We start from the raw sequence: 57,038 nt of genomic DNA, 5'->3' as shown, positions 1-57,038 counted from the left end.
GACCAGTATGGCCAGCGTTATATGATACAATTTTATCGCTTTGCCGTGATGTAGGTTTTAGTCCGCACATTGTACAAGAAGCAACGGAGTATCAAACTGTTATGGGGCTTGTAGCGGCAGGTATTGGAATTACGGTAATACCTGTATCCGCAAATAAATTGTATAGAACAGAAGTTGTATATAAAGAGTTATGTGATTCTAATTTTGTTGCAGAAATGTCAGTGGCTTATAAAAAAATGAATAACAATCCAGAGTTGTTAGAGTTTTTGAAAATTGCAAGAGAGAAAAAAAGGATTGAAGTGGAAGATGCGAAGGCTGAATAGTTGATGAAGTTACAAGGCAGTCATGATAATTAAGTTATATAAAGATTCACCTCGTTAAACAAAAAACGGAAATGTAACTAAAGTGCATTTCCGTTTTTTGTTTTTTATTCAATGCTAAAGAGGTAAATATGCTTGGTTTCTAGGACTAAAGGCTTAGTAAAGATTCCGATTGAAGTGCGATGTTTAAAATGTCATATTTTTATACACTAGTAGTATAGAATGCGTATGTTATGAAGCAAGGTAGGGGGAAATTATGTCTTTATTTCGGTTAGCGAGAAAAAATATACAAACATTTGCTGCCCAAAGGTTAAAACAATTTATGTGGATTGCTATGAATACAATGATTTGTTTTTTTATGATATCATTCCGATTTAATGAAGCTGTAATAAGTAAAGCGGAATATACACCTATGTTTGTAAAGTGGTTTTATGCTATGTTTCTATTTATAGTTTTTGTGTGTATTTTCGTTACATATAAAATGACAACCTCTCTTTTACAGGTAAGAAGAGAGGAGTTTAAATCGTATGAAGTAGTGAAGATGACAAGAAAAGAAATGTTATGTTTATTATGTCAGGAGCAATTATTAACTTACGGAGGAGCTTTTGTTTTCGGATTAATTCATGGTATGTTATTTTTGAAATTATTTATTATTATTTTTATGAAAGCAGTAGGAATCCAAGGGATAACCAATGCACCGATTACGATGTATGCGGTAGTGATAACAGCAGTTGTTATGATAACTGTCATTATAATATCAATGTGGCAATGTTGTAGGTTTACACAAAGGTTAAAGGGTGAAAAGTCATATGAAACGAGGAGAAAGGCATGAGAAATCATGGCTTTTTCTTCATTTTACACATGTTATTAATCATGATACAGTGGGAAGAACTGAAAAAAAGAGTTAAGAAGAAAGGTTGTATGGAATGATAAATGAGCAAGCGATCGTAAAAGTTGATCGATTAACAAAGCGAATTGGTTCAAAGACGTTAGTAGAAAATATTAGTTTTGAAGTGAAAAAAGGTGAAGTAGTTGGCTTATTAGGACCAAATGGTGCTGGAAAAACGACATTAATGCGAATGATGGTCGGAATGATTCGTATGACAGAAGGAGAAGTATGGATTGATGGTCAATCTGTAAAACAGCAATTTGAAAAAACTGCTGCGAAAATTGGTGCTGTAATTGAGACACCAGAATTTTATCCTTTCTTAAGCGGCTATGAAAATTTAACATATTTCGGACGAATGAATGGGAATGTGACTGAAGAGCGTATCGATGAAGTAGTGCAATTGTTAGGAATGGGACAAGTAATTGACCGTAAAGTAAAAGCATATTCACTCGGTATGAGACAGCGTTTAGGAATTGCTCAGGCACTTATACATAATCCAGATGTATTAATACTAGACGAACCGACGAACGGATTAGATCCTAGTGGTATACATGAAATGCGGATGTACATAAAGAAAATTGCGCATGAACAAGGAAAAGCTGTTCTTGTTTCTAGTCACTTACTCTCAGAAGTTGAATTAATGTGTGACAGGGTTATTATTATTCAGCATGGAGAATATGTCGCAACACAAAATATTCAAAGTGATAAAAAGGAAGAAACAGAAGAAATACATATACGTGTAGATGATGCGAATAAAGCGGCAGAGGTTTTAGAATACGATGTTTTAGTAAAAGAAAACGAATTAATTATAAACGTGAAAGATGAAGAAGTTCCAAATATTCTTCGTACATTGATGGAGAAAAACATTCAAGTTTATCGTGTATATGAAGAAAGAAAAACGCTAGAAGAGCAGTTTTTAGAATTAACAGGAGGAAAAGATATTGTTTAATTTAGTTTATAACGAGCTGTATAAAATATTTAAGCGAAAGCGAACGATTATTCCTTTTGCAGTTATTGCGGTATTAATTATTGGATTAGGATGGGTTACGGTAAAATATTTAGAGCCAGAAACAAAAGGGTGGAAAGCGGATTATACAGAACGCACTGTAGAAATTGAGAAAAAGCTCGGCATGAAAAAAGAGGATATTTTAACAGAAAAGTCAGGAGACGAGCTTGTAAAGGAATACCAGCTTAAAATGAAGCATTTAGATACGAATACAGCGCCAGCAAGTAGTTCTCCGCTTTCATTTATGAGAGATACAGGTTTTATCGTATTTCCAATTTTACTTCCGTTTATTCTCGTATATGCGAGTACGATTTTTGCGAATGAATATAGCTGGGGAACATATAAATTTTTAACAATTCGTCCAGCGAGCCGATTTAAAATTTTAACATCTAAGTTTTTGGCAATCGTTATATTTGCGGCATTATTATTTATATTTAATATGATTTTTTCCGTATTATGCGGGTTGATTATTTATAAATTCCAACAACCAGCTTGGGCTGAATTTGTCGTTCAAAATGGAAATATAATAAAACAAAATATTTTCGTAGAAGCAAGTAAATATTATATTTTATCTTGGTTACCAACTCTTGTGTATGCTGCATTTGCCTTTATGATTTCCGTTTTAACGAGATCGAGCGGAGGTGCAATCGGGATTTCTTTATTTCTTGCATTATCAGGGGGAATAGCGCTAATTCCGGCAGCAAGATATGAATGGGCGAAATATTTATTACCAGCGAATACAGATTTATATGGGCTTTTAAAGGGTGGAAGCTTTATTGATGGAGTAACATTCCCATTTGCTTCTTGTATGCTTCTTCTATACTTAGCTGTATTTTTAGGGGTTTCCTATACTGTATTTATAAAACGAGATTTAACAGCATAAGCAAAAGCCGTTAAGGGTAACTTAACGGCCTTTTGTTTGTAATAATTGATGAATAGCTTCTTCGGCTAATAGGGCGAAATACTCTGCGCTAATAGGCAATGCTTTTTCATCTACTGTAAAAGCTGGATGATGCCATTCATGTGTACCACTTGTTCCCATAAAGACGAATGAACCTGGTATTTCTTGTTGGTAAAAAGAAAAGTCTTCTCCTGCCATTGATGGTGTAGGAGAGATAACGTTTAGATTCATTTTCTCTGCAATATGAATAGAAAAATCAGTGAGTACTTTATCGTTTTGAACAGCAGGAGGACCTGGGTAAAATCGAAATTCTGTTTTTACACCTAGTGCATCAGAAACGCCTTTAATGATACGTTTCATTAATGCCGGAATCTTTTCACGTGTTTCAGCTTGGAATGTACGGACAGTTCCTTCTAATATTGCTTTTTCGGGAATAACGTTCCACGTATTCCCTGAATGAATGTTTGTTACACTTACGACAGCGTTATGAGAAGAACTAATATTTCGGCTTACAATCGTTTGAAGTGCCATAACGATTTGAGATGATGCAACGATAGGATCGACGCCGGCATCAGGCACAGCTGCATGTGTACCAACACCATGGATTTCAATTTCAAATCGATCAACTCCGGCCATTAGTGGCCCATCTTTAATACCGATTGTACCTACTGGTAAATCAGGTTTATTATGCATACCGAAAATAGCTTGCACGCCACGTAAATGCCCAGCTTCAATAACTTTGCAAGCGCCATTACTACTTTCTTCAGCTGGCTGGAATATAAGGCGGACAGTTCCGTTAAGAGAAGATTCTTTTTCCTTTAATAAATAGGCTGCACCAATAATAGCAGCTGTATGAAAATCATGCCCACAAGCATGCATTTTACCTTGTATTTTTGAAGTGTATGGAAGGTCTGTTTCTTCCTGGATAGGAAGGGCATCGATATCAGCACGAAGCGCTACAACCGGTCCTTTTTTATTACCAGAAATTTCAGCGATAACTCCTGTTTCTAAATTGGAATCAATAATAGTGATATTGGCCTCGTCTAACCAATTTTTTATCGCTTTTGTCGTTTCAAATTCTTCGTATGATAGTTCTGGATTTTCATGTAAATGCCGACGAATGGAAATAAGTTTTTCTGTTAATTGATCAGGAATAGATGCCACTTATTATGCCCTCTTTCTTAAGTGAAGTATTTGTATTAATTATACAATAATAAAAGAGAGGATTCTCAAATGAAAATCCTCTCTCGTTTTATGCGGCAACTTTTTTATGAGTATGCTGTTTTTTATAACGTCCACGCATTGCGTATGCAATTTGCGGAATTGCGATACCGATTAAAATAAGTGATACACCGATCCATTGTGAAGATAGCACAGCTTCTTTTAAAACGAATACAGACATAATTGTTGTAACTGGCAGTTCTGCTGCACCAAGAATAGTTGCTAATCCAGAACCGATTTTTGGAATGCCAATTGTAAAGGCAATGGACGGAATAACGATACTAAATATTCCTAATCCTAAGCCGTATTTCCAAAGGCCTTGAGAGATCGCCCCGTTAAAAATAAATGTTGGCGGGAATACGATCATGACTAAAGTTAAAGCGCCAGCCATTAAAAGGACACCGCGTGTTAATGAAGGTACTTCAACGGCAACTTTCCCACTTACGAAAATGTATGTTGCAAATGTAACAGCAGATAATAAGCCTAAAATGATTCCAGTCGTATCGAAATCACCAGCTGATGTTTCTAATAACCCACTTGATAAAAATGTACCTGCAAGTAAGAAGATTACTGAAATAACTTTTTCTCTGGAAGGTAATGTTTTTGTTGCGACTGCTTCAATGATAATCCCAACCCAAACGAACTGGAATAAAAGTATAATTGCAATAGAAGCTGGTACAGTTTTTAAAGAAGCGTAATAAAAAATTCCAGTAAAACTTGCAGACGTTCCTGCAACGAATAAAATTAACATTTGTTTTAGTGGAACACGATGTCTAGAAAATAGAAGTGTAATAGCAAGTAAAATAATCCAACCGAACAAATACTGGCTACCAATTACCTCTCCAAGTGAAAACCCTTCTGCATATGCAAGTTTAACAAAAATAGCTAAAACCCCATAACTACACGCTCCTAATAAAACTAAAAGAGAATAACGAAGCATGAAAAATTCCTCCCATCTATATGAAATTGTTCCGTAACGGACATATATAACTAGAGGGAAGTATACAAAATTAAAAATGAAGGGTCAAATGAAAGAAAAGTGCGAAATTTTATAGAATAATAATAAAAGTATGATATTTATGCATAATCTTGAAATTAATAATAATTAAAGTATTGTAAAATCAGCTTTATGTTGTATAAAGACAGCATTTGAAAAAAAATTTTAAGGCCAATAGGTGTGAAGTCAATTGTAATGTGCTAATCATTTGAGAAACTGTGGAACCTTTGTTATGTTAGTAACAATTAGAAAGAGTTTCATAATTCAATTGAGATTTTTCTATATAATAGAAGGGAATGAAAACGTTTTATTAGAAAGTGTGTGAAAGGGTAGTTTTTCTTATTGTCATGTTGGAAAAGTGAATTCATGAAATGTCCATAGTATTTTCAATTGTTTTTGCTACAATATTGAAGAGGAGAGGAGTGGAATAATGCAAGATATTAGTATTTTTTTAGCGTTTGGAGCTGGGTTCTTATCATTTATATCCCCATGTTGCTTACCGCTTTATCCGGCATTTTTATCATACATAACAGGTATGTCGGTTTCTGAATTGAAAGAAGAAAATGCAATGCTTCGCAAAAGAAGTATGATACATACAGCGTTTTTCTTACTTGGTTTTTCAATTATTTTTATTGCAATTGGATTTGGTACAAGTTTTATTGGAGGCATCTTTACAAATTATAAAGATTTAATTAGACAGTTAGGTGGTATATTTATCATCGTGTTCGGTCTTATTATTGTCGGTGTGTTTAAACCGAAGTTTTTAATGCAAGACCGTAAATTTACGTTTAAAAATCGTCCGAGTGGCTATTTTGGATCCGTTCTAATTGGGTTGGCCTTTGCTGCAGGGTGGACGCCTTGTACTGGACCTATTTTAGTGTCTGTCATTGGATTAGCAGCAACAAATCCAGAATCAGCAATGATTTATATGATAGCATACATACTTGGGTTTGCTATCCCGTTTTTCGTACTTTCATTCTTTATTACGAAAATGTCTTGGATTAAAAGAAATAGTATGAAATTCATGAAGATTGGAGGATACGTTATGATTGTCATGGGTATCTTCCTATATTTTAACTGGATGACGAAAATTATCGTATATTTCTCAAGTTTATTTGGTGGTTTTACCGGTTTTTAGTATTATTCTGTGAAAATGTTGGAAATACTAACGGAAAAGCATATAATAAAATTATATTTTGCATATAGCCACAAAAAAGGATGAGAAAATATGAACATAGTTCTGTTATCAAGTATCGTTGCTGTTTGTATGGCTGTCGGTGCGATGTTTATTCGTTTAAAAGCAGCTAAGAAACCTGCAACATTGAAAAAAATTATACTTCCCCCATTTTTTATGAGCACGGGAGCGTTGATGTTTGTTTTTCCTGAATTTCGATTAACTCCAGCAGAAATGTTAGAAGCAATTGGCGTAGGTTTGTTTTTCTCTATTTTTCTTATTAAAACATCTAAATTTGAAATTAGAGGACAAGAGATTTATTTGAAGCGTTCAAAAGCATTTGTTTTTATACTAATTGGATTACTTGTCGTGCGGATTGTATTTAAAACATACTTAAGCCAATCTCTTGATTTAGGACAACTTAGTGGCATGTTCTTCTTACTTGCGTTTGCAATGATCGTTTCATGGAGAATTGCAATGTACCGTTCCTTTACGAAATTACAGAAGGAAATGGAAAAAGAAGACGGTTTTTATAATGAAAAAGATATGAAGTTAACGTAAAGAGTGTTATATGTATAAAGAAACAACGTCTGATTAGACGTTGTTTTTTGTTAATCACTGAAAGGTAACTTCCTCAATTCTAGTTGTGATGTATAAATTGTCGACCATCGAAGAAGCAATTTAAGTTTGACGTTATGAATGGACCGATATAAGGAATACTATTTGGTTTGAAGTTTTATCACCGGTAATTGGTGGCTAAGTTAGATTAGGTTGGATCGTATAGGAGACGTTCCTTCATTAACAATTACTCTACTTGATGGTACTGATACAACATGAAAGTGGAATGTTAATGACGAAATTTCGCTTAGCTTAAGTGTCTTGAGCCGAATCTAATATTGCAAATATAAATGCAACAGGATGAATTGCTGCGAATACAACATATATCTCTGTAAATATTACAGGTACTGGTGATACGATTTATACGAGTGCTGTAGGGTTACAGATAGATTTAGCGAAAGCGAGATTAATTGCTACAAAATCAGTAACTGTAAGTTGAGCTTATAAAAAAGATTGCTATAAAATAGCAATCTTTTTTTACGAAGGGTATTTTGTTAGTAAAGATTGATAATGAGAATAATCAATCTTTTTTTCTTGTAGTTTTTTAACTAAAAATTTATGATCACGCTTTGGTGTGGCAATAATATATCCTTTAATAATTAAATCTTGTGTAATTTGAGAGGCATTGTCTTGTAGTGCAAGTTCCCCAATTTTACCAGCAATTTTTGACTTAGCAACATCGCGAAATAATTCCGGAACGGGACTTACTAGTTCTTCTAACAATTGTTTTTGTTCGTCAGCCCATAAGTGTCTTGTTTTATTAATATAGTGATCTTCCCAATCCAAAATGGACATACCGTCTTCTTTTGGTAACCGTTTTAGGAATTTTCTGAACATGAAATACCCACCAATGGACATAAGCCCTAATAATACAACAGTCCAAACGACTATAAACCAACTAAACCATCCTTCAAGCAATTGTATGCCCTCCTTTAACGAAAGCAATATTTTGTATTTTATTTATATTATAAGCAATGAGATTCATAGAAAGCAAGAACGCTTGATCATTTTGACCAAGCGTTGTGATTTAAACGAAGTATAGTTGTTCAACACATAAAATATCATTGTCATTTTCTACATATTCAATGATGAGTGTGCCAACTTTACGATCTTTATCTTCAGTTGTGAAAATAGAGTAAGAAGTAAAACGTGTTGTTGATAGGCCGCTTATATGTGTAGGTAAAGGAATGTAGTCGTTATCGCGGAAGAATTCCATCAGTTCAATATCTTCAAATTCTTTTCGGTCAACTTGTTTGTTTGTATAGCGGCGTTGAAGTTGTTTTAAAGATGCATTCCAAGAAATTGCTTTTGTGTCGTATACCATTGTTCTATCTCCTTACTGTATGTAATTATTAAGAACATACGTTCTAATCTAGTATACTCTTTTTATAAGAAAAGGGAAAGCAAAAAATAATGTAAGCTTGGATTTCCAAGCTTACATTATTTTGCGTCCGTCATAATCTCTATTTTTTATTATAAGTTAGATAAGAATAAGAAACAAGATGATATATATCTTGTTGATAGTTTTTAAAATTCTGTTTATTATTTATGTAATACAGTACAAGGGAATGAGAGGGATGACATACGTAATTTCACTCCAAGGACCGATGGCAAGTGGGAAAACAACATTGGCAAAAAGGTTAGAGCAATATGAGCTTTCAATTATATACGAAAATCCATATCCAATTGTAGAAAAAAGAAAAGAATTACATTTAGATATGAACTCAAAAGAGGGGTTTATTACAAATCAAAAAATGTTTATTGAAGCAAAAATAAAAGAGTTTCAAAATGTGAAAAGCTCAGTCGTGATTTTTGATCGTGGACCAGAAGATATTGAATTTTATACACTCTTTTATCCGAAGATGATAGGGAAAGAGTGGGGTATAGAAACAGAATTAAAAGATGAATTGTATAAATTAAGAGAATGCCGTTCGGATGCAATTTTTTATTTAGATGTTTCGAAAGAGAGTTTGTATGATAGGAGAAATAATGATAGGACAAGAAATCGAAGTACATTTGAGGAACAATTTAAATTAGTAGAAGTTGAAAAAGAATGGTATAAACAATTTCCCGTAACTTATGTGGACACTAATATATTATCAGTGGACGAATTAGAGGCATATTTTATAGGGTGGCTAAGGGAGAAAAGGCTATGAAAAAAATATTATTATTCGTATACCCGACATTTGCAGAGTATGAAATAACGGTAGCAACAGCATTGCTGAAAAAGAAATATGAAATCATTACAGCGGGTTTAACAAAAGAAATGATTATAAGTGAAACAGGCTTACAAGTACAGCCGCATATAGAATTAAGTGAAGTGCGTGTAGAAGAATATGAGGGGATTATCATTCCGGGCGGAGATGAAATACATATGAAAGAGGCGAAACTGCTTTTTTCAGTTATTCGTCAATTTTCTGAGCAAGGAAAATTAGTGGCAGCGATTTGTGCTGGACCGTATGCGTTAGCAAGGGCAGGTTTACTAAAAGAAATCTCTTATACAGTGACCATAGATTATCAAAAATTAGATTGTTTTCCAGTAGAAAATTTTGTGTATACAGAAGTTGTACAGCACGCAAATATTATTACAGCACAAGGACATGCATTTGTGCCATTTGGACTAGCGATTGCCTCCTATTTTGGAGTAGTGAATGAACATAATACAAATTTTTATAGTGGAAAGGGCAATATAATGATGGAGAATCTTTTACCGGAAAACGTGTAAAAGCTAGCGAATGCTAGCTCTTTTCTTTTTTACATCGATAAATCACTAACGTTTTCGGATCGCGCCATATACCGTTATGAAATGATAAATCATTTTCTATTTCTTCTTTTAGCCATTCCTTCATTTCGGTGTGAAGGGACATATTATCAGGTATATTCAGCGACGGGAACATGCTAGAAATATAGTTAACGATTGGAGTGGCATGATGAAAAACAAGTGCATTATGAATAATTGTTTCTTCAACAGTTGAAAAAACAGAGTGTAATAGATCTTTACCATTTTCTAAACAAAATGGAGCTACTGACGGTGATGTTTTTGGTAAATCAAATGTGACTAACATTTTGTTACACATTTCATCTATACGAGGTAATGAAACTTTAGAATTTGTTGTAGCTAAAAGGGCGCCGCCAGGACGAATTATCTTATGGAATCCTTGAATAGTTTTTTCGACATCTTTCATGTGGTATAACATATGCCTTGCGATTAGCAGGTCATAACAATTAGCTTCGAAAGGAAGTTTACTAGCGTCACCGAGTTTCCATTCAATCATATTATTCGTTATAGCAGCTTCAGAAAGCATAGTTTCGGATTGATCAAAACCAGTTAGATGTCCTTTATGACCATTAGTTTGCAAAAGGGAAAGAAATTTTCCGTTAGCACACCCGACCTCTAATATTTTTTCTTCACCTTGGAGTTGTAAATGTTCAATGACGACCTCATCTACATTCACTTGTTTTTCTTCGTAATGTTTATGCGTATCGATACGTGTTTGTAAATGGTTACTTACGTTGTATTGGCGTTTTACATCATTCATTTTTTCACATTCCACCTTTATGCAAAATTGCTGAATCGCATGTGTTAATACATCTGTTTTATTTAAACCTTCGTAATGGAGTGCCGATTCAAACCTTGTAAGTAATTTTTCTTCAATTCGAAAATGAATATCTTTTCGCTTCGCCACTGAAATTTCGCCCCTTTGCATCTGTTAGTGAGACTATAGCACGTCTGAAAAAAATCAGTAAATAAATTGTGTACACAAGTACAAGTATGAGAGGGATAAAAAATTGCTTGAATAATATTTTAAACTATTGACGATTTAACCGTTTTCATATATTCTTAAATTAAGTAATATTCAAATAATTCAAAAGAAATGAGAGAGTCACATGCTTCTTCAAGGAACACATCGAATTGGTCGTATGGCCATGCTGTTGGCACTTGCGGATGAGAATGAAAGTCCCGTATTATCTATTCCGAAAGGTTGGAAATATTGTACTGGGAAAGTTGGTTCTATGAATTCGCAAAAAGTAGTAGCAGCAATGGAAACAGCGGCTAAGAGCAACCGAGTTATTGAAACAGATGTTTACAGAGAAACACATGCACTTTATCATGCAATTATGGAAGCTTTGTACGGAGTGACGAGAGGTCAAATTCAGTTAGCAGACGTTCTTCGTACAGTAGGACTTCGCTTTGCGATTGTGCGCGGTACACCATACGACGGAAAAAAAGAAGGCGAATGGGTTGCTGTTGCACTTTATGGAACGATTGGTGCACCTGTAAAAGGATCTGAGCATGAGGCGATTGGTTTAGGAATTAATCACATATGATTTGCCCATAGTCTATTAGTTAGAAGGGGGCCTTATTTTTTAGGACAGAAGTCTGTCTTAAAAAGATAAGGTCCCCTTTTGCCTTTATAAGGAGGAAAAAGAATGATTACGTTAACAGGACACACATTGACAGTTGAAGAAATGAAGAGGTTGTTACTTGAAGGTGAAGGTGTAACAGCTTGCCCAACTAGTATGCAAAAAGTGGCAGAGTGCCGCGAAGTTGTCGAGAAAATTGTAGAGGACGGAAAAGTCGTTTACGGTATTACAACTGGATTTGGAAAGTTTAGTGATGTACTTATTCAAAAAGATGATGTAAAAGCACTTCAACACAACTTAATTCAGTCACATGCGTGCGGAATAGGCGATCCATTCCCTGAAGAAGTATCACGCGGTATGTTGATTTTACGAGCTAATACGATGTTAAAAGGAGTATCGGGTGTTAGACCACTTGTTGTAAACATGCTTCTTGAGTTTGTAAATCGTAAAATTCATCCAGTCGTTCCGCAACAAGGATCACTAGGAGCGAGCGGTGATTTAGCACCTTTATCTCATCTTGCTCTCGTTTTATTAGGTGAAGGTGAAGTGTTCTACAAAGGAAAACGAGTTCATGCGATGGTTGCTCTTACAGAAGAAGGACTTGAACCTATTGAACTTGAAGCAAAAGAAGGTCTTGCGTTAATCAATGGTACGCAGGCAATGACAGCGCAAGGGGTTCTTTCTTATATAGAAGCTGAAGCAAGTGCTTATCAATCAGAATTAATTGCATCGATGACAATGGAAGGATTACGCGGCATTATTGATGCATTCGATGAAAATGTTCATAAAGCGCGTGGTTATAAAGAGCAAGTCGAAGTGGCAAGCAGAATTCGTGATATTCTTCATGATAGTAAACTTGTGACAAAACAAGGAGAACTTCGTGTACAAGATGCATATTCACTTCGTTGTATCCCGCAAGTTCACGGTGCTTCTTGGCAAGTTTTAAATTATGTGAAAGAAAAATTAGAAATTGAAATGAATGCAGCAACAGATAATCCACTTATTTTTGATGGCGGTGAAAAAGTAATCTCTGGTGGTAATTTCCACGGACAACCAATTGCATTTGCAATGGACTTCTTAAAAGTAGCGATGGCGGAGCTTGCAAATATTTCAGAGCGCCGTATTGAACGCCTAGTAAATCCGCAATTAAATGACTTACCACCATTTTTAAGTCCAGAACCAGGACTTCAATCAGGTGCCATGATTATGCAATATGCAGCGGCTTCACTCGTTTCAGAAAATAAAACGTTAGCTCATCCAGCGAGTGTAGATTCAATTCCGTCTTCAGCTAACCAAGAAGATCACGTAAGTATGGGAACAATCGCTTCACGTCATGCGCATCAAATTATTCAAAATGCAAGACGCGTTCTTGCAATTGAGATGATCTGTGCGATGCAAGCAGCAGAATATCGCGGAATTGAAAACATGAGTACAGTTACAAACACGTTCTATCATCAAGGTCGTCAGCAAGTGCCTTCTATTACAAATGACCGTATATTCTCAACGGATATTGAAAATATCGCGCATTGGTTAAAAACGAATTATTCAATAAAGGAAAGATTGGATGTAAATGCAGCACTATAAAACGAGAAAAGGGAGAGATTGAAATGGAAAAAGTACAACAAACAATTCGTGCGGCAAGAGGTACTGAGTTACAAACGAAAGGATGGGTTCAAGAAGCTGCACTTCGAATGTTAATGAACAATTTAGATCCTGAAGTAGCTGAAAAACCAGAAGAATTAGTTGTGTATGGCGGAATTGGCCGTGCAGCTCGTAATTGGGAAAGCTACCATGCAATTGTTGATTCATTAAAAACGTTAGAAAACGATGAAACGTTACTTGTTCAATCAGGAAAACCGGTAGCAATTTTTAAATCACATGAAGATGCGCCTCGCGTTCTTTTAGCGAACTCAAATTTAGTACCGAAGTGGGCGAACTGGGATCACTTCCGTGAACTAGAGAAAAAAGGTCTTATGATGTACGGACAAATGACAGCGGGTAGCTGGATTTACATTGGGACACAAGGGATTTTACAAGGAACATATGAAACATTTGGTGAAGCGGCACGTCAACATTTCGATGGTTCATTAAAAGGTACTGTAACGATTACTGCTGGTTTAGGTGGCATGGGTGGCGCACAACCGCTTGCTGTAACGATGAACGGCGGTGTTGTAATTGCTATTGATGTAGATAAGCGTAGTATCGATCGTCGTATTGAAAAGAGATATTGTGATAAGTATACAGAATCATTAGAAGAAGCATTGGCTATTGCAAACGAATATAAAGAGAATAAAGAGCCTATTTCAATTGGATTATTAGGTAATGCAGCAGAAATTTTACCTGAGTTAGTAAACCGTAATATTATCCCTGACTTAGTTACGGATCAAACTTCTGCCCATGATCCATTAAACGGTTATATTCCAGTAGGTTACACAGTAGAAGAAGCAGCGAAGCTTCGTGAAGAAGATCCAGAACGTTACGTACAATTATCAAAAGAAAGTATGAAAAAACATGTAGAAGCAATGCTTGCAATGCAAGAAAAAGGCGCGATTACATTTGATTACGGAAATAACATTCGCCAAGTTGCTTTCGATGAAGGATTAAAAAATGCTTTCGATTTCCCGGGATTCGTTCCAGCATTTATCCGTCCATTATTCTGTGAAGGAAAAGGACCATTCCGCTGGGTAGCACTTTCTGGTGATCCAGAAGATATTTATAAAACAGACGAAGTTATTTTACGCGAGTTCGCGGATAATGAGCATTTATGTAATTGGATTCGTATGGCACGTCAGCAAGTTGAGTTCCAAGGTCTTCCATCACGTATTTGTTGGCTTGGTTATGGCGAGCGTGCGAAATTTGGCCGCATTATTAATGAAATGGTGGCTAATGGTGAATTATCAGCACCGATCGTTATCGGGCGTGACCATTTAGATTGTGGATCAGTAGCATCTCCAAACCGTGAAACAGAATCTATGAAAGACGGTAGTGATGCAGTAGCAGACTGGCCAATTTTAAATGCATTAATTAACAGTGTAAATGGTGCAAGCTGGGTGTCTGTTCATCACGGTGGTGGCGTTGGTATGGGTTATTCACTTCACGCTGGAATGGTTATCGTTGCAGATGGAACAGAAGCAGCGGCAAAACGTATTGAACGCGTATTAACTTCTGACCCTGGTATGGGTGTTGTTCGTCACGTTGATGCTGGCTATGACTTAGCGGTTCAAACTGCGAAAGAAAAAGGCGTTAACATCCCAATGATGAAATAAGGAGGAAGAAACATGCTGGACACTTTACTAATAAATATCGGTCAATTACTAACAATGGATCAAGAAGATGGCTTGTTAAGACAGGAAGCGATGAATACGCTTCCTGTTATTGAAAACGGTGCGGTTGGAATTGAAAATGGTGTAATTACTTTTGTTGGAACAGCGGAAGAAGCTAAAGGATTACAAGCGAAAGAGGTTATTGATTGCGGCGGGAAAATGGTGTCTCCTGGTCTTGTTGATCCGCATACTCATCTTGTATTTGGTGGATCTCGTGAAAATGAAGTCGCGCTAAAACTACAAGGAGTTCCGTACTTGGAAATTTTAGAACAAGGCGGAGGTATTCTTTCAACTGTAAATGCAACGAAACAAGCGTCGAAAGAAGAACTTGTTCAAAAAGCTAAATTCCATTTAGACCGTATGCTATCTTTCGGAGTTACAACTGTAGAAGCGAAGAGTGGTTACGGATTGGATGATGAGACAGAATGGAAACAATTAGAGGCAACTGCACAATTACAAAAAGAGCATCCAATTGATTTAGTTTCAACATTTTTAGGTGCTCATGCAGTTCCGAAAGAGTATAAAGGAAAATCGAAAGAATTTTTACAATGGATGCTAGATTTATTACCGGAAATGAAAGAGAAGCAATTAGCTGAGTTCGTTGATATTTTCTGCGAAACAGGTGTGTTCTCTGTAGAAGAATCAAAAGAATTTTTATTAAAAGCGAAAGAGCTTGGCTTTGATGTGAAAATTCATGCAGATGAAATCGACCCTCTTGGTGGTGCGGAAGCAGCGGCTGAAATTGGTGCAGCATCAGCGGACCATTTAGTTGGCGCTTCTGATAAAGGAATTGAAATGCTTGCGAATTCTAATACAGTAGCAACTTTATTACCAGGAACAACTTTCTATTTAAATAAAGAAAGCTTCGCACGCGGCCGCAAAATGATTGATGAAGGCGTTGCAGTTGCTTTAGCTACAGACTTTAACCCAGGTAGCTGTCCAACTGAAAACATTCAGCTTATTATGAGCATTGCGATGCTGAAACTGAAAATGACACCAGAAGAAGTTTGGAATGCGGTAACAGTGAACTCATCTTATGCCATTAATCGAGGCGATGTAGCTGGGAAAATTAGAGTTGGTCGTAAGGCGGATTTAGTTTTATGGGATGCTTATAATTACGCTTACGTACCGTACCATTACGGCGTAAGTCATGTAAATACAGTATGGAAGAATGGGAATATCGCATATACAAGAGGTGAACAATCGTGGAGCACGGCCACTATTTAAAGAAAAATGCAAAGTTTATCGATCGTGAAGTGACGAAGTGGAGCGAAATGATTAAAAATTGGGAGGAAGGTGTGGAAATATTCGGTGCTGCCTTAATTGGAGCGCCCCTTTCTAAACCATCTATTAGCCATTCAGGAGCATGTTTTGCACCAAAAACAATTCGTTCAATGTTGGATGCATATAGCACGTACGCAATTACAGAAGAACACGATATGAAAGAAAGTGTTCTTCATGATTGTGGTGATATTACGATGCATGTGACAGATATAAAAGAGAGTCATAACCGAATTGCGAAAACAGTTGGTCACTTGACGAAAGTAAATCCGAAAATGATACCAATCGTTCTTGGTGGTGACCACTCGATTAGTTTTCCGAGTATAACTGGTTTTGCAAATAGTAAAGGGAAGGTCGGTATTATTCAATTTGATGCCCATCATGATTTACGTAATTTAGATGATGGTGGTCCATCAAATGGTACACCGTTCCGTAGTTTGCTAGAAAATGATGTGATTACAGGAAAACAGCTCGTTCAAATTGGGATTCGTAATTTTTCAAATGCACGAGCGTACCATGAATATGCAAAAGAGCATGGCGTGACAGTGTATACAATGAAAGATGTAAGAGAGCGAAAAATAAAAGATCTTATTTCAGAAAGTATTGAAGTATTAAGAAAACAAGATGTGACTTCTATTTATATTTCTCTTGATATGGACGTACTAGACCAAGCGTTTGCGCCGGGCTGTCCAGCAATTGGCCCTGGTGGGATGGATAGTACAACTTTACTTGATGCAATTGAATTCCTTGGTAAAGAGCCACTCGTTCAAGGGATGGATATAGTAGAAATTGATCCAACTCTTGATTTTAGGGATATGACGAGTAGAGTAGCTGCGCAAGTGATTATGAGTTTTCTTTTAGCGCGAGAAACGATTAGTAAACAGGTTAGTATATAAGCGAAGGATCGTGTGTGAAGTTTTGAAGCAACCGTTTTTGTCATTATATAAAAATACATCGCTACTTATATGTAGTGATGTGTTTTTTTGTTTTACAAGGTATATAAAATTGGAGAAAATGGGTGTAGAAATGTAACAAAATCGCGGGTTTTTTAGTGTTTCTGTACAGCTTGAATTTTTATGTGTAAATAAATTGACATAGAAAATAATTTTGTGATATTATAAAAATTTTGCTAAAAAAATAAATGTGTGTTAAGATTGAGAAGGTTACCATATATGGAGGTGGATTATTTGTTTCAAATTGGCGATAACATCGTTTATCCAATGCACGGAGCAGGTATAATTAAAGCCATAGAAGAAAAGGAAATCTCAGGAGAAAAAAGACAGTATTATGTTATAAAAATGTCGGCTAGTAATATGGAAGTAATGATTCCTATGGGGAAAATATTGAGTTCAAATATACGACCAGTTACAGATATAAAGGCATTAACAAACATAATAGATATTTTTCAGCATGGGGAATCAGATAGATTACTTACGTGGAAACAAAGGTATAAATTAAACACTGATAAAATAAAAACGGGTAAAATACAAGAAGGTGCTGAAGTTGTACGTGATTTATTACGTATGCAGAAAGAAAAAGCACTTAATGCAAGCGAAAAGAAAATGTTAGATAACGCACATGAATTTTTGATTAGTGAGCTGGGATTAATTGAAGGTATCACAGAAAATCAAATAAAAAGCTTTTGTTAAGATTCATTGTAGATAATGTATTACATCCCAAAAAAGATCTTGAATTTTTTGGGAATATAATTATAGAAAATCAATCATTTCAAAGACATTCAACTCTTTCAAACCACTTTTAGAGCATTAACCTCTTTTGTTATTACTACAATTTAATCCATTTTTATTTTTTAATTTCTTTTACGAATGTTCGAAGTTTAATTAAATAACTCGATAAAATAGTTACTTGATTTTTGCAATCCTGATTCACACTGGCACGGACGAGGAGCCGTAAGGATGAAAGAGAGGTAGGGCTTTCATTGTTTTAGGTATATAAGTTATTATTTTTAGAAGAATACTGAACCACTCCCACTTCTATTGTTAAGAGATTTTCCATATGTGAGGAGATAATAATTGTTTATTTTCTTTATTTAAAAGAGATAAACGAATTGTTAGCCTTATATGGTCAACTAAAAAAGGTTTCCTACTTAGGAAACCTTTTTAATTTTATTTATTCCATTTCAGGATATTTTTGTTTTGTTAGTTATCGGGAAAAAGTAAACAAATGTTACTCCATTACGATAATAGGTTTAATCGTTTTTCCTGTTTTAGAATCTTCAAATGCTTGAGCAATTTCTTCAAAAGAATAGAATTGTACAAACTTATCGAATGGGAATAGTCCTTTTTGATAGAAATTAATTAATTTTGGAATGAATAGTTGCGGTACTGCATCACCTTCAACTACCCCTTTAATTGTAATAGCTTTTACGACAATTTCATTTGTTACGTTTAAAGTTAAATCCTTTTTACCAACAGCAACAGTTGCCATTGTACCTTTTACTCGTAAGCATTGAATGGATTGCAGTGTAACAGTATTTACGCCAGTTGTTTCAAAGGAGTAATTAGCTCCACCGTTTGTAATTTCTTTAATTTTGGCAACTGGATCTTCGTTTAAGCTATTAATCGTGTGTGTAGCCCCTAATTCCTTCGCTAATTCTAAACGACTATCATGAATATCAATGGCAATGATTGTAGTACATCCAGCAATTTTAGCTGCCATTAAGCCACTAAGGCCAACCGCACCGGTTCCAAATACAACTAGGCTACTACCTGGTTTTGGCTGTAATGAATTTAGGATCGTACCGCTACCAGTCATAATTCCACAACCAAGTGGTCCTAACAAACGTATATCAACATCTTTCGGTACTTTTACAGTATTATTCTCATTAACAACGGCATGGTATGCGAATGAAGATTGGCCGAAGAATTGAGAAATGTCATTATTGTTAAGATCGTGTATAGGTGTTACATGGCGTTTGTTTTTTCCAGAGAAGTTTAATTCAATCATATTTTCGCAAGCAGCAGCATTACCATCTAAGCAATTTTCACAATGACCACAGTAAGAAAATCCAAGTACAACATGGTCACCAGGTTTAACCGATGTTATATTACTTCCCACTTTTTCTACAATACCAGAACCTTCATGTCCTAAAACAACTGGTTTTGGTGTTGGCATTGTACCGTCTAAAACTGTTGCATCTGTATGACATATACCCGAAGCGATAATTTTTACTAATACTTCATCGTCTTTAATATCGTTTAAGTATACTTCTTGCATATTAAAATCTTTTTCAGGTGTAGAAACGATAGCTTTTGTTTTCATTGTTATCCTTCTTTCTAAAAATTAAATAAGAAAAAATACTTTCAACTATCTAGGAGTCTTTTATTAGTTCCTAAAATTTCGTTGGTATAATTAAAAAACAAATGAATTATTGAAACCTCGTTAGTGTAAGTTTGAACATAGTACACTGGAAACAGGTTCTTTTTGGTTAGTAAATAGTTAAATAATTAATTACCAATATATTCTATAGTAATAAAACTAGAAAAAAAGAAAACATCCACTTAATAAGTATTTTCCTCATCCACTTACTGGACATTAGAATAAACAGTAGATTCCTGAATTTCAGAATCCTTAAAGTTAAAAACGGTTAGTTTTATTATACGAATATTCCTACGTAAGAGCGTATAAATTGACGTTACTATCTAAAAGTAAGTATGATGCGATTATAGTTAGATTTTTTTAGGGGGAAGAAAAATGACAAGTTCAAATAATAAAGCGGCAAGTATTTATGAAGGAACAAATATAAACGCTTGGGGGTCTTTTGAAAATATTGAAGAAACGAAGTTATTTCATCCGATTCAAATTGGATCTTGGTCTCTTCGTAATCGCATAGCGATGGCACCGATGACGAGATGTTTTGCAAATAATGAGACTGGGGTAGTTGGTACTGATGTAGTAGAGTATTATCAAAAACGTGCTGCTGATGGGATTGGATTAATTATTACAGAAGGAATTGTCATTAGCCCGAGAGCAAAAGGGAATCCGGGAGTACCAGGTATTTATACACAAGCGCAAATTGATTCTTGGAAACCTGTTACAGAGGCAGTACATAAAGAAGGCGGAACGATTATTGCTCAAATATGGCATGTTGGACGTATGAGTCATCACGAAATAATTGGTGGTCAAATGCCGCAAGCACCGTCTGCTATTGCTGCGGAGGGTAATGTTCCGCGTTTTCGTAAACCGTTTGATACACCAGAAGCAATGACAATAGAAGAAATAAAAGAAGTTGTCGATCAATATGCACAGGCTGCAAAAAACGCAATCGAAGCTGGATTTGATGGTGTAGAAATTCACGGTGCACACGGATATTTAATTGACCAATTTACTTATGAATTTGCGAATAAACGTACTGATAAATACGGCGGTGACTTAAAACAAAGGTTAACGTTTATGAAAGAAGTTGTTCAGGCTGTAATTGAAGCAGTTGGAGCTGATAAAACGCTTCTTCGCTTCTCTGCCTTTAAAGGTGATAATCCTACTTATATGTGGGAACATCCTGAACTTGCAATTGAAACGTTTGTAAATATGTTTAAAGAAGTTGGATTAACGATGATTCACCCTTCAACGATGAATTATACGCAAGTTATTGCTGACGGTAAGAATTTTCATCAATTAGTAAGAAAGTATTGGGATAGTACTATCGTAGGAGTAGGTAATTTGAATCCGAAAGAGGCAGAAGAAGCACTGCAAGAAGGAACAATTGATGTAGCGGCGTTCGGAAGACCATTAATCGCTAATCCAGATTTTGTTCAGCGAATTAAAAATGCTGAAAGTTTGGTTGAATATGACGCGAAAGAGCATCTTGCTACATTAATTTGAATAAAGATAAAAGGAGAACACATCAGGTGTTCTCCTTTTATTATGGATTTTCATAGGAGGAAGCGGGATGAGTGAAACGCTACTCGTTATTATTAGTATATTGCTCTTATTGATGTTACTATTAATCATTTTTTTTATTATTACATTTTTTATTAAAAAACGGACGCATCATTCTATATTAAAGTTACATCCATACTTAGGAAGGATGCGTTATTTACTTGAAAAGATAGGACCGGAATTTAGGCAATATTGGTTTGATCATGATACGGATGGAAAGCCCTTTTCACGTTATGATTTTCAAAGTGTAATGTTTCTAGCAAAATACCGTTCAGAAATACTCGGTTTTGGATCAAAACGAGATTTTGATGCATCTGGATATTATATCGCTAATACATTATTTCCGAAATTAACAGATGAATTAAGTGTGAATGTAACGAAAGAACGTGAAGGGAAAAAGTATGTGATTCATAAAGAAGGGTTATTTTCACGAAGAGAAAAATTGACAGCGGATACAACGAATCTTTGGTTATATGAAGAAGATGATGCAATTATCGTCGGTGAAAACCGCAAATATCCGTGGAAACTGTATGGCATGTTTGGCGCATCAGCAACTTCTTACGGTGCGATTGGCGAAAATTATATTTTGGCAAGTGGATTTGGCGCGAAGATGGCTGGCGGTTCATGGATTAATACGGGGGAAGGTGGTGTAATACCGGAACATTTACATACGGGTGCAAATATCATTGCCCAAATTGGTCCGGGATTATTTGGATACCGTGACGAGGACGGGAATTTTTCGATGAAGGAATTTATGGAGAAGGCGAAAGAAAGTAATATTAAAGCGTTTGAATTGAAATTTGGGCAAGGAGCAAAAATACGTGGTGGTCATTTAGAAGGACAGAAGGTAAATGAGAAAATCGCTTCCGTTCGGAAAGTACGAGAAGGAGAAACGATTAATTCGCCAAATCGTTTTTCATTTATTAGTAGTGCCGCAGAGGCTTTATATTTTATTCAAGATTTACAAGAAAACGGTGGTAAACCAGTGGGCATGAAAATTGTAATTGGTCAACAAAAGCCTTTGGAAGATTTATTAAAAGCAATGAAAGAATTAAACATCTATCCAGATTTTATTACAATCGACGGTTCAGAAGGTGGATCAGGGGCAACATATAAATCGATGGCAGATAGTATGGGGCTTCCGCTTATACCGGCATTACTTACATTTATTGATACAGCAAATCATTACGGTGTCAGGAATAAATTAAAGGTGTTTGCCTCCGGGAAATTAATCACGCCAGATAAAGTGGCGATTGCTTTAGCTATCGGTGCAGATGCCGTAAATTCAGCACGCGGATTTATGATGGCAAGCGGTTGTATTATGGCACTTCAATGTAATTCAGGGCAATGCCCATCGGGGGTTGCAACTACGAATCCACACTACCAAAAAGCATTAGATCCGTATGAGAAAAAATGGCGAGTAATGAACTATGTTATTAGTATGAGATATAGTTTGTTCTCACTTGCGGCAGCAGCGGGAGTAAAGAGCCCGCGCCATTTAACGAGAGAGCATATTGTGTTTAAAGATGAGGTGGGGCGGATAGTTCCTCTTTCAGAATTGTTTCCTACTAGTAAATAGAAGATAAGCTATGTTTAATAAATTAAAAGTCATACATTCGTATGGCTTTTTTCTTTTAAAATTCAACTAATAAACGAATGAAAATAAGGTGTGAAAAAACGCCATTTTGTTTTCTGAATATTTTCACTTTAATTTATTTTAAAAACCGGGTAATCCACTGGGATAAAGGCGTTTATAAAGGTTTTCACATGTAGTGAAAAGGGCTTGTTCACTTGAAAGAACAAAAAATGTTTGTTAAGGTAGGGAACCATAAGCGAAAACAAGAAAATAGAAAAAGTCATTTTTCGAAATTTTGAATGGCTTATATAACTAAGGGAGAGATTTGGTGAAGATTGAGATTATGGTTTCGCTTGCTATTTATATGGCAGGTATGTTGTATATCGGTTATTGGTCCTATAAGAAGACATCCGATTTATCAGATTATATGTTAGGCGGAAGGGGACTCGGTCCAGCAGTTACAGCTTTATCAGCTGGTGCTTCTGACATGAGTGGTTGGATGCTAATGGGATTACCTGGTGCGATGTATGCAACAGGATTATCAAGTGTATGGATTGCGATAGGTTTATTAATAGGTGCTTATGCAAACTATTTAATTCTTGCCCCGCGTTTGCGAACGTATACAGAAATGGCAAATGATTCAATTACGATTCCAGATTTTTTAGAAAATCGGTTTAAAGATCGTACGAAAATACTTCGTTTTGTCTCCGCTATCGTCATTTTAGTGTTTTTCACATTTTATGCGTCAGCTGGTTTAGTTTCAGGTGGACGTTTGTTTGAGAATTCTTTCAATCTTGATTATAAAATTGGTTTATTTGTAACTGTCGGTGTCGTTGTTGCTTATACATTATTCGGTGGCTTTTTAGCAGTAAGTTGGACCGACTTTGTGCAAGGTTGTATTATGTTTATTGCTCTTGTGTTAGTGCCAATTGTAGCTTTTACAGATGTCGGTGGTGTAACAGAAACATTCAATACGATTAAGCAAGTTGATGCATCGCATTTAGATATGTTTAAAGGTACTACAATTCTTGGTATTATTTCATTTTTAGCATGGGGTCTTGGGTATTTTGGTCAACCGCATATTATTGTTCGCTTTATGGCAATTACCTCTGTTAAAGATTTAAAAACTTCTCGTAGAATCGGTATCGGTTGGATGACGATTTCAATTATAGGTGCAATGCTTACTGGTCTAATTGGTATTGCTTATTACGCTAAAAATAATGAGAAATTACAAGACCCAGAAATGGTCTTTGTAACATTCTCAAACATTTTATTCCATCCGTATATTACTGGATTTTTATTGTCAGCTATTTTGGCTTCGATTATGAGTAGTATTTCCTCGCAATTACTCGTTATTTCAAGTGCTGTAACGGAAGATTTCTATAAAACATTTTTCCGTCGTAACGCAAGTGATAAAGAACTTGTATTTATCGGTAGACTGTCAGTATTAGTAGTAGCTATGATCGCAGTTGTTTTAGCGTATCATCCAAGTGATACAATTTTAACACTTGTCGGTTATGCTTGGGCAGGATTTGGTTCAGCATTCGGACCCGCCATTTTATTAAGTTTATATTGGAAGAGAACGAACAAATGGGGCGTTCTTGCTGGGATGATTGTAGGTGCAGTAGTAGTAATTACTTGGGTACAAATTCCAAGTTTAAAAGCGACAATGTATGAAATGGTACCTGGATTCTTCTGTAGCTTATTAGCTGTTATTGTTGTAAGTTTATTAACGAAAGAACCAGTTAAAGCAATTCATCGTGAATTTAATGAGATGGAAGCAGTGTTGGAAGAGGAAACGAAATAATTAGCGAAGAGAGTAAATGCTAACTAGCATTTACTCTCTTTTGATTTAAAATGAAAATAAGTGCTTGTTGACAACTAAAAGTAAGTAACTTATAATAAATATTGAGTTCGAGATAATTTATTTCCGAATAAAGATTTTAGATGGAGTAAATATTTTTTGGGGATTATCTCGAATTCGAGATGAATTCAGTGATATAGAAGATAATGCGTAACTTCACAGCTTATATCTCGAATTAAAGATAAAATCATAACGATGGATTTTACTTTGCAGTATGGACAAAATGAATAATGAATTTTAATGTATAAAAGTTTTTAAAATGAAATAAAAAGGGGTGGAGAAAGTGGAAAAGAAAACGATGGGAATTCATCACATTACAGCAATCGTGGGTCACCCACAAGAAAATGTAGATTTTTATGCAGGTGTATTAGGATTGCGTTTAGTAAAACAAACAGTTAATTTTGATGATCCAGGTACGTATCATCTTTATTTTGGTAATGCAGGAGGAAAGCCTGGAACAATTATTACGTTTTTCCCATGGGCAGGTGCTCGTCAAGGTATTATTGGGGACGGTCAAGTAGGCATTACGTCTTATGTCGTACCAAAAGGTGCAATGGAGTTTTGGGAAAATAGATTAGAAAAATTCGGTGTGCTGTATACAAAGATGACTCGATTTGGCGAACAGTATTTAGAGTTTGATGATCCACACGGTTTGCATATAGAATTAGTAGAAAGAGAAGCAGGCGAATTAAATACGTGGAGTTTTGGAGAAGTTACGCCAGAAGTAGCAATTAAAGGATTTGGCGGTGCTGTCCTTTTATCTGCACAACCTCAAAAAACTGCTGAATTGTTAGAGCATGTTATGGGTCTTGAGAAAATTGGAGAAGAAGGTGAATTTGTTCGATTCCGTTCTTCTGCTGACATTGGAAATATTATTGATTTGAGGTTATCGACAATCGGGCGTGGTCAGATGGGTGTTGGTACAGTCCATCATATTGCTTGGAGAGCGAGTGACGATGCTGATCAGCTAGACTGGAAAGAGCATGTGTCTCGTTTTGGATATGGTGTAACCCCTGTACAAGATCGAAATTATTTTAACGCGATTTACTTTAGAGAACACGGCGAAATCTTATTTGAAATTGCAACAGACCCTCCTGGTTTTGCCCATGACGAATCTTTAGAGACGATGGGTGAGGAGTTAAAATTACCGGACCGATACGAACAACATAGAAAACAAATTGAACAGACACTCTTACCATTTGAAGTGAGAAATCTAGATTAAAGTGATTGAAAGGGGAAAAGGAATATGATGAAACATGTTTTTCAAAAAGGAAAAGATACATCAAAACCAGTATTGTTATTGCTTCATGGTACAGGAGGAAATGAATTAGATTTATTACCGCTTGCAGAAAGAATTGATCGGGAAGCTTCTGTATTAAGTGTTCGTGGAAATGTATTAGAAAATGGGATGCCTCGTTTCTTCCGCCGATTAGCAGAAGGTATTTTTGATGAAGAGGATCTTGTTTTCCGTACGAAGGAATTAAATGAATTTTTAAATGAAGCAGCAAAAACATATGAATTTGATAGAGATAATATCGTAGCTGTTGGGTATTCAAATGGAGCAAATATTGCAGCGAGTTTATTATTCCATTATGAAAATGCATTAAAAGGTGCCATTCTTCATCATCCAATGGTCCCAAGAAGAGGGATAGAACTTCCTAATTTAGTAGAGAAAGCAGTGTTTATTGCTGCTGGAACAAATGATCCAATTTGTTCACCTTCTGAGTCAGAGGAATTGAAGGTGCTATTAGAAAATGCAAATGCTAATGTAACAATACATTGGGAAAATAGAGGGCACCAATTAACGATTGGTGAAGTAGAGAAGGCAACGGAATGGTATGAAAAAATGGTTTCACAGGCATAAATAGTAGACTAAATCGAGTGTAAAATCATAAAGGTTTTATACTCGATTTTTTTGTTGCAATTTAAGGGGTTAAAAGAGAATAGGAAAGTTATGTTAAAATATAAAGAAAATGTAGAATAATGGAGGGGGACTATTAGATGTCAAACTACGAAAATGAAGAAATGCTAACGGGAGGGAATGTCTCAAACGTATATCGTTCGGAAGATACTGTTCGACGAGAATTAAAGCAAGGCAGTACCAAAATTCATAAGCTATTAAATCATTTGGAAAACAAAGGTTTTAGTTATGCACCAAAGTTTTTAGGTATTGATGATAAAGATAGAGAGATATTATCATTTATTGAAGGAGAAGCTGGTAATTACCCTTTAAAAGAGTACATGTGGTCTAATGATGTTTTAAAAGAAATAGCGAAGATGCTCCGTCTTTATCATGATGCTGTGAGTGATTTTACGTTATCAGATGATTGGAAACCGATGGATAATACTCCAAATAAAATAGAGGTTGTATGCCACAATGATTTTGCAATATACAACATTATTTTTAATAACGAAAAACCAGTAGGTATTATTGATTTTGATGTTGCTGGTCCTGGACCAAGACTTTGGGACATAGCCTATACTCTTTACACTTGTGTCCCATTAAGTAGAGTTTATTATAAGGAAACAGGTGCGGCGGTTTATTATAATTCATTACAGCATGCAGACCGCATAAAGCAAAGAGTTAAATTGTTTTTTGAGTCCTATAAAAGTGATGGCATCGCCGAGGATTATTTGGAGATGGTACTTCTACGATTAGAAGGATTATGTAAATACATGAAAAGAAAAGCACTAGAAGGCGATATGAACTTCCAAAAGATGATAGATGAAGGGCATCTTGAACATTATGAAAATGATATTCAGTTTATTCGTAAACATGGAAAAGAGTGGATTTAATAAAATAAATCGTATACAAAAATAAAGCTCAGAGTCATATAGGGACTTTGAGCTTTTTAACGTATTAGTGTAGATGTTTTCCACAATAACCCGACTACTTATAACAGATGTCTTTTACTATATTAATGTAGCATAGTTAAGAGTTTGTTACAGGCTGAGCTGTAGCAATCGGTAATTGGATATCGACAGTTGTTCCTATGTTTAATTCACTGGAAATGAATAATTTTCCGTGATGCTCTTGAATGATTTTATAGCACATCATTAAGCCAAGGCCAGTTCCTTTTTCTTTCAAGCTATAAAAAGGTTCGCCAAGACGAGCCATGCGCTCTTCAGGAATCCCACAACCTTCATCCATAATGCGTATTGAAACAAAATCATTTTCTAACGAAGTTGTTTGAATGAATATGTTACCACCATCAGGCATCGCCTCGATTGCATTTTTTAATATGTTAATCAAAACTTGTTTTAATTGATTACTGTCACATTGAATGTCAGAAATATAATCGAAATGATCCATGATGATATGAACGCTATGCATAACTGCTGTTGGTAAAATAAAAGTTACAACTTCTTCAATTAATGTTTGTACGTTGCATGTATGAATAGATAACACTTGTGGTTTAGACATCGCCATAAATTGGCTTGTTATAGATTCCATTTGTGAAATTTCACTCAACATAACGTCTACATACCATTTATTTTCCTCATTTATTTCTGGATGTAATAATGTTAAAAATCCTTTTAATGAAGTGAGTGGGTTTCTAATTTCATGGGCAATTCCAGCTGTCAGTTGTCCTACTACTGCAAGCTTTTCGGATTTTCGTAATAACTTTTCAGTTTCTTTTAGTTCGGTAACGTCCCTTCCCATCACTATAAGACCTTTGCGTGAGCCATCAGGATGGAAGAGTGGAACTTTTGAAATGCTTAAAACTAGGTCGAAATCATTTCTATGTATAATAAATTCCTCTCCGTGAAGAATTTGTCCTTTTTGCCATGTTAGTTCATCGACTTCTTCACAATGCAAAAAAGATTCGCGGTATGCTTCGTTATATTGAATGAGTTCATTATCTCTTTTTCCATGATAAGGAACGTTATGAAAATTGAAACAAGAAAGCGCATAGTCATTCGCTTCAAGCCAGCGTCCTTCATGATCCTTAAAAATAACAAATGCAGGCATTGAATTCATTAATGTGCGTAATCGTTTCTCACTCTCTTGTAATACTTTCTCAATTCTTTCTGATTTTTCAAGGGGTTTCATAATGGCGTATACACCTGTTAAACGGTTTTTAACAAAAATAGGAACTAATTTTGTTACGACATCTAGTGAATATCCGTCTTTATGATAAATAGAGACGATATACTCTTTTTGATTGTCAGCTGCAGCATTTTTTATGTATTGTAGCACTTGATCAGAAATATGTGCTTCTAAAATAGAAGTGATTGTTTTTCGCTCTAATTCGTTAGAAGTATAACCTAATATTCTTTCCGCAGAGGGATTAATATGTAAAATAACTCCTTCTAAATTCAATGAAATAATACTATCAGGGTTATGTTCAAAAAGAGATGCATACATTTCTGCTAAAGAACGATTTTGTATATGGTTTCGCAAGCGCTCCGATACGTTTGGGTGACGCTTTTTTTGAGTAGATGAATGTTTTTTACGACTCATAATATTTCCTCCGTACAACTAGCATCTAAAAAAGATGAATCTAGTACTAACTATAATATAGGTGCAATGTGTATTTCTATAAAAAATGGAAATTATATAATAAATTTTCTTTTTTATTTTTAGTGGAAGGTAAAAAAGGGTAGTAATAAGAGAATCTTATATTGCTTTATTAATATTTTCTAAGTTACATGAATGTATTTTCGTTATAACATTAGAATAGAAGAGGGGGAAGGAAGATGAAAAATTATATTCAAGGAATTGACCATGTACAAGTAGCTGCACCCGTAGGATGCGAAGAAGAAGCGCGAGAATTTTATGGTAATAAAATTGGAATGGAGGAAATTCCAAAGCCGGAGGAATTAAAGAAGCGTGGTGGGTGTTGGTTTAAGTGTGGAAATCAAGAGATTCATATCGGAGTTGAGCAAAACTTTAATCCAGCTAAAAAAGCGCATCCAGCTTTTTATGTTTTAAAAATTGATGAATTTAAACAAGAGTTAATAAAGCGAGATGTTGAAGTAATAGATGATAATGCACGACCAGATGTAATTAGATTTTACGTATCAGATCCGTTTGGAAATCGAATTGAATTTATGCAAAATAAAAACTAGGTGAAGGTCCACCTAGTTTTTTATGCTTTTCTAAACAATCCTAATACTTCAACAGTTTCTGTAATATTAACGAATGCATGAGGATCAATTTCGGAAATCGTTAGTTTCATACTTGCTAACTCTTCACGAGAAACGACTGTCATAAGTACACGTTTTTTTTCGTTTGAATAAGCACCTTCACCATCAAGTAACGTAATTCCGCGTACTACAGTTGAAAGAAGCTTTTTTTTCATTTCTTCCGCTTGATTTGTTACAATCATAAGTGTAACTTTACGATGTTTTGTATGAACGGCATCAATTACTTTACCAGTTACATAAATTGAAAGTAAGCTTGTAAGGGCAACATCCCAAGTGAAGAAAAATCCTGCAATGACAACAACAACAGTATTTAATGCAATAAGGAATCCACCAAGTTTAATATCTCGCTTACGAGATAACAACATACCGATAATATCAAATCCACCAGTTGAACCATGGCAGTTAAAGACAAGACCAATACCAGCTCCGGCGATGACACCGCCAAATACAGATGATAAAAGTGGATCTGTTGCTACGACTTTTACTGGAACATAGTATAGTGCAACAGATAATACAATTACAGAAACAACCGTGTTAAAAATTACTTTTTTTCCAAGACCTATGTATCCTAAAATAAGGATAGGTAAGTTCAATACAAAGTTAATAATACCTGTGTTTACAGGGGTTACAATCCCTAAAATAATAGCAATTCCGCCAATTCCACTACTTAAAATTTTATGGGGGATAAGGAAAAGATTAAAGGCAATTGCGATAATAATAGAACCAAAAATAACACCAAGAAATCTGACCATCTCTTTCCCGTCCTTCACTAAATAATCATATTATTTCAAGATTATATATGAAATTGAAAGTTTTTGGGGAAAACAGTTTATTTTGGAAAATTAGATTAATCTAAATAGTTCGAGTGTTTGATAAATTGGGAGGGGATACAGATATGAAGATAACGACGTATCAACAGAAGAGTCCTTTAAAACAAGAGTGTGAGGATTCATTTTTTTGTAATGAAGATAAAATGATTTACGGTGTATGCGATGGAGCAACACCGTTAGTTCCATTTTGTGATGAAGAAGGACATAATGGAGCATACATCGCTTCACATTTATTTGCAAGTCATTTTACTTCGCTACGAGAGATCAATAGTTTACAAGATGAAGTTGCAAAGGCGAATGAATTATTGCAAAACAAGATGCTAGAGTACAAGGTTGATACGAGAAAAAAAGAACAGCTGTGGTGTACATGTATTGCAGCAGTTCAAATAGAAGGCGAAAAACTTGAATATGCACAGTTAGGTGATTGTATGATCGTTGCAATACTTCAGGATGGAGCGATGAGAGTATTAACGAAAGATACGGTTCAAGGAATTAGTAAACGTGCAAAAAAGAAGAGAGAGGAAGATAGAGAAAAGGGATTACCTGTACCTGAGGAACACGTTTTTCAAGATGTTCGGGAGCAGTTAAAATACAATCGCTATCTTGCAAATATGCCAAACGGCTACTCAGTTGCAAATGGGATGAAAGAAGCTATGGATTATTTACAATATTGTGAATTACATGTAGCTGAAGTAAGTGGGATTTTTATTTGTTCAGACGGATTGTTTCACCCAGAGTGGTCGTTAGAACAAACTGTAGCATATATAAGAAAGAATAGTATAAAAGAATATGTAGCAATCATTGAAAGGCTAGAAGGAGAAAATAGAATAAGACCAGATGATAAAACAATTATTATAATTGATTTTTAAGGGGAGGAAGTTCAAATGGAAATTAAATGTGTAAATTTAACATTTCAAGATGAATTAGTTCCTTTAGAGAAAGTAAATAAACTGATTGTCCACCATACGTCAGAAGATGGATGGGATGTGTATAAAACCCACGAATTTCATCAAAAGGTAAGAGGATGGAGCGGGATTGGTTACAATTATTTTATTGAAGAAGATGGAACTGTAGTCGAAGGGCGAGGTTTACATATTGGAGCACATGCGAAAGATAATAATAGTGACACAATTGGAATATGTATGACGGGAAATTTTGATAAATATGATCCAAATACTGCACAAATGAATTCATTATATTCTTTATGTAAAATGTTTATGAAGCAGTTTGCCATAGAGAAAGGAAATATACTCGGCCATAGGGAGTTAGAAGGGGTTACAAAAACTTGTCCAGGAAATCGCTTTTCTATGGTAGAGTTAAGAAAAGTATTATCTTAAATATAGAGGAGTAACGAATGATGATGAACATAAAAATAACGAATGATAAAAAAGAAGAGCTTGTAGCACAAATTCAGCAATTTTTCGTTGAAGAAGATTTAGATGAAATTGGACGTTTTCAAGCAGAACGTTTAATAGAAGAAATGATAAAGTTAGTAGGACCATTTGCATACAATCAAGCAATTGGAGATGCAAGAAAGCTTGTAAGTGAGAAATTAACGAATATTGAAGAAGATTTGTATGTGTTAGAGAAGAATGAGGGTAAATAAAAAGAGCCAGATGGCTCTTTTTTTATTTGTTTTCTTTATGTTCTTTATATTCATGTACTTTTTCTTTTACATTACCGACAGTATCTTTAGCAGTGCCTTTCACCTTATCCCATTTTCCCTCGGCTTGTAATTTTTTATTGTCAGTTACTTTCCCGACAACTTCCTTTACTTCACCCTTTACCTTATCAATGGCACCTTCTACTTTTTCTTTTAAACCATGATCATGTTTAGTCATACATTTCTCCTCCTTGTAGTTTGAGTAGAATTCTCTTTTCATATTGCAAGTTGAATGATGTATCTAGTAATAGCGTAACAAATTTAGTTTGAATATTCAAATGAATAACAGGATAGAAAGCTAGTTGTCATAAAATGTATACATTCGTAATGGAAAGAAAAAGAAAGTTAATTATATGTCTTTCGCAGTCCATATTGATTTTGTATAAGCAATTTTCATATGGGCACGTTCCATATTATTTTGACTGCCGCTACCAAATCGAGCTTGTCCAACTATTAAATTGCAATTGGATTCAAGAGCGGTCTCAATTCGTTTTTGAATTAATACGGTATGACAACCTTTACGTTGAAATTCTGGCAAAGTAGCAGAAGCAGCTAATGAAGCAACACCTTTATTTATATAAAGTACCCCTATACTAGCAGGAGTGTTTTGAACTTCGGCTATGAAAAAATGCCATCCTGGTTTATTGTAAAGAATTTCATTATTTTGACGAACACCATTTTTTGTAAAGGACGGCATATTAAATCCACGTACATAAATATCTGCAAAAGTATGAAACTCATTTTCTTTCAGTTTGCGTACTGAAATGTTAGAAGGGGGAAGTAAAAAATCTTGTCCCGGTATACTATATAAAGCGGTATGGAAGCTAGATTGGTAAAAGCCTTTTTGAGATAAGTATTGAAATAGTTCAGTTGTGCCTTGAGCCGGTGTAATTTCAAAACGGCAAGGGATTTGTAGTGATTGATAATAAGAGATGATTTCATCTATCTCATCTGTATTTGTAAATGCAATGCCCTTTACTGTGTTAAAAGTAGGACCAGCAATTATTTTTGATGAAAAGGCAGTAGCACTCCCGAACTTTTTCATTTGTACTTGCATTGGGTTGCCGCTTATTGTTTGTAGTGCCTCTAATCTAGAAGAAAGCATATGTATTTCTGCGTTTTCAATTTCTTGTGCTGTATTGACTGTCATAATTGTACTCATACGATTCCTCCGTCAATTAATATAGTTCATAATACATATACGATTTTTCTTCTGAGATTCCTGTTGAAATGTAAGAGAATAAGAGGTTTTTTGGAAGGGAAATGGAAGCGAACTGTCGAAGGGAGTGGAAACAGATTAAAGGTGGTGCTCTCATGAAACAGAAAGACGTGCAGACATGCTCTCATTGCGGTTCTCAAAACATAGGAGAAGGTGAGTTTATCGGTTATGCACAAATACGGAAAAAGGAAACGATGTTCACATCTTCACCAGTGGATGCTTATATTTGTACAGATTGCGGGAATATCCTTTCATTAAAGGTACGGAATTATGAAAAGTTTAAGCAGAAGCCGTTATGATTGTTAAGAAGTGGTAATATAAAACGTCGTATACGAAAGATCTTACATTAAGTTAATTTAATATAAGTGACATTTTACATATATATGAGTACGCCTTAAAAAAAGAGATAAAAACATATACTGTATGAGATGCTCATCATTCATTACATGAAGCAGAAAAATATATAGAAGAAAAAGTAGTCATCTTAGAATGGTTCATAACGAAAACTCCTTTAAATGAATAAAGGAGTTTATTTATTTTTTATAACAATAATTCCCTTTAATTGTTATAATTGGTCATTGAGAGTAATTATTTTATTAACGCCATAATTATAGAAGAAAAACAGCTAAATCGTATTTAAAACCGCTATATAACACAATCGCAACCGTAAGTTGACAAAGTGCAACCGCGGGAAGATAGAGATAAGGGCAATGTTTACATACAATTTAGGTAAGAAAACAAAGGGGGACACACATATGGGATTTGGTGAAAAGCTTTTTAAATTAAGAAAGGAAAAGGGTCTTTCTCAAGAAGCGTTAGCTGAAAAATTAAACACAACAAGGCAAGCAGTTAGTAAATGGGAAAACGGTCAAGGATTTCCTGAAACTGAAAAGTTAATAATGATTGGAAATGTATTTGAAGTATCACTCGACTATTTATTAAAAGAAACTGCTGAGCAAAGTAATGAAAATGTGGATGGCTATTACGTAAGTCAGGAAATGGCAGAAGGGTATATAGTGTATGGGCAAAAAATTTCTAAATATATTGCGTTAGGATTTAGCTTGCTTATTTTATCTACAATACCGTATTTATTATTTAAAGAAAATGCAACAATGTCTACATTCCTTGTCATTATCATTGCTGTCCTTGGAATTGGAGCAATGATGGTACCTGTAACTATAGAAGAGAGTCGATACAATGTATTAAAAAAAGAAGAATTACTATTTGATCCAAACTTTTTAAAAGAATTGACAAAAAGATATGCGACTATTAAAAAGAAGTATGCTGCAGTAGTAATTGTTGGACTTTGTTTCATAGCAGCAGGAGCGATACCATTTTTATTTGAGAAAAAACGAATTACTTCAGGAGAGCTCGTGCAGTATTATCCTTATTGTGTTGTACTTATTGCTATCGGGTTTTATCTTTTTGTTCGTGTTTTAGGAGTGTTAGAGACGTATCGGATTTTAGTAGAAAATAAAGAATATAGTAATCGTGTCATTTTTAAATTAAAAAAGAAAGTAAGAAAAAAGGTAGATAGTTTTTAAATAGGAGAGAACCATGTTTTGTATCGTATGTATTCAAAACATGGTTTTTATTTATTAGAATTATTTCCAAAGAAATAATTCAGAAAATACAGAAAAATATCGTAATTATTTGTAGAAGTCTGTTATAATATACAGAAATGAAAACGCTTTAAAGGGGGATATAACCAATATGATGAATGTACCGCTAACAATTAGTTCTATGATGGAAAGAGCAGAGAAACTGTTTTCGAAGAAAGAAATTGTTTCACGGACACATGATACAGTTACGACGTTAACGTATAAGCAGTTAGGTGAAAGGACGAGAAGACTTTCAAGTTCGCTAAAAAAATTAGGAATTAAAGAAGGCGAGCGTATAGGAACGTTAGCGTGGAATCATCATCGACATGTGGAAGCGTATTTTGCTATTCCTGGTATTGCTTCCGTTTTACACACAATTAATATTCGTTTATCTCCTCAACATATTTCATACATTATTCAGCACGCAGAAGATCGAATTCTACTTATAGATGAAGATCTCGTACCACTTGTTGAAAATATTCAATCACAATTATCAACTGTACAAGCCTACATTATTATGACTGATAAAGATGAACTTCCCAATACTACGCTAGAACCTGTATATCATTATGAAAAGCTATTAGAAGAAGGCGATCCAACTTTCCAATTTGTAAAAGATATTGATGAAAATACACCTGCTGGTATGTGTTATACGTCAGCGACTACAGGAAACCCAAAAGGTGTTGTATATACGCATCGTAGTACTGTATTGCATTGTATGGCACTCGGTTTAGCGGATACAGCTGCTTTATCGGAAAGTGATGCGGCGATGGCAATTGTACCAATGTTTCATGTGAATGCTTGGGGGCTTCCTTTTGCAGCTACTTGGTTTGGAACTAAACAAGTTCTGCCAGGACCAATGTTTACTCCAAAAATTTTATTAGAGATGATTCAAGCTGAAAAAGTAACGATAGCAGCAGGTGTGCCGACAATTTGGCTCGGTGTATTACAAGAGTTAGAAAATAATAGTTACGATTTATCTAGTATAACGAGAATATTATGCGGTGGTGCTGCTGCACCGAAAAGCGTTATTAAAGCATTTGAGCAAAAATATAATGTTCCTTTCGTACATGCATATGGTATGACTGAAACAAGCCCGCTCGTAACACTTGCACGTTTAAAAAGTTATGAAACAGAATTATCATATGAAGAGCAATTAGAAATCCGCTCAAAACAAGGATATCTTGTCCCTGGTGTAGAGATGAAAGTAGTCGGTACAAACGGTGAAGTGAAGTGGGATGGTACTGAGATGGGAGAGTTATGTTTACGAGCACCTTGGATCGCTGAAAGCTATTATAACGATGATCGTACTGTCGAAGGATTCCGAGACGGTTGGTTATATACTGGTGATGTTGTTACAGTTGATGAGGAAGGCTGCGTGAAAATTGTTGATCGTACGAAAGATGTTATTAAAAGCGGAGGAGAATGGATTTCTTCAGTGGATCTTGAAAATGCTTTAATGGCACATGATGCTATATTTGAAGCGGCTGTCGTTGCAATTCCTCATCCGCAGTGGCAAGAACGCCCAGTTGCCTGTGTTGTTCAAAAGAAAAATAGTACGGTTACAAAAGAAGAAATATATGAGTTTTTAAAACCGCAGTTTGCTAAATGGTGGTTACCGGACGATATTGTATTTATGGAGGAAATTCCGAAAACATCTGTTGGGAAGTTTTTAAAGCAGGCGCTTCGGAAAGAACTTGAGCATTTGCATAAAGAGAAATAATTGAATTTACGTTTGTAAACTTATATGGAGATAAGGTTGACAAACAGTGGATAGAAAGATAAGATAACTCCTATAATATGTTATCTAAAATCTAATTTAAGTTTACAAATAGGAGAAGCAAACATGAATACAAAAAACTTAGTTTTCGTCGCTTTATTTAGTTCTATTATGGGAGTGTTAGGGTTAATGCCTCCAATTGCTCTTGCTATTACACCAGTTCCAATTACATTACAATCACTCGGTGTTATGCTTGCTGGTGGGTTGTTAGGCTCACGTCTTGGTGCGTTAAGTCAGCTTATTTTTTTACTTATAGTTGGAGTTGGAGCACCATTACTTGCTGGTGGGCGCGGGGGACCAGGTGTATTTGTTGGGCCAAGTGCAGGATATTTACTTGGTTATATCGTTGGAGCGTTTGTCATTGGATATTTAATTGAGCGTTTACGTGAAGTTTCTATTATAAAAGTACTATGCATTAATATAATTGGTGGTATTTTCGTAGTTTATGTATTTGGTATCATTGTCCAAGCTTTCGTAATGGATATTTCCGTATGGGAAACGATGAAAGTAAGTGTCGCATTTTTACCAGGTGATTGCATAAAGGCGACTATAGCAGCGATTCTTGTGACAAGATTACATCGCTCATTGAAACATATTATTACGCCTGCTTTGAAGAATAAAAAAATTACAAATGCAGGGTAAGAAAAAGGAGAAACACGTTACTTGCGTGTTTCTTTTTATTATTTTGTAAAGAAAGGAAGTCTCATATGGGGATTACAAAAGAATATAAAAAGTATGCCTCTTTACAACCAAATAAAATAGCGATTAAAGAAAATGATAGAGTATTAACATATAAAGAATGGTTTGAGTCAGTGTGTAAAGTAGCAAACTGGTTGAATGAAAAAGAATCGCAGAATAAAACGATAGCAATTTTATTAGAGAATAGTATGGAATTTTTACAAATATTTGCGGGTTCCGCTATGGCTGGATGGATTTGTGTGCCGCTAGATATAAAATGGAAACGAGATGAGCTTAAAGACAGACTGGTGATTAGTAAACCAGATGTTATTGTGGCGGAGCAGTATAGGTTTAGTGATATATCGTGCGAAGAAGGAAGGATTATTGAGATTGAAGAATGGAAAGAACTGATTGAGAACTATCTTCCTACATACTATTCTGTAGAAAATGTACAAAACGCTCCTTTTTATATGGGATTTACATCGGGATCAACAGGAAAGGCAAAAGCATTTTTACGTGCACAACAGTCGTGGGTTCATAGTTTTGATTGTAATGTACATGACTTTCATATGAAAAAGGAAAATTCTATTTTAATAGCTGGGACGCTTGTTCATTCTCTTTTCTTATACGGGGCAATAAGTGCATTGTTTTTAGGGCAAACGGTACACATAATGAGAAAGTTTGTACCAGTTCAAGTGCTATCTAGTATAAGGATAGAGAATATTTCTGTAATGTATACAGTTCCTACAATGCTTGAGTCTTTGTATAAAGAAAATAAAGTAATTGAAAGTGAAATGAAAATTATTTCGTCAGGAGCGAAATGGGAAGCTGAAGCAAAAGAGAAGATGAAGAATGTGTTTCCTTATGCAAAAAGATATGAGTTTTATGGTGCGTCTGAGCTAAGCTTTGTAACGGCATTGGTTGATGAAGAGAGTGAAAGAAAACCGAATTCAGTAGGGAAACCTTGTCATAATGTACAAGTTCGAATATGTAATGAAGCAGGAGAAGAAGTACAGACAGGTGAGATAGGAACTGTGTATGTGAAAAGTGATCAATTTTTTATGGGCTATGTATCGGATGGTGCTATAATCCCGCAATTGTCCGAAGGTGGCTGGATGACAGTGCAGGATGTGGGCTACCAAGATGAAGAAGGCTTTATATATATTGTTGGTAGAGAGAAGAATATGATTTTATTTGGAGGAATCAATATTTTCCCAGAAGAAATAGAAAGGGTATTACAGACACATCCAGCTGTTGAAGAAATAGTTGTGGTTGGTGTAGAAGATAGTTACTGGGGTGAAAAGCCTGTCGCTATCGTAAAAGGAAGTGCTACAAAGCAACAATTAAAGAGTTTTTGCTTACAACGATTATCATCTTTTAAAATACCGAAAGAATGGTACTTTGTTGATGAAATACCTTATACAAATAGCGGGAAAATAGCTCGCAATGCAGCAAAAAATATGATTGAAAACCGGGAGAAGATATATGAATAGAGCGGTTATTGTAGAAGCGAAAAGAACACCTATTGGTAAGAAAAATGGGATGTTGAAAGATTATGAAGTTCAGCAATTAGTAACGCCGCTTCTTACGTTTTTAAGTAAAGGAATTGAGAGAGAAATAGACGATGTCATATTAGGGAATATTGTGGGGCCGGGAGGGAATGTTGCAAGATTATCTGCTTTAGCGGCAGGACTTGGTTATCATATTCCTGGTGTAACGATTGACCGGCAATGTGGTGCCGGATTGGAAGCGATTCGCACCGCATGTCATTTCATTCAAGGCGGCGCAGGTAATTATTATATTGCTGGGGGCGTAGAGAGTACAAGTACGTCACCTTTTCAAAATAGAGCGCGGTTTTCACCTGAAACAATTGGGGATCCAGATATGGGATTAGCGGCTGAGTATGTTGCAGAGCAATATAACATAACAAAAGAGATGCAAGATGAATATGCTTGTCTTAGCTATAAAAGAACGTTGCAAGCATTAGAAAAAGGATATATACAAGAAGAGATATTACCTCATTATTTTAATGGATTATTAGATGAATCTATAAAGCGAGAAATGAATTATGAAAGAATGATTAAAAGAACAAAGCCCGCATTTTTGAAAAATGGTACAGTAACGGCAGGTAATTCGTGCGGTGTAAATGATGGAGCATGTGCTGTTCTTGTAATGGAAGAGGGGCAAGCCCGAAAATTAGGATACAAGCCTGTACTTCGTTTCGTTCGTAGTGCTGTAGTTGGCGTGGATCCCAATCTTCCAGGGACTGGTCCGATATTTGCGGTGAACAAATTATTAAACGAAATGAATATGAAAGTAGAGGACATCGATTATTTTGAAATAAATGAAGCATTTGCTTCAAAAATTGTTGCTTGTGCAAAGGAGTTACAAATTCCTTTTGAAAAATTAAATGTAAATGGTGGAGCAATTGCGCTCGGTCATCCGTACGGTGCATCTGGAGCTATGCTTGTGACACGTTTGTTTTATCAAGCACAAAGAGAGCATATGAAATATGGAATTACGACGTTAGGAATTGGTGGTGGAATAGGGCTTGCTCTATTATTTGAGAAAGTAGAAAACTAGCAAGATAACTAGTTTTCTACTTTTTGAGGAATATAAGCATTACTACCAGGTTTTGCTTTTATTTCATTCCAAGCAGCGATAGCATCAGCTTTTGATTTCCCTTTGTTATTTGGATCTTCGAAAAAGTCGCGAGTGAAACGATTGTATTCAAACTGCGCGCTGATAGTTGTTTTGTATGTAGGATCTTTTTTTCGTTCGTTTTCTTCATACCAAAACGTTATCGCGTCTTCATATGTTTTTCCAACATTCTCTTTAAAAAATTTTTGAAGAGCTACTGTAAAGCGGAAGTTTGCTCCGATTTTTTCTTTGAAAAAAGAACGAACATCTTCGCTACAGCGGTAATTGTTAGTAATAATCGTTTGAAGAGAAAGTTCTTTATAAGAGAGGGAAGCTTTACTCACCTTTTGACTAGAGCTGTTTTTTAATATTTTACCAGTATGTAAATAATGTGAGATACGCTCGGTTATTTCAATCTTAGAGCCACTAGCTGACAAACCATGCTCACGACAAAATGTTTGGAGTTCTGCTTTTAACCAATAAAAGTTTTGGAAATCTTCAAGTGATATAGACTTTGTTAAAGGTGGACGCATAGATGTAACAACTTCTTTCTTCCATAATTTTCTTTAATTATAAAACATATGTTCTTTTTGTGGAAGGATTAATTTGTAAATATAACGGGAAGAGGAGATTACATATGGAAAGTGTAATGCAAGTTCGTGTTACGGGAATTTTAATTGAAGATGAAAAAGTATTGCTAGTAAAGCAAAAAGTTGCTAATCGCAATTGGTCTTTACCTGGGGGGGAAGGGTAGAGAATGGTGAAACGTTAGAAGAAGCGATGATTCGAGAAATGAGAGAAGAAACAGGATTAGAAGTTAAAATTAAGAAGCTACTCTATGTTTGTGATAAACCAGATGCTAGTCCATCTTTATTATATATTACGTTTCTGCTTGAAAGGATAGAAGAATTGAGTAGATATGGTTTTTCTGAGAAGTTCATTAAACTTGCATCTGAAAAGTTCTTGAACGCAGGAAGTTATCAAGGGTTAAAACAAAATATTGGTTTGTAAACATAAGAGGAGGCTGTTATTTTAGAACAGCCTCCTCTTACTCTATAAGTTGTGTTTATTGTCGTATTTTGTTGGGAAATCGATATTTCTTATAGAATCGTTCATATAATTTCATTTACTTTACTACTGTACTACTGTGCACGAAGCAGAAAAGAGAAGTGGATGTCACACAGTTCAATGACATCCACTTTATAAAATAATCTACACTGCTGACTGTAAAGAAGAAACAAGTTGATTTAAAAACTCATCCCCACTCATAATTGCTTTTCCACCGCCGCGAGCATTCTTTTTATTTCCGCCACCTTTTCCTTCAATAGAAGGAAGGGAATCTTTTAAAAGAGCATTCATATCGAGTGTCACTGCTTTACCACAAGCGAGAATACATTGTAATTTGTCCTCATTTTCAATAACGAAGTATGTAATTGCATGTTCTTGTTGTTCTGTAATAATAGCAGACAGTTTTACGATTTCTTGCATGGAACGATTTGTAAATACTTTAGAAATAAGTATTCCAGCGTATATTTCTGCAGGTTGTTGCAATAGTTCATTTGCTTCTACAAATAATAGTTTTTCATTCATTGCTTGTACTGCCTTTTCGTTTTCTTTTTGAGAGGTAAGAAGTTGTGCTACTTTTGCTGGAATATCAGTGTCGCTACTGTTCAATTGTTTAGAAACATCTTTCATAATTTGTTGCTGTTGTCCCATTAATTTAAGAGCGCGCCAACCAGCGATAAATGTTAAGCGTATACCACCTTTATTGCGCTCCCATCCTAGTACTTGAATAGGGCCTACTTCACCTGTATGTTTCGGGTGTGTTCCACCACAACCGTTGTAGTCATAGTTTTCGATGATAACAACCCGTATATTTTCTGTCATAGTTGGTTCTTTGCGAAGGGGTAATGCTTTGGCCTCTTCTAAGTTCATCCATTCAATACGAATAGGGTGGTTTTCAAAAACAATTTGATTAGCAATTTGTGCGGCCTTCTCAACAGTTTCTGTAGAAAGATTGGCAGTTTCTAAATCAATGGTTATAGTTTCTTTTCCAAGATGGAACCCGATCGTCGGTATGTTAAAGTGATCCCAAAAAGCAGCGGATAAAATGTGCTGAGCCGTATGTTGTTGCATATGGTCAAAACGACGTTGCCAATCTATTTTACCCTCTACTTCTTCCGTATGTAATTGTTCTATTATGAAATGACGAATTTCTCCATTTACTTCTTCAACGTTACTTACCGGAATACCATTTAAAGTTCCAGTGTCGTGTGGTTGTCCGCCGCCTGTTGGATAAAATGCAGTTTCATTTAAGACAACATATAAGTTTCCTTCTGTACAATAATCTTGCTTTATAACTTTAGTAGTAAAGTCTTTCTTATAAGCGTCGATGTAATATAATTTTTTCTCCAATTTTCTTTCCCCTTTCGTGTTAGCTAGTTTCATTGTAAAGCAATTGAAATTAGTTTCCTAATATTTCAGAAGAAAGAAACTATTTTTAGAATTTTCTTGCTATAATAAGAAGAAAATGCGGGGGGGAATGAAAATGCCATATGAAAACGGCGTAGATAAGTTGCTTAGTTTAAGCAGAAATATTTCCGAATTATATCGAGAATTAAATGAGATGACCCGGATTTTAACGGATTGTAATCGAGAAAGTGTGAAATTTGATCGGTTATATGTAAAGGAGTTACTTTGGAAAAAAGAAGATGTCATAGAGAAGTATGAACAATTACTCGTCCAGCTTTGTATTAATGAATGCTTTGATTTAAAAAGTGTAATTACTGGCGAATATAAGTATACATATGAAGAAGTAGAAAGCATTGTTTTAGAATTTAATGAAAAGTATAATGTAGCTATTTTGATTAAAGATGTTTGTAAAGAACTACAGTTTACATATGGAATTGATATGGAAATAACGAGAACAGCTCGGGTATAAACATCTCAAGTATAGAAAAAGGAAAAAGAAAGCAGATCCTTTGCTTTCTTTTTTTATGTAGGAAAAGGGAGAGTAGGTTTAAAGATGAAGGGGAAGTTACAGCATATTCATCCACTTGGAATGAGTATCATTATAGGGACATTATTTGCTAGGTTTGCAACTTCAATGAGCATTCCTTTTTTAGCGATTTATTTAACGACTGTTAAAGACGTATCGGCTGGAATGACCGGTGCTATCATTGGAACGAGTGCGCTTGTTGGAGTGTTTGCTAGTTTTATTGGAGGCAATTTATCGGATCGATTTGGTCGAAAGATGATTATAATATGGTCCATGATTGTTTGGGTGTTTGTATTTATAGGATTTTCAGTTGCAGATCATGTTTTTAGTTTCTTTCTATTAAACGCTTTGAATGGATTATGTCGTTCTTTTTTTGAACCGACATCAAGAGCTTTATTATCAGATTTAACGAAACCAGAGTATCGTTTACTCGTATATAATTTGCGTTACGGTGCAATAAATGTTGGAGTAGCGATGGGTCCACTTGTTGGATTACAGATTGGAAGTGCAAAATCAACGATTCCTTTTTTAGTAGCCGCTGGAGTGTACATTTTATATACAGTTATATTAGCGTTTCAATTTAAGAAATATCCACTTGATAAAAAGAAAGTAACTACAGAAAATCCGGTCACAATGTTAAGTGCGGTTCGGATTTTGCGAAAAGACATAGTATTTTTAGTTGCTTTAGTCGGAATCATTTTGAGTAATAGTGGTTTTTCACAGTTAACGACGACACTATCTCAATATTTTGCAAACGCACATATATTTCAAGATGGAGTAAAGTTGTTTTCATATATGCTAACTTTAAATGCGATTACAGTAGTAGTTATTCAATACCCTGTTATTCAAATGTGTAAAAAGTATACGCCGTTAGCAGCTATTATGGTTGGAACGTTATTTGTGAGCGGGGGATTGTTTGGATTTGGACTAGTAGAATCTATGTTAGGGGCTGCTATATGTACAATTATTTTTACATTCGGAGAAGTATTAATGTTTTCAATGACAGATGTATTTATTGATGAGATAGCTGTTTCACATTTGAAAGGGACATATTTTGGAGCTATGGGCTTTTCAGGAATTGGAGTAGTAATTGGTCCTTGGTTTGGCGGGATACTTCTCGATCATTATGGATACCAAAATGGCTTTATAGTATTTTTAATATTAGCTATATTTTCAAGCACAGCGTTCCCAGTTCTTTTAGTGACAAAAGGTTTAATGAAAAAAAGATATATTAGAAATTCTAAAATAGAAATACATGCGAAATAACATGAGCCCGAGCAAACTAAAAGGTTGCTCAGGCTCATGTTTGTGTTTATAGTAATCCTTAATTTGAAAAAAGAACTTTCTTTTCATGTTTATTGGCAACTTCGTTTTTGGAAATATGAATGGCTAAATATCCATTCTCTAAACAGGCTAGCATCTTGTTATAAATGATATTAGTAGGTAAAGGAACAATCCGCTGTAAAGAAGTGTTTTTATAAAGTATACAAATGTTTAGGCCTGTCTCCATCTTTTTAATGAGTACATTTTGTGCAGTTGCATTTGGTACATCTGTTTCCAAAATGTATTCTTGTTCTGTTTCACAAAGGTCAATATGAATTTGATTTGGAAAACTAAAGTTACTACAAGAATCAGAACAAAATTGATCCATCCATTCTTCGAAACCATCAACATGAAAAAGACAATCCTTCTTTTTCTTGCCCATGAAAGACACCCTCCGTAAAATCTCAATTCATACTATGTTATGCATGAATGAAATAGAGGTGAAGAACAAATAGAAAAATATAAACATTTTATGTGAAAGATACAGTGTGTGTGAATGCTTTTGCTTTACATATCATGATGTGCATGATTTTTTTGACGTGAATGATTACGATTTTTAACTTTATGAGATCCACTTAAAGGTTCGGGCTGTCCAGAAGATTGCCCTTTTTTCTCGTTTTGACGATTAGATTGATTATTGTTTTTACCCATTGTATTTTACACCTCCTCTCCCTATTTAGAATGAGAGAAGTTTGCGAATTTATACGAGAATGTTTTTTGAGAAATGGGTAAAGATAAGTAGGACTAACTCATATAGGAAGGGGAAAGTGTTATGCCATATCATAAAGATAAGCAACAGGCTTTTCAGGCCGCGCAGCAAGGGGTTGTTCAAGCGGAAAATATATTCAATAATATTGTGAAAAATGACCCGAATTACGGCCATGACTTAAAAGAGTTACGCCAAGAAGTTCAAGAGGCGTACGAACAGATTCAAAATGCACTTGAAGTAGCATCAGAAACGCAGCGTCCACAACTTGAGCAATATGAAAGTAATCTCCAAAATATTATGCGAAATGTAGATCAAATAGAAAAGTGAAAAAGGTTGTTGTGAATTCAACAACCTCATTACTTTTAGTGCTACTATGCTGAAACGAAAAATTATTCTATCAATTTTTTCTTTAATTTGTGCAGTACATATATTTCAAGTGGACAAAGTGGAAGCTAAAATGTTGTTAAGAAAAGAGCTAGAGCCAACTGGCTATGTAACATGGGAAGTGCCAAATAATGAAAAAATTATCGCAATTACATTTGATGATGGACCGGACCCAACTTATACACCGCAAGTATTAGAGTTATTACGTCAATATAAAGCGGAAGCGACTTTTTTTATGATTGGCTTTCGAGTTCAGCGTAATCCGTACTTAGTAAAGCAAGTGTTGAAAGAAGGGCATGAAATCGGAAATCATACGATGAATCATTTGTATGCGAGTAATTCATCAGATGAAAAATTAGAACATGATATTTTAAATGGAAAGAAATATTTTGAAAAATGGGTGAAAGAACCTTTATTGTTCCGTCCGCCAGGTGGATATATTAATGATGCTGTATTTACTACGGCAAAAAAAGCTGGGTATCAAATTGTTCTATGGTCATGGCATCAAGACCCTCGTGATTGGGCGAATCCAGGTACAGAATCCATAGTAAATCATGTTGTGAAAAATGCTAAAAGTGGAGATATTGTACTGTTGCACGATGGAGGAAGTGATCGTAGTCAAACAGTGGCGGCATTAGCAAAAATTTTACCTGAGCTGAAAAAGCAGGGTTATCGATTTGTAACAGTTTCGGAGTTGTTACGTTATAAACATTAGAGAAAATCCCAAAAGGTATACCTTTTGGGATTTTTCGTTACTGATTCTTTTTTCGTTTCTTATTATTTTGTCGCTCTGCCGGAGTTAAAGGTTCATTTGCGAACTCTTCATTATAGCCAGTTCCTTGCCCTTGGGCGGATGCAGCATTCATTCCTGAAATAATATGATTGGCTTTTCGTTTACCCATTTTTCTCACCTCTATAATGTTTTTTATAGACGAACTATGAGTCGTTCATAGCATATATGAACGTAAAGTAAAACGCTGAAAGAGTGCTTTACTTTATAGTAATAGTATTAATAAAGAGCATGGACACTATACAAATTTAGAAAGATAAAGAAAACTTATGATAATCCATAAGTTTCTTATTATTTACTTATTTAGAAAGTTGTAATAAGATATTATCGTAAGGTATTGAAAAGTTTGTCTACATTTTATATTCAGACAAATTAGTCACGTTTAACAGGGGGGAAACATAATGGTCAAACATAATCCATTTCAATCACGTGCAACTTTTGAACTAGATGGAAAGACGTATCATTATTATCAATTGAAAGCGCTTGAAAACGCAGGGGTTGGCAACGTATCTCAATTACCATATTCCGTGAAAGTTTTACTTGAATCTGTACTTCGTCAAGTAGACGGACGCGTAATTACAGAAGAACACGTTACAAATTTAGCGAAATGGGGAACGAAAGATGTTCAAGATATCGATGTTCCGTTTAAACCATCTCGCGTAATCTTACAAGACTTCACAGGTGTTCCAGCTGTTGTAGATTTGGCTTCGCTTCGTAAAGCAATGGCAGATATGGGCGGAGATCCTGATAAAATTAATCCAGAAATTACTGTAGACCTTGTAATTGACCACTCTGTACAGGTTGATAGAGCGGGTACAGCGGACTCGCTTGCATTCAACATGGACTTAGAGTTTAAACGTAATGAAGAACGTTATAAATTTTTAAGCTGGGCACAGAAATCATTTGATAACTACCGTGCAGTTCCACCAGCAACAGGTATTGTACACCAAGTAAATCTTGAATATTTGGCACCGGTTGTTCATGCGGTGAAAAATGCTGAAGGTGACTTAGTTGCATACCCAGATTCATTAGTTGGAACTGACTCACATACAACAATGATTAATGGTATTGGTGTTCTTGGATGGGGCGTTGGTGGTATTGAAGCAGAAGCAGGAATGCTTGGACAGCCTTCATATTTCCCAGTACCTGAAGTAATCGGTGTGAAATTAACTGGTACACTTCCAAGTGGTACAACAGCAACTGATGTTGCATTAAAAGTAACACAAGTGTTACGTCAAAAAGGTGTAGTTGGTAAATTTGTTGAGTTCTTCGGTAGTGGACTAAAGAGCATGCCTTTAGCTGACCGTGCAACAATTTCAAATATGGCACCAGAATACGGTGCAACTTGTGGATTCTTCCCAATCGACGATATTTCATTAGAATACTTACGTTTAACAGGTAGAGATGAAGAGCAAATTCGCGTTGTTGAAGAATATTGTAAAGCAAACGGTTTATTCTATACAGCAGATAGTAAAGATCCAATCTATACTGATCTTGTTGAAATTGATTTAAATACAATCGAATCTAACCTTTCTGGACCGAAACGTCCGCAAGATTTAATCCCGCTTTCAGATATGAAAGAGGAGTTCCATAAAGCTGTTGTAGCACCAGTTGGAACACAAGGGCTTGGATTCAATGAGCAAGAGTTTGATAAAGAAGTGAAAGTTACATTGAAAGATCAAGAAGTAACGATGAAAACAGGTGGAATTGCAATCGCTGCAATTACAAGCTGTACAAATACGTCAAATCCGTACGTGTTAATTGGAGCAGGGTTAGTTGCGAAGAAAGCAATTGAAAAAGGACTTAAAGTACCTGGTTACGTAAAAACATCGTTAGCACCAGGATCTAAAGTTGTTACAGAGTACTTAGATAAGTCTGGTTTAACAACGTATTTAGATCAATTAGGTTTCCAAACAGTTGGTTACGGCTGTACGACTTGTATCGGTAACTCTGGTCCATTAGCAGAGGAATTAGAAGAAGCAATCGCAGCAAATGATTTATTAGTAACATCTGTTCTATCTGGTAACCGTAACTTTGAAGGTCGTATTCATCCACTTGTAAAAGCAAACTACTTAGCATCACCACCACTTGTTGTGGCATATGCACTTGCAGGTACTGTTGATATTGACCTGAAAAATGATGAAATCGGTAAAGATGTAAATGGTAATGCTGTTTACTTTAATGATATTTGGCCATCAGCTAAAGAAATTGAAGATGTAGTTCAAAGTGTTGTTACATCTGAATTGTTCAAAAAAGAATATGCACAAGTATTTAACAGCAATGAGCGCTGGAATGAAATCCAAACTTCAAATGAAGCTTTATATACTTGGGATAATGATTCAACATACATTCAAAACCCACCGTTCTTCGAAGGATTATCTAAAGAGCCAGGTGAAGTTGAAACGTTATCAGGTTTACGCATAGTTGGTAAATTTGGTGATTCTGTAACAACAGACCACATTTCACCAGCAGGTTCAATTGGTAAGCACACGCCAGCTGGACGTTATTTACTAGAAAACGGCGTACAACCAGTCGACTTTAACTCTTACGGTTCTCGTCGTGGTAACCATGAAGTTATGATGCGTGGTACATTTGCAAACATCCGTATTAAAAACCAAATCGCACCAGGAACAGAAGGCGGATATACAACATATTGGCCAACTGGTGAAGTAACATCTATCTATGATGCTGCGATGAAATATAAAGAAGATGGCACAGGCCTTCTAGTTGTTGCTGGTAAAGACTACGGTATGGGAAGTTCTCGTGACTGGGCTGCGAAAGGTACAAACTTATTAGGTATTAAAGCAGTAATCGCAGAAAGCTTCGAGCGTATTCACCGCAGTAACTTAGTGTTAATGGGCGTATTACCATTACAATTTAAAGATGGCGACAGTGCTGAAACATTAGGTCTTGTTGGTGACGAGTCATTTGAAATTCAAATTGACAAAACGGTTAGACCACGTGATCTTGTAAAAGTAGTTGCAATCGATGCAGAAGGAAAAGAGAAGCAATTTGAAGTAGTAGCTCGTTTCGATAGTGAAGTTGAAATTGACTACTACCGTCACGGTGGTATCTTGCAAATGGTTCTTCGTTCGAAAATCGAAGAGTCTAAAGTATCAAACTAAATAATTGAAATGAATGATAAGGAAGCTAACATTTGTTAGCTTCCTTACTTTATGTACAGAGGGAAAGGGATGAAACCACTTGGTTTCATCCCTTTCCTTTTATTATGCAAAATTGGGGGAATGACAATGAATGAGTATAGAAGAATAATGTTGCCGCTGTTGCAAGAAAAGCTATTGCTAATTAGTGCGATTTGTAGCGGAATAGTAGCTGCCATTTTAAATTTATCCCGTCCGCTATTTATGGGGCTAATTGTAGATAACCTTATTCAGCGGGAGTTAAAAGGTACGTATGTATATATTGCTTTGTTTGCGGGGAGCCGCTTTTTGATGTGGGTGAACAATCTGTTATTTAATTATGTAAGCTCAAAAGTAAGTCAGCGAATATTACGAGAGAAGCGTATAGATGTATTACGTCATTTTTTCTTATTACCGTTTGAAGAAAGTGAGAAGGTAAAACAAGGGGAGTTAGAAACATTAGTCGTTTCTGATATTCCGAATTGGGTAAGGTTATATGGATCTATATTAATAGAATACATCCACGCCATTGCACAATTTATTGGTGCGTTCATAGCTCTACAACATATCGATGTACAGTTCATATGGTGGATAACCCCGTTTTTATTTTTAAGTGCAATTGTTCCAATGCTTATGGGGGGAAAAGTAAGAAATATTGCAAGTATTGCTCAAAAAAATCAATCAAGTGTTGTAGAGATGATGTCACAGTTTGTAAAAGGTATACAAGATTTACGTAGTTTACAAAAAGAAAAATGGGCAATTCATTTGTTTAAAGGAGTGACGGCACAATCTTATAAAACAGAAGTAAAGAAGACGATGATACAACATTGTATTGGGATAGTTGGAACGGTAAAAGAAACAGGAGCATATATAGTTGTTCTTATTATAGGAGCAAAAAAAATAATAAAAGGGGATATGGAAGTCGGTTCGCTTGTGGCGGTATTAGCTACAATTGAGATGTTATTTTTCCCCGTTCGTTATGCGAGTGATTTATTGATGATGACACAAGTTGCTATTGCTTCGGCAAATCGAGTTTTTGGCTTTTTAGATATACCGGCTGAATACAGAAATGTAGAAAGAGCGATGGGAATGAAATTAACAAACGTTTCATTTCAAGAGAACGGTGAAGAGAGATGTAGAATTAAAAATATACATTTGCAAATTAATCCCGGTGAACTCGTTATTATTGTGGGGGAAAGTGGTGCAGGAAAAACGACGCTTTTAAAATTAATCACGGGTTTATATAAACCATCTACTGGTAGTATTGCTTATTACGGTAATAAAGCTCGTATGACTACTATATGGCAGGAACCTCGTTTTTTTCGAACGACAGTAAAAGAGAATATGTATTTTGGGGAAGGGGTCTTAGGAAAACAGTTAGAAAAAAATATTGAACTTGTAAATGCGAAGTCAATTATCAGGAGTTTATCTAAAGGGATTCAGACTGTACTACATAAAAGCGGTGAAGAGTTTTCGGGAGGAGAGAGAAAGCGTCTTGCATTATTGCGAGCGATTGTATCAAATCCGAATCTCATTATTCTAGATGAACCGACTGCGGGATTAGATCTGAGCAATCAAGAAGTGGTTTGGAATATGCTTAAAGGGCTAGAGGAGAATGTAACGAGAATTGTGACGACACATGATGTCGAGAGGGCGATGATAGCGGATCGGATTGTTGTCATGAAGAATGGAATTATTGTGGAATGTGGGGATCCTAGAGAATTATTAAATTGTAAGTCATTGTTTAAAGAGATGCTAATAAAAAGATAAGAGCTATATAGCGCTCTTATCTTTATTCACTCTTATTAAGTTGATACGTATAAGAATCAGTATCGTTAGTGCTAAACTCTTTGACTAGAGTAAGTTGATTTGTATCCGGATTATATTTGAAAATTTTGAGCGTACGTTCGCTACTTAGTGATGGATTATATTCTTGAATAGCAAATGTATTTTCAGCAATCTGTGTCATATTACTGGTTGAAACGTTTTCTACGGCATCATGATTTGTAGAAATTTCAACAACTCTTTCACCGTTGAAAAATAAAAGAACGATTACTAAAACAACTAAACATATTCGTATATAGCGAAGTTCTTTACTTATAGGATGTTCTCCCAAAATAATCATCCTTTCTATAACTATTGTATAGTAGTGGTAGTCATCGTGAAGAAACTAAGAATACCGAGACCGGCTAAAAGGATAAATGAGATTAAAGCGATAAAGAGACAAATACGCCCAACTTGCTTTTTTTCAGGATCTTTACTGAAGAGCGAGATGATCCAAGTGATAATCCCGATTGGGGAAAATATAAAACTAAGAATATATAATAGTATTTTTTCAAATAGATTCATAAAAATCCCCCTTTTTGAAAGTTCTACATGTGCAGTTTTCTTCGTATTAGCGCTGGCGTTATGTAGGAAAGTACAGAATAAACAGCACTATAAATAATCCAAGCGTCTAAGTTTTGTAAAGCGAGGTGTATATCAAATCCCGAGACGATAATGAAAAATATAAGTGGAACAGTAAAAGAAATAATAATTACAGCCCATTTGAATTTGTATAGTAAGGTGCTAAAAAAAATACATAGTAATGGTAAAGTGAAGAAAACAAAAGTAAAAGGGTTGATAAGTAATTGTAAAATACATATCACCTCGCAGGTTTTGTATTTATTTCTAATTATATGATAAAAAGGTAAATATTTCATCTTGAACGAAAATATTCTAACTATTTCGAATGTGAATATTTCCAAGCTTGTCCGTATAAGCTAAAATAAGATATATAGTATTTTGGTGATTATGTTATAAGAAGATAAACACGTAAGGGTGATATAATATGTGGCGGAAGCTTACCATTATTGTAGTGTTACTTTGTTTAGCGGGATATGCAGCTTATGAACAATTTGCGGAAAAGGATCAAGTAGTACAAGAAAAACCTGCCAAAAGTGAAGCTGCTATGAAAGAGATTTTCGCAAGGAACGGTATTGAAATTGGAAAGAGCGCACCAGATTTTGAATTAGCAAAGATAGATGGAACGAATGTAAAGTTATCCGATTTAAAAGGAAAGAAAGTTATTTTAAACTTTTGGGCAACGTGGTGTGGGCCTTGTCAGCAAGAAATGCCTGATATGGAGGCTTTCTATAAAGAACATAAAGAAAACGTAGAAATTTTAGCAATAAATTATACGCCTTCAGAAAAAGGTGGGGGAGAAGAAAAAGTAAGCAATTTTGCTAAAGAAAAAGGAATTACTTTTCCCATTTTATTAGACAAGAACATTGATGTGACAACAGCATATAAAGTAATTACAATCCCAACTTCGTATTTTATAGATACGAAAGGTGTAATTCAAGATAAGTTCATTGGACCGATGACGCAAAAAGAAATGGAGAAACGGATTGCTAAATTAAAATAACGGTGAAAAGGTGGAGATGGAATATAATCATTTCTGCCTTTTCTTTTTCAAGTAGTGAAAGCTTCGTGATATGATAAAAGAAATATAAATGTTTAGAGATAAAGGAGTGTCTGGAGTGGGGAATGTATCCTTACCGTTAGATTATGTTGTAATTGATTTTGAAACAACAGGATTTAACCCTTATAATGATAAAATTATTCAAGTTGCAGCAGTGAAATATCGTAATCATGAACTAGTAGATCAATTTGTATCGTATGTGAATCCAGAGCGTCCAATTCCGAGCCGAATTACGAGTTTAACAGGTATTACGAATTATCGTGTTTCAGACGCACCAACAATTGTAGAAGTATTGCCTTTGTTTTTGGCATTTCTAGATACAAATATTATCGTGGCACATAATGCTTCTTTTGATATGCGTTTTTTAAAGAGTAATGTAAATATGCTTGGACTACCTGAGCCTAAAAATAACGTTATTGATACTGTGTTTTTAGCGAAAAAATATATGAAGCATGCGCCTAATCATAAACTTGAAACGTTAAAACGAATGCTTGGAATTCGCTTAAGTTCTCATAATGCATTTGACGACTGTATTACGTGTGCGGCTGTTTATCAAAAATGTGCAGCCGTTGAAGAAGAAGGAAAAAGAAAAGCGAATAAGGAAGTACTTGATGAAACAGCGGTATTTGAAGCGGTAAAAGAAATGCTTGTACGAAATAAACGTGATATTGAGTGGATTCGTTGTATGAATGTTGGGAGTTATTTAGATATAAAAGCTTTTTACCCAATTATAAGGTTAAAGGTCAAAGGGCGAAAGAAATATGTGTTAACAGAAAAAATGGAAGACGATGTAAGAGAAATTTGTACGAGCTTAACATACGAGGCAGCATTGAAAAGTGAGATTGGCAACACGAGAATTATGATTGACAGTGTAGAGGACATTTTGAAGCTAGAGAGCTACATTGTAGCAGAATATGATTCTGTATTACGAGCGCTGGATGAATATAGAGCAAATAAAGTAAATGCGGATGAAGAAATTAAAAAATATTTAAATACGATGGTGTAAAAAATCCCATGTGCAATATATGCGCATGGGATTTTTTATCAAAACATAAAATTTTCTTACAAATCTGATTAAAGAGTTTTTCATTTGCTCATACTATGTAATAAGAAAGCGTAGAAGAAAGGGTGAGCAACATGAGAAGAAGTCGCCGTAGATCGTTTGAAGAACTTGTAAATGAAAATAAACAACAATTATTAAGCGATCGTGATGCAATGGATCGAATTGAAAAACGAATTGAAAAACGTTATGAAATGAAACTTTTTAAGCAGGCTGAATAATTCTTAACACTAGTACGATACTAGTGTTAAGGAGGCGATAGTAATGGGTAATCCGAAAAAGAATTCAAAAGACTTTGCACCAAATCAAATTGGAACACAATCGAAAAAAGCTGGTGGCAATAAAGGGAAGCAAATGCAAGACCAAACTGGCAAACAACCAATTGTTGATAACGGTTAAAAAAAGGAGAATGTCATCATTCTCCTTTTTTTGTGTTTGGATAATATTATAAAAATATTTAAAAAGCTGACTTTCGTCAGCCTTTTTTCGTAATTGTAAAGTTTTCAACGAGTAAACGCCAATTTTGTGGGAATGGTAGACCAATCTTCCAGTAACTAATACCGCCAATGCCTTGTTCTTTCATTAAATTGAATTTACTTTGAATAGACCTCGAATCTTCAAACCAAACCTCGTGTTGTACGCCGTTTTCATCAAAGTAATTAAAATGTGGAGCTTGGGCTGTGAAATCATAACGGATAGGAACATTGTATTTACGAGCAAGTGCAACAGCTGCGACAGAGCTAACTGCTTTTGCGGGTGGATTCCCTTGTTTGAAAGGAAGTTTCCAATCAAATCCATATAAATTTTGCCCCATCATAATTTTTTGTGGAGGCATTTGAGATTTTGCATATTGAAGTACTTCTTTTACAGGACCAATAGGGGAAATCGCCATCGGTGGTCCACCTTGCCAACCCCAGTCGTATGTCATAATGACGACGAAATCAACAATTTGTCCTTGTGCTTTATAATCGTGAGCCTCAAAAAATTTCCCTTTTTGATTTGAGCTCGTTTTCGGTACAAGTGTTGTACTTAATGTGTACCCGCTAGGTAAGCGTGTTTTCACATTTCGTAAAAAACGATTATACGCTTCGCGATCTTCAGGTGCCACACTCTCGAAATCGAAATGAATGTCTCGCATGCCATATTTTTCAGCTGTTTGCAAAATGTTAGTAATAAACTTGTTTTGAATTGTTGCATCGCGTAAAATAACCGAGGTCAGATCGGCACTGAAATTTCCATTTTCAATATTTGTAATAACGAGCATAGGGATGGTGTTACCTTGTGTTGCAATATTAGCGATTTTCGCTGTTTCCGTCGGTTCTTTTAAAGTGCCGTCTCTTTTTGCTTCAAAGCTGAAGTAGGCTAAATATGTTAAAAATGGATTAATAGCACGTGTAGCATTTACTAAACTTTCTTTTATCGGTATTGTTGAAGGCTGTAAATAAGCGATGGATTCTACTGCTCGTTTTGTTCCTTTCGGTATATATAATTGCTGTCCGACATGGAGAATAGATTTTAATGAAAGATTATTAACTTTAGCTAAACTGGCGAGAGGGACGTTATACGTTTGAGAAATTCGATAAAGGCTGTCACCTGGCTGTACATAATAATTATTGCCTTTTGTATTAACGATAAGTGCCTGACCAACAACGAGTGTTTCAGCTGGATTTAGTCCATTGTCTTTTACAATTTCTTCAGGTGTAGATCCGTACTTTGATGCTAAACCATAAACACTATCACCGCTACGAACAGTTACAATTTGGATCATGTGCTTGCCCCTTTCGGTAAAAGATTCACTGTTTTTATTTTATTTTTGATTCCACTGTATTATGATTAAATGTATGCAAGGTAGCAGAAGTGAAAGAAGGCGAATAGAAATGTTTGTAGCAGAATATGAAGTTGAAATCCGCTATGCGGAAACAGACCAGATGGGTGTTGTTTACCATTCAAACTATTTAGTGTGGCTGGAACTTGGGCGCACTAAACTTATACAAGAATTAGGATTTTCATATGTTGAAATGGAGAAAGAGGGAATTATTTCTCCTGTATTAGACTTGCAAATTTCATATCGTAAAGCGATGCGTTACGGAGAAAAAGCAATTGTGAAAACGTGGATTGATACTGTGAGCCCGCTTCGTGTTGTATATGGTTATGAAATATATAACGGTGATGGTGAGCTTTGCATTACTGCAAGTACAACGAATATTTGTGCGAAAAAAGAAGGGTTCCGCCCTGTATCATTTAAAAAATTATATCCTGAGTGGTATGCGAAATATGAGGAAATTAAAAAGAAATAAAAAAGCGTGGCAGAAGCCACGCTTTTTTATTTTTCATAATTAAATTGAGGGAAATCATCACCGTCGTTAAGTGTAACAGATAAATTATGTCCATCGAAGAACCACTCATCATCGCCTTCAATAAAGAAGTTAATACCTTCTTCTTGAGTTTGAACAGCAGGATGTGCAGGGTCATCTTTACGAATACCTAAAGAAAGTCCTTTTTGCACAGTACTGCAACCGCCGTATTGTACGAAAAGGCGTAGTGTTTCACCCGATTGTAAGTTTAATTCGTTTTTATACCATTGTGCTGCTTCTTTTGTTACGGAAAGATTCATGTATAGTTCCTCCAAATTATGTTGCTTTTTCTTTAGTATAAAAAATAACGCAAAAAGACGCTATTAATATGCTTCACGTTTTCTTTTTGCGTTATGTGGGTTAAGATCTTATTTTTGCTTTTTTGAAAAGTTTGCTTTCGGTTCAGTTTTATTTATAATTCGTCCGATATTTGCACGGTGTTTATAAATAACCATACCTGCTAATAAACACATCGCAATAATGAAGATTTTATCCCCGCTAACAATGGATGCAATAACAGCAATGACAGCTGTTACCATAGAAGAAAGTGATACGTATCTTGTTGTAAATAAAAGGGTGAAAAATACAACAGCTAATATTGCAAATACAACTGGTGAGTAGCATAATAGCACGCCAGCAGAAGTTGCAACTGCTTTCCCCCCGCGGAATTTTGCGAAGATTGGATAGACATGTCCAAGAACAGCGGCTAATCCAAACCATAGTGGGTGCGTATCTAATCCGAAAATAATCGGTAGAGCTGTTGCTAATGTGCCTTTTAAAATGTCAGCAATTGTAACGATAAAACCTGCTTTTTTCCCTAA

At 35.3% G+C, this 57,038-nt stretch carries 61 protein-coding genes and 1 pseudogene (2 of these 62 only partly in view); 42 read left to right on the top strand and 20 right to left on the bottom strand.

Annotated features, from left to right (window positions below):
* The 4 genes from alsR to MKY70_RS18820 all read left to right on the top strand — a co-directional run.
* Nucleotides 1-323, top strand: partial view of an acetoin biosynthesis transcriptional regulator AlsR gene (alsR, locus tag MKY70_RS18835; protein ID WP_002128558.1) — the end only. It extends 586 nt beyond the left edge of the window; 323 of the gene's 909 nt are visible here — the last part of the coding sequence; its start codon lies beyond the left edge, outside the window; its stop codon occupies nucleotides 321-323.
* Between the two features lie 253 nt (nucleotides 324-576).
* Entirely contained in the window at nucleotides 577-1,152 is a 576-nt protein-coding gene (locus MKY70_RS18830; RefSeq protein WP_341025513.1) for an FtsX-like permease family protein, read from the top strand.
* A gap of 94 nt (nucleotides 1,153-1,246) precedes the next feature.
* Complete coding sequence (locus tag MKY70_RS18825; RefSeq protein WP_002014392.1) at nucleotides 1,247-2,158, top strand: ABC transporter ATP-binding protein; 912 nt, start codon at nucleotides 1,247-1,249, stop codon at nucleotides 2,156-2,158.
* Nucleotides 2,151-3,098: an ABC transporter permease gene (locus MKY70_RS18820; protein ID WP_002128553.1), complete on the top strand. Its 948-nt coding sequence runs from the start codon at nucleotides 2,151-2,153 to the stop codon at nucleotides 3,096-3,098. The genes MKY70_RS18825 and MKY70_RS18820 overlap by 8 nt, the downstream gene beginning before the upstream one ends.
* Nucleotides 3,099-3,119: 21 nt before the next feature.
* Here the strand turns inward: MKY70_RS18820 and MKY70_RS18815 are convergent, their stop codons facing one another.
* The gene (locus tag MKY70_RS18815) at nucleotides 3,120-4,280 is read right to left on the bottom strand and encodes a M20 peptidase aminoacylase family protein (protein ID WP_088031085.1); all 1,161 of its coding nucleotides are present in this window, start codon (nucleotides 4,278-4,280) and stop codon (nucleotides 3,120-3,122) included.
* Nucleotides 4,281-4,368: 88 nt separating this feature from the next.
* Nucleotides 4,369-5,277 carry an EamA family transporter gene (locus MKY70_RS18810; protein WP_002033502.1) on the bottom strand — a complete coding sequence of 303 codons (909 nt, stop codon included), beginning with the start codon at nucleotides 5,275-5,277 and terminating at the stop codon, nucleotides 4,369-4,371.
* Nucleotides 5,278-5,764: 487 nt separating this feature from the next.
* On the opposite strand from MKY70_RS18810, the gene ccdA reads away from it, so the two are divergent.
* Both ccdA and MKY70_RS18800 read left to right on the top strand, forming a co-directional pair.
* Nucleotides 5,765-6,472 (top strand): cytochrome c-type biogenesis protein CcdA, encoded by a 708-nt coding sequence (gene ccdA, locus MKY70_RS18805; RefSeq protein ID WP_001152684.1) that lies wholly within the window; start codon nucleotides 5,765-5,767, stop codon nucleotides 6,470-6,472.
* 90 nt (nucleotides 6,473-6,562) lie between these two features.
* On the top strand, nucleotides 6,563-7,069 hold the full coding sequence (locus MKY70_RS18800; RefSeq protein WP_002014224.1) for a CcdC family protein: 507 nt from the start codon (nucleotides 6,563-6,565) through the stop codon (nucleotides 7,067-7,069).
* 534 nt (nucleotides 7,070-7,603) lie between these two features.
* Here the strand turns inward: MKY70_RS18800 and MKY70_RS18795 are convergent.
* Entirely contained in the window at nucleotides 7,604-8,044 is a 441-nt protein-coding gene (locus tag MKY70_RS18795) for a DUF2621 domain-containing protein (RefSeq protein WP_341025511.1), read from the bottom strand.
* Between the two features lie 109 nt (nucleotides 8,045-8,153).
* On the bottom strand, nucleotides 8,154-8,450 hold the full coding sequence (locus MKY70_RS18790; RefSeq protein WP_002033506.1) for a hypothetical protein: 297 nt from the start codon (nucleotides 8,448-8,450) through the stop codon (nucleotides 8,154-8,156).
* Nucleotides 8,451-8,703: 253 nt separating this feature from the next.
* On the opposite strand from MKY70_RS18790, the gene MKY70_RS18785 reads away from it, so the two are divergent.
* Complete coding sequence (locus tag MKY70_RS18785; protein ID WP_002128548.1) at nucleotides 8,704-9,282, top strand: AAA family ATPase; 579 nt, start codon at nucleotides 8,704-8,706, stop codon at nucleotides 9,280-9,282.
* Nucleotides 9,279-9,851, top strand: coding sequence for a DJ-1/PfpI family protein (locus MKY70_RS18780; protein WP_341025509.1), 573 nt, complete (start codon nucleotides 9,279-9,281; stop codon nucleotides 9,849-9,851). The genes MKY70_RS18785 and MKY70_RS18780 overlap by 4 nt, the downstream gene beginning before the upstream one ends.
* A gap of 13 nt (nucleotides 9,852-9,864) precedes the next feature.
* Here MKY70_RS18780 and MKY70_RS18775 read toward each other — a convergent pair whose 3' ends face one another.
* Entirely contained in the window at nucleotides 9,865-10,833 is a 969-nt protein-coding gene (locus MKY70_RS18775) for a class I SAM-dependent methyltransferase (RefSeq protein ID WP_088031081.1), read from the bottom strand.
* 181 nt (nucleotides 10,834-11,014) lie between these two features.
* On the opposite strand from MKY70_RS18775, the gene hutP reads away from it, so the two are divergent.
* The 6 genes from hutP (at nucleotide 11,015) to MKY70_RS18745 (ending at nucleotide 17,744) form a co-directional block, all read left to right on the top strand.
* A complete protein-coding gene (gene hutP / locus MKY70_RS18770; RefSeq protein ID WP_000926519.1) occupies nucleotides 11,015-11,455 on the top strand; it encodes a hut operon transcriptional regulator HutP in 441 nt (146 codons plus the stop codon).
* 102 nt (nucleotides 11,456-11,557) lie between these two features.
* Complete coding sequence (hutH, locus tag MKY70_RS18765) at nucleotides 11,558-13,075, top strand: histidine ammonia-lyase (RefSeq protein WP_341025508.1); 1,518 nt, start codon at nucleotides 11,558-11,560, stop codon at nucleotides 13,073-13,075.
* A gap of 23 nt (nucleotides 13,076-13,098) precedes the next feature.
* Nucleotides 13,099-14,757 carry a urocanate hydratase gene (gene hutU / locus MKY70_RS18760; protein ID WP_088031079.1) on the top strand — a complete coding sequence of 553 codons (1,659 nt, stop codon included), beginning with the start codon at nucleotides 13,099-13,101 and terminating at the stop codon, nucleotides 14,755-14,757.
* Nucleotides 14,758-14,769: 12 nt separating this feature from the next.
* Nucleotides 14,770-16,041: an imidazolonepropionase gene (gene hutI / locus MKY70_RS18755; protein ID WP_088031078.1), complete on the top strand. Its 1,272-nt coding sequence runs from the start codon at nucleotides 14,770-14,772 to the stop codon at nucleotides 16,039-16,041.
* Nucleotides 16,020-16,991 (top strand): formimidoylglutamase, encoded by a 972-nt coding sequence (gene hutG / locus MKY70_RS18750; RefSeq protein ID WP_002128542.1) that lies wholly within the window; start codon nucleotides 16,020-16,022, stop codon nucleotides 16,989-16,991. Before hutI ends, hutG begins: the two co-directional genes overlap by 22 nt.
* 291 nt (nucleotides 16,992-17,282) lie before the next feature.
* Complete coding sequence (locus MKY70_RS18745; protein WP_170935206.1) at nucleotides 17,283-17,744, top strand: CarD family transcriptional regulator; 462 nt, start codon at nucleotides 17,283-17,285, stop codon at nucleotides 17,742-17,744.
* 538 nt (nucleotides 17,745-18,282) lie between these two features.
* On the opposite strand, the gene MKY70_RS18740 is transcribed toward MKY70_RS18745, so the two are convergent.
* Nucleotides 18,283-19,377 (bottom strand): NAD(P)-dependent alcohol dehydrogenase, encoded by a 1,095-nt coding sequence (locus MKY70_RS18740; RefSeq protein WP_088031077.1) that lies wholly within the window; start codon nucleotides 19,375-19,377, stop codon nucleotides 18,283-18,285.
* A 432-nt stretch (nucleotides 19,378-19,809) separates the two neighbouring features.
* Here MKY70_RS18740 and MKY70_RS18735 point away from each other — a divergent pair, with 432 nt between their 5' ends.
* The 6 genes from MKY70_RS18735 (at nucleotide 19,810) to MKY70_RS18710 (ending at nucleotide 27,230) form a co-directional block, all read left to right on the top strand.
* Entirely contained in the window at nucleotides 19,810-20,937 is a 1,128-nt protein-coding gene (locus MKY70_RS18735; RefSeq protein WP_088031076.1) for an alkene reductase, read from the top strand.
* Nucleotides 20,938-21,004: 67 nt separating this feature from the next.
* A complete protein-coding gene (locus MKY70_RS18730; protein WP_088031075.1) occupies nucleotides 21,005-22,573 on the top strand; it encodes an FMN-binding glutamate synthase family protein in 1,569 nt (522 codons plus the stop codon).
* Nucleotides 22,574-22,898: 325 nt separating this feature from the next.
* Nucleotides 22,899-24,377, top strand: a complete 1,479-nt coding sequence (putP, locus tag MKY70_RS18725; RefSeq protein WP_002142737.1) for a sodium/proline symporter PutP — start codon at nucleotides 22,899-22,901, stop codon at nucleotides 24,375-24,377.
* A gap of 340 nt (nucleotides 24,378-24,717) precedes the next feature.
* Complete coding sequence (locus tag MKY70_RS18720; protein WP_341025504.1) at nucleotides 24,718-25,656, top strand: ring-cleaving dioxygenase; 939 nt, start codon at nucleotides 24,718-24,720, stop codon at nucleotides 25,654-25,656.
* Between the two features lie 27 nt (nucleotides 25,657-25,683).
* Nucleotides 25,684-26,298: an alpha/beta hydrolase gene (locus MKY70_RS18715; protein WP_063219777.1), complete on the top strand. Its 615-nt coding sequence runs from the start codon at nucleotides 25,684-25,686 to the stop codon at nucleotides 26,296-26,298.
* 137 nt (nucleotides 26,299-26,435) lie between these two features.
* Nucleotides 26,436-27,230, top strand: coding sequence for a phosphotransferase (locus MKY70_RS18710; RefSeq protein WP_088031072.1), 795 nt, complete (start codon nucleotides 26,436-26,438; stop codon nucleotides 27,228-27,230).
* Nucleotides 27,231-27,366: 136 nt separating this feature from the next.
* Here MKY70_RS18710 and MKY70_RS18705 read toward each other — a convergent pair whose 3' ends face one another.
* The gene (locus tag MKY70_RS18705) at nucleotides 27,367-28,899 is read right to left on the bottom strand and encodes a BA3702 family sensor histidine kinase (protein WP_088031071.1); all 1,533 of its coding nucleotides are present in this window, start codon (nucleotides 28,897-28,899) and stop codon (nucleotides 27,367-27,369) included.
* Nucleotides 28,900-29,135: 236 nt separating this feature from the next.
* Between MKY70_RS18705 and MKY70_RS18700 the strand changes: the two genes are divergently transcribed.
* A complete protein-coding gene (locus MKY70_RS18700) occupies nucleotides 29,136-29,507 on the top strand; it encodes a VOC family protein (RefSeq protein ID WP_002066597.1) in 372 nt (123 codons plus the stop codon).
* 20 nt (nucleotides 29,508-29,527) lie between these two features.
* On the opposite strand, the gene MKY70_RS18695 is transcribed toward MKY70_RS18700, so the two are convergent.
* Nucleotides 29,528-30,337 (bottom strand): YitT family protein, encoded by an 810-nt coding sequence (locus tag MKY70_RS18695; protein ID WP_016096337.1) that lies wholly within the window; start codon nucleotides 30,335-30,337, stop codon nucleotides 29,528-29,530.
* Nucleotides 30,338-30,480: 143 nt separating this feature from the next.
* Here MKY70_RS18695 and MKY70_RS18690 point away from each other — a divergent pair, with 143 nt between their 5' ends.
* Genes MKY70_RS18690 through MKY70_RS18680 form a run of 3 tightly spaced genes read left to right on the top strand, consistent with a single transcriptional unit; the run spans nucleotide 30,481 to nucleotide 32,021 of the window.
* Entirely contained in the window at nucleotides 30,481-31,284 is an 804-nt protein-coding gene (locus tag MKY70_RS18690; protein WP_341025502.1) for a protein phosphatase 2C domain-containing protein, read from the top strand.
* Nucleotides 31,285-31,299: 15 nt separating this feature from the next.
* The gene (locus tag MKY70_RS18685) at nucleotides 31,300-31,752 is read left to right on the top strand and encodes an N-acetylmuramoyl-L-alanine amidase (RefSeq protein WP_107886502.1); all 453 of its coding nucleotides are present in this window, start codon (nucleotides 31,300-31,302) and stop codon (nucleotides 31,750-31,752) included.
* A gap of 17 nt (nucleotides 31,753-31,769) precedes the next feature.
* Nucleotides 31,770-32,021 carry a DUF2164 domain-containing protein gene (locus MKY70_RS18680; protein WP_002033529.1) on the top strand — a complete coding sequence of 84 codons (252 nt, stop codon included), beginning with the start codon at nucleotides 31,770-31,772 and terminating at the stop codon, nucleotides 32,019-32,021.
* 22 nt (nucleotides 32,022-32,043) lie between these two features.
* Here the strand turns inward: MKY70_RS18680 and MKY70_RS18675 are convergent, their stop codons facing one another.
* A complete protein-coding gene (locus tag MKY70_RS18675) occupies nucleotides 32,044-32,256 on the bottom strand; it encodes a CsbD family protein (RefSeq protein ID WP_000160409.1) in 213 nt (70 codons plus the stop codon).
* A gap of 171 nt (nucleotides 32,257-32,427) precedes the next feature.
* Nucleotides 32,428-33,240, bottom strand: a complete 813-nt coding sequence (locus MKY70_RS18670) for a GNAT family N-acetyltransferase (protein ID WP_341025499.1) — start codon at nucleotides 33,238-33,240, stop codon at nucleotides 32,428-32,430.
* 152 nt (nucleotides 33,241-33,392) lie between these two features.
* Between MKY70_RS18670 and MKY70_RS18665 the strand changes: the two genes are divergently transcribed.
* The 6 genes from MKY70_RS18665 (at nucleotide 33,393) to MKY70_RS18635 (ending at nucleotide 39,939) form a co-directional block, all read left to right on the top strand.
* Nucleotides 33,393-33,596, top strand: coding sequence for a hypothetical protein (locus MKY70_RS18665; protein WP_012261408.1), 204 nt, complete (start codon nucleotides 33,393-33,395; stop codon nucleotides 33,594-33,596).
* A gap of 456 nt (nucleotides 33,597-34,052) precedes the next feature.
* The gene (locus tag MKY70_RS18655) at nucleotides 34,053-34,841 is read left to right on the top strand and encodes a helix-turn-helix domain-containing protein (protein ID WP_033709350.1); all 789 of its coding nucleotides are present in this window, start codon (nucleotides 34,053-34,055) and stop codon (nucleotides 34,839-34,841) included.
* A gap of 169 nt (nucleotides 34,842-35,010) precedes the next feature.
* Nucleotides 35,011-36,621, top strand: a complete 1,611-nt coding sequence (locus MKY70_RS18650; RefSeq protein ID WP_088293351.1) for a long-chain fatty acid--CoA ligase — start codon at nucleotides 35,011-35,013, stop codon at nucleotides 36,619-36,621.
* Nucleotides 36,622-36,744: 123 nt separating this feature from the next.
* On the top strand, nucleotides 36,745-37,320 hold the full coding sequence (locus MKY70_RS18645) for a biotin transporter BioY (RefSeq protein ID WP_088031065.1): 576 nt from the start codon (nucleotides 36,745-36,747) through the stop codon (nucleotides 37,318-37,320).
* A 65-nt stretch (nucleotides 37,321-37,385) separates the two neighbouring features.
* Complete coding sequence (locus MKY70_RS18640; protein WP_341025496.1) at nucleotides 37,386-38,849, top strand: acyl-CoA synthetase; 1,464 nt, start codon at nucleotides 37,386-37,388, stop codon at nucleotides 38,847-38,849.
* Nucleotides 38,842-39,939: an acetyl-CoA C-acyltransferase gene (locus MKY70_RS18635; RefSeq protein ID WP_088031063.1), complete on the top strand. Its 1,098-nt coding sequence runs from the start codon at nucleotides 38,842-38,844 to the stop codon at nucleotides 39,937-39,939. The genes MKY70_RS18640 and MKY70_RS18635 overlap by 8 nt, the downstream gene beginning before the upstream one ends.
* 8 nt (nucleotides 39,940-39,947) lie before the next feature.
* Here MKY70_RS18635 and MKY70_RS18630 read toward each other — a convergent pair whose 3' ends face one another.
* On the bottom strand, nucleotides 39,948-40,529 hold the full coding sequence (locus MKY70_RS18630; protein WP_088031062.1) for a DUF6434 domain-containing protein: 582 nt from the start codon (nucleotides 40,527-40,529) through the stop codon (nucleotides 39,948-39,950).
* A 104-nt stretch (nucleotides 40,530-40,633) separates the two neighbouring features.
* On the opposite strand from MKY70_RS18630, the pseudogene MKY70_RS18625 reads away from it, so the two are divergent.
* Nucleotides 40,634-41,007, top strand: a pseudogene (locus MKY70_RS18625) (NUDIX hydrolase).
* 201 nt (nucleotides 41,008-41,208) lie between these two features.
* Here MKY70_RS18625 and MKY70_RS18620 read toward each other — a convergent pair.
* A complete protein-coding gene (locus tag MKY70_RS18620) occupies nucleotides 41,209-42,411 on the bottom strand; it encodes an alanyl-tRNA editing protein (RefSeq protein ID WP_341025494.1) in 1,203 nt (400 codons plus the stop codon).
* A 133-nt stretch (nucleotides 42,412-42,544) separates the two neighbouring features.
* Here MKY70_RS18620 and MKY70_RS18615 point away from each other — a divergent pair, with 133 nt between their 5' ends.
* Both MKY70_RS18615 and MKY70_RS18610 read left to right on the top strand, forming a co-directional pair.
* Complete coding sequence (locus MKY70_RS18615) at nucleotides 42,545-42,937, top strand: hypothetical protein (protein ID WP_002137716.1); 393 nt, start codon at nucleotides 42,545-42,547, stop codon at nucleotides 42,935-42,937.
* A gap of 84 nt (nucleotides 42,938-43,021) precedes the next feature.
* Complete coding sequence (locus tag MKY70_RS18610) at nucleotides 43,022-44,260, top strand: MDR family MFS transporter (protein ID WP_341025492.1); 1,239 nt, start codon at nucleotides 43,022-43,024, stop codon at nucleotides 44,258-44,260.
* A gap of 58 nt (nucleotides 44,261-44,318) precedes the next feature.
* Here MKY70_RS18610 and MKY70_RS18605 read toward each other — a convergent pair whose 3' ends face one another.
* Both MKY70_RS18605 and MKY70_RS18600 read right to left on the bottom strand, forming a co-directional pair.
* Nucleotides 44,319-44,699: an Hsp20/alpha crystallin family protein gene (locus MKY70_RS18605; RefSeq protein WP_002087791.1), complete on the bottom strand. Its 381-nt coding sequence runs from the start codon at nucleotides 44,697-44,699 to the stop codon at nucleotides 44,319-44,321.
* Between the two features lie 125 nt (nucleotides 44,700-44,824).
* On the bottom strand, nucleotides 44,825-44,968 hold the full coding sequence (locus MKY70_RS18600; RefSeq protein WP_002014281.1) for a small acid-soluble spore protein P: 144 nt from the start codon (nucleotides 44,966-44,968) through the stop codon (nucleotides 44,825-44,827).
* Between the two features lie 121 nt (nucleotides 44,969-45,089).
* Between MKY70_RS18600 and MKY70_RS18595 the strand changes: the two genes are divergently transcribed.
* Nucleotides 45,090-45,353, top strand: a complete 264-nt coding sequence (locus MKY70_RS18595; RefSeq protein ID WP_002014282.1) for a hypothetical protein — start codon at nucleotides 45,090-45,092, stop codon at nucleotides 45,351-45,353.
* Nucleotides 45,354-45,399: 46 nt separating this feature from the next.
* On the top strand, nucleotides 45,400-46,125 hold the full coding sequence (gene pdaB / locus MKY70_RS18590) for a polysaccharide deacetylase family sporulation protein PdaB (protein ID WP_002066634.1): 726 nt from the start codon (nucleotides 45,400-45,402) through the stop codon (nucleotides 46,123-46,125).
* A gap of 37 nt (nucleotides 46,126-46,162) precedes the next feature.
* On the opposite strand, the gene sspO is transcribed toward pdaB, so the two are convergent.
* Nucleotides 46,163-46,312: a small acid-soluble spore protein O gene (gene sspO / locus MKY70_RS18585; protein WP_002033549.1), complete on the bottom strand. Its 150-nt coding sequence runs from the start codon at nucleotides 46,310-46,312 to the stop codon at nucleotides 46,163-46,165.
* A 289-nt stretch (nucleotides 46,313-46,601) separates the two neighbouring features.
* On the opposite strand from sspO, the gene acnA reads away from it, so the two are divergent.
* Complete coding sequence (gene acnA / locus MKY70_RS18580) at nucleotides 46,602-49,325, top strand: aconitate hydratase AcnA (RefSeq protein ID WP_088031057.1); 2,724 nt, start codon at nucleotides 46,602-46,604, stop codon at nucleotides 49,323-49,325.
* A 69-nt stretch (nucleotides 49,326-49,394) separates the two neighbouring features.
* Entirely contained in the window at nucleotides 49,395-51,110 is a 1,716-nt protein-coding gene (locus MKY70_RS18575) for an ABC transporter ATP-binding protein (protein ID WP_341025490.1), read from the top strand.
* A gap of 22 nt (nucleotides 51,111-51,132) precedes the next feature.
* On the opposite strand, the gene MKY70_RS18570 is transcribed toward MKY70_RS18575, so the two are convergent.
* Together MKY70_RS18570 and MKY70_RS18565 are read right to left on the bottom strand one after the other, a co-directional pair.
* Complete coding sequence (locus tag MKY70_RS18570; protein WP_080784617.1) at nucleotides 51,133-51,465, bottom strand: YmzC family protein; 333 nt, start codon at nucleotides 51,463-51,465, stop codon at nucleotides 51,133-51,135.
* A gap of 11 nt (nucleotides 51,466-51,476) precedes the next feature.
* Nucleotides 51,477-51,689 (bottom strand): hypothetical protein, encoded by a 213-nt coding sequence (locus MKY70_RS18565; protein ID WP_002033553.1) that lies wholly within the window; start codon nucleotides 51,687-51,689, stop codon nucleotides 51,477-51,479.
* A gap of 481 nt (nucleotides 51,690-52,170) precedes the next feature.
* On the opposite strand from MKY70_RS18565, the gene MKY70_RS18560 reads away from it, so the two are divergent.
* From MKY70_RS18560 to sspN, 4 genes are all read left to right on the top strand, one after another.
* Nucleotides 52,171-52,746, top strand: a complete 576-nt coding sequence (locus MKY70_RS18560; protein WP_341025485.1) for a TlpA family protein disulfide reductase — start codon at nucleotides 52,171-52,173, stop codon at nucleotides 52,744-52,746.
* Nucleotides 52,747-52,861: 115 nt separating this feature from the next.
* Complete coding sequence (locus MKY70_RS18555; protein ID WP_341025483.1) at nucleotides 52,862-53,809, top strand: 3'-5' exonuclease; 948 nt, start codon at nucleotides 52,862-52,864, stop codon at nucleotides 53,807-53,809.
* A gap of 131 nt (nucleotides 53,810-53,940) precedes the next feature.
* Nucleotides 53,941-54,084 carry an FbpB family small basic protein gene (locus MKY70_RS18550; protein WP_002014298.1) on the top strand — a complete coding sequence of 48 codons (144 nt, stop codon included), beginning with the start codon at nucleotides 53,941-53,943 and terminating at the stop codon, nucleotides 54,082-54,084.
* Nucleotides 54,085-54,127: 43 nt separating this feature from the next.
* Nucleotides 54,128-54,262 (top strand): acid-soluble spore protein SspN, encoded by a 135-nt coding sequence (gene sspN / locus MKY70_RS18545; protein WP_000527988.1) that lies wholly within the window; start codon nucleotides 54,128-54,130, stop codon nucleotides 54,260-54,262.
* Between the two features lie 76 nt (nucleotides 54,263-54,338).
* Here sspN and MKY70_RS18540 read toward each other — a convergent pair whose 3' ends face one another.
* On the bottom strand, nucleotides 54,339-55,631 hold the full coding sequence (locus MKY70_RS18540) for a glycosyl hydrolase family 18 protein (protein ID WP_002066644.1): 1,293 nt from the start codon (nucleotides 55,629-55,631) through the stop codon (nucleotides 54,339-54,341).
* A gap of 109 nt (nucleotides 55,632-55,740) precedes the next feature.
* On the opposite strand from MKY70_RS18540, the gene MKY70_RS18535 reads away from it, so the two are divergent.
* Nucleotides 55,741-56,160 carry an acyl-CoA thioesterase gene (locus MKY70_RS18535; RefSeq protein ID WP_000495823.1) on the top strand — a complete coding sequence of 140 codons (420 nt, stop codon included), beginning with the start codon at nucleotides 55,741-55,743 and terminating at the stop codon, nucleotides 56,158-56,160.
* Nucleotides 56,161-56,186: 26 nt separating this feature from the next.
* Here the strand turns inward: MKY70_RS18535 and MKY70_RS18530 are convergent, their stop codons facing one another.
* A complete protein-coding gene (locus MKY70_RS18530) occupies nucleotides 56,187-56,477 on the bottom strand; it encodes a HesB/YadR/YfhF family protein (RefSeq protein WP_001054451.1) in 291 nt (96 codons plus the stop codon).
* 108 nt (nucleotides 56,478-56,585) lie between these two features.
* Nucleotides 56,586-57,038: the 3' portion of a glycerol-3-phosphate 1-O-acyltransferase PlsY gene (gene plsY / locus MKY70_RS18525; protein WP_341025481.1), read on the bottom strand. Its footprint extends 144 nt past the window's final position; only the last 453 of its 597 coding nucleotides appear in the window; its start codon lies off the right edge, out of view; its stop codon occupies nucleotides 56,586-56,588.

Origin of the sequence: Bacillus sp. FSL R9-9492 (genome assembly GCF_038007365.1) — a bacterium.
Taxonomy (GTDB): domain Bacteria; phylum Bacillota; class Bacilli; order Bacillales; family Bacillaceae_G; genus Bacillus_A; species Bacillus_A mycoides.
This window is presented reverse-complemented; position numbering and strand designations above follow the sequence as displayed.

Bases quoted from the DNA above. Each gene is read 5' to 3' on its own strand.
- MKY70_RS18810 (WP_002033502.1), bottom strand. From the start codon at position 5,277: ATGCTTCGTTATTCTCTTTTAGTTTTATTAGGAGCGTGTAGTTATGGG.
- hutP (WP_000926519.1), top strand. From the start codon at position 11,015: ATGCTTCTTCAAGGAACACATCGAATTGGTCGTATGGCCATGCTGTTG.
- MKY70_RS18785 (WP_002128548.1), top strand. From the start codon at position 8,704: ATGACATACGTAATTTCACTCCAAGGACCGATGGCAAGTGGGAAAACA.
- MKY70_RS18715 (WP_063219777.1), top strand. From the start codon at position 25,684: ATGAAACATGTTTTTCAAAAAGGAAAAGATACATCAAAACCAGTATTG.
- MKY70_RS18560 (WP_341025485.1), top strand. From the start codon at position 52,171: ATGTGGCGGAAGCTTACCATTATTGTAGTGTTACTTTGTTTAGCGGGA.
- MKY70_RS18630 (WP_088031062.1), bottom strand. From the start codon at position 40,529: ATGCGTCCACCTTTAACAAAGTCTATATCACTTGAAGATTTCCAAAAC.
- MKY70_RS18690 (WP_341025502.1), top strand. From the start codon at position 30,481: ATGAAGATAACGACGTATCAACAGAAGAGTCCTTTAAAACAAGAGTGT.
- MKY70_RS18535 (WP_000495823.1), top strand. From the start codon at position 55,741: ATGTTTGTAGCAGAATATGAAGTTGAAATCCGCTATGCGGAAACAGAC.
- MKY70_RS18570 (WP_080784617.1), bottom strand. From the start codon at position 51,465: ATGATTATTTTGGGAGAACATCCTATAAGTAAAGAACTTCGCTATATA.
- MKY70_RS18595 (WP_002014282.1), top strand. From the start codon at position 45,090: ATGCCATATCATAAAGATAAGCAACAGGCTTTTCAGGCCGCGCAGCAA.
- MKY70_RS18790 (WP_002033506.1), bottom strand. From the start codon at position 8,450: ATGGTATACGACACAAAAGCAATTTCTTGGAATGCATCTTTAAAACAA.
- MKY70_RS18735 (WP_088031076.1), top strand. From the start codon at position 19,810: ATGACAAGTTCAAATAATAAAGCGGCAAGTATTTATGAAGGAACAAAT.
- MKY70_RS18655 (WP_033709350.1), top strand. From the start codon at position 34,053: ATGGGATTTGGTGAAAAGCTTTTTAAATTAAGAAAGGAAAAGGGTCTT.
- hutU (WP_088031079.1), top strand. From the start codon at position 13,099: ATGGAAAAAGTACAACAAACAATTCGTGCGGCAAGAGGTACTGAGTTA.
- MKY70_RS18650 (WP_088293351.1), top strand. From the start codon at position 35,011: ATGATGAATGTACCGCTAACAATTAGTTCTATGATGGAAAGAGCAGAG.
- MKY70_RS18700 (WP_002066597.1), top strand. From the start codon at position 29,136: ATGAAAAATTATATTCAAGGAATTGACCATGTACAAGTAGCTGCACCC.
- MKY70_RS18605 (WP_002087791.1), bottom strand. From the start codon at position 44,699: ATGGGCAAGAAAAAGAAGGATTGTCTTTTTCATGTTGATGGTTTCGAA.
- MKY70_RS18600 (WP_002014281.1), bottom strand. From the start codon at position 44,968: ATGGGTAAAAACAATAATCAATCTAATCGTCAAAACGAGAAAAAAGGG.
- MKY70_RS18640 (WP_341025496.1), top strand. From the start codon at position 37,386: ATGGGGATTACAAAAGAATATAAAAAGTATGCCTCTTTACAACCAAAT.
- MKY70_RS18780 (WP_341025509.1), top strand. From the start codon at position 9,279: ATGAAAAAAATATTATTATTCGTATACCCGACATTTGCAGAGTATGAA.
- MKY70_RS18800 (WP_002014224.1), top strand. From the start codon at position 6,563: ATGAACATAGTTCTGTTATCAAGTATCGTTGCTGTTTGTATGGCTGTC.
- MKY70_RS18710 (WP_088031072.1), top strand. From the start codon at position 26,436: ATGTCAAACTACGAAAATGAAGAAATGCTAACGGGAGGGAATGTCTCA.
- sspN (WP_000527988.1), top strand. From the start codon at position 54,128: ATGGGTAATCCGAAAAAGAATTCAAAAGACTTTGCACCAAATCAAATT.
- MKY70_RS18645 (WP_088031065.1), top strand. From the start codon at position 36,745: ATGAATACAAAAAACTTAGTTTTCGTCGCTTTATTTAGTTCTATTATG.
- MKY70_RS18740 (WP_088031077.1), bottom strand. From the start codon at position 19,377: ATGAAAACAAAAGCTATCGTTTCTACACCTGAAAAAGATTTTAATATG.
- MKY70_RS18615 (WP_002137716.1), top strand. From the start codon at position 42,545: ATGCCATATGAAAACGGCGTAGATAAGTTGCTTAGTTTAAGCAGAAAT.
- MKY70_RS18575 (WP_341025490.1), top strand. From the start codon at position 49,395: ATGAAACCACTTGGTTTCATCCCTTTCCTTTTATTATGCAAAATTGGG.
- MKY70_RS18540 (WP_002066644.1), bottom strand. From the start codon at position 55,631: ATGATCCAAATTGTAACTGTTCGTAGCGGTGATAGTGTTTATGGTTTA.
- ccdA (WP_001152684.1), top strand. From the start codon at position 5,765: ATGCAAGATATTAGTATTTTTTTAGCGTTTGGAGCTGGGTTCTTATCA.
- MKY70_RS18775 (WP_088031081.1), bottom strand. From the start codon at position 10,833: ATGCAAAGGGGCGAAATTTCAGTGGCGAAGCGAAAAGATATTCATTTT.
- MKY70_RS18635 (WP_088031063.1), top strand. From the start codon at position 38,842: ATGAATAGAGCGGTTATTGTAGAAGCGAAAAGAACACCTATTGGTAAG.
- hutH (WP_341025508.1), top strand. From the start codon at position 11,558: ATGATTACGTTAACAGGACACACATTGACAGTTGAAGAAATGAAGAGG.
- MKY70_RS18530 (WP_001054451.1), bottom strand. From the start codon at position 56,477: ATGAATCTTTCCGTAACAAAAGAAGCAGCACAATGGTATAAAAACGAA.
- MKY70_RS18670 (WP_341025499.1), bottom strand. From the start codon at position 33,240: ATGAGTACAATTATGACAGTCAATACAGCACAAGAAATTGAAAACGCA.
- acnA (WP_088031057.1), top strand. From the start codon at position 46,602: ATGGTCAAACATAATCCATTTCAATCACGTGCAACTTTTGAACTAGAT.
- MKY70_RS18610 (WP_341025492.1), top strand. From the start codon at position 43,022: ATGAAGGGGAAGTTACAGCATATTCATCCACTTGGAATGAGTATCATT.
- MKY70_RS18705 (WP_088031071.1), bottom strand. From the start codon at position 28,899: ATGAGTCGTAAAAAACATTCATCTACTCAAAAAAAGCGTCACCCAAAC.
- MKY70_RS18825 (WP_002014392.1), top strand. From the start codon at position 1,247: ATGATAAATGAGCAAGCGATCGTAAAAGTTGATCGATTAACAAAGCGA.
- pdaB (WP_002066634.1), top strand. From the start codon at position 45,400: ATGCTGAAACGAAAAATTATTCTATCAATTTTTTCTTTAATTTGTGCA.
- MKY70_RS18550 (WP_002014298.1), top strand. From the start codon at position 53,941: ATGAGAAGAAGTCGCCGTAGATCGTTTGAAGAACTTGTAAATGAAAAT.
- MKY70_RS18680 (WP_002033529.1), top strand. From the start codon at position 31,770: ATGATGATGAACATAAAAATAACGAATGATAAAAAAGAAGAGCTTGTA.
- MKY70_RS18830 (WP_341025513.1), top strand. From the start codon at position 577: ATGTCTTTATTTCGGTTAGCGAGAAAAAATATACAAACATTTGCTGCC.
- MKY70_RS18685 (WP_107886502.1), top strand. From the start codon at position 31,300: ATGGAAATTAAATGTGTAAATTTAACATTTCAAGATGAATTAGTTCCT.
- MKY70_RS18565 (WP_002033553.1), bottom strand. From the start codon at position 51,689: ATGAATCTATTTGAAAAAATACTATTATATATTCTTAGTTTTATATTT.
- MKY70_RS18675 (WP_000160409.1), bottom strand. From the start codon at position 32,256: ATGACTAAACATGATCATGGTTTAAAAGAAAAAGTAGAAGGTGCCATT.
- sspO (WP_002033549.1), bottom strand. From the start codon at position 46,312: ATGGGTAAACGAAAAGCCAATCATATTATTTCAGGAATGAATGCTGCA.
- MKY70_RS18695 (WP_016096337.1), bottom strand. From the start codon at position 30,337: ATGGTCAGATTTCTTGGTGTTATTTTTGGTTCTATTATTATCGCAATT.
- MKY70_RS18730 (WP_088031075.1), top strand. From the start codon at position 21,005: ATGAGTGAAACGCTACTCGTTATTATTAGTATATTGCTCTTATTGATG.
- hutI (WP_088031078.1), top strand. From the start codon at position 14,770: ATGCTGGACACTTTACTAATAAATATCGGTCAATTACTAACAATGGAT.
- MKY70_RS18665 (WP_012261408.1), top strand. From the start codon at position 33,393: ATGAAACAGAAAGACGTGCAGACATGCTCTCATTGCGGTTCTCAAAAC.